General features: G+C 74.4%; 51 protein-coding genes and 1 pseudogene (1 of these 52 cut by a window edge). 22 read left to right on the forward strand and 30 right to left on the reverse strand.

Annotated features, from left to right (window positions below):
• Nucleotides 1–200 precede the first annotated feature (200 nt).
• The gene (locus ACFYUY_RS29820) at nt 201–2036 is read right to left on the reverse strand and encodes a M1 family aminopeptidase (RefSeq protein WP_360222916.1); all 1836 of its coding nucleotides are present in this window, start codon (nt 2034–2036) and stop codon (nt 201–203) included.
• Between the two features lie 334 nt (nt 2037–2370).
• Here ACFYUY_RS29820 and ACFYUY_RS29825 point away from each other — a divergent pair, with 334 nt between their 5' ends.
• From ACFYUY_RS29825 to ACFYUY_RS29840, 4 genes are all read left to right on the forward strand, one after another.
• Nucleotides 2371–3000, forward strand: coding sequence for a LysE family transporter (locus ACFYUY_RS29825; RefSeq protein WP_387905207.1), 630 nt, complete (start codon nt 2371–2373; stop codon nt 2998–3000).
• A gap of 271 nt (nt 3001–3271) precedes the next feature.
• Entirely contained in the window at nt 3272–4009 is a 738-nt protein-coding gene (locus tag ACFYUY_RS29830; protein ID WP_387905209.1) for a TetR/AcrR family transcriptional regulator, read from the forward strand.
• Between the two features lie 123 nt (nt 4010–4132).
• On the forward strand, nt 4133–4462 hold the full coding sequence (locus tag ACFYUY_RS29835; protein WP_360222907.1) for a hypothetical protein: 330 nt from the start codon (nt 4133–4135) through the stop codon (nt 4460–4462).
• Nucleotides 4463–4477: 15 nt separating this feature from the next.
• On the forward strand, nt 4478–5551 hold the full coding sequence (locus ACFYUY_RS29840) for a M14 family metallopeptidase (protein ID WP_387905212.1): 1074 nt from the start codon (nt 4478–4480) through the stop codon (nt 5549–5551).
• Nucleotides 5552–5658: 107 nt separating this feature from the next.
• Here ACFYUY_RS29840 and ACFYUY_RS29845 read toward each other — a convergent pair whose 3' ends face one another.
• The 4 genes from ACFYUY_RS29845 to ACFYUY_RS29860 all read right to left on the reverse strand — a co-directional run bounded on the left by ACFYUY_RS29845 (nt 5659) and on the right by ACFYUY_RS29860 (nt 9134).
• Nucleotides 5659–7044: a hypothetical protein gene (locus ACFYUY_RS29845; RefSeq protein WP_387905215.1), complete on the reverse strand. Its 1386-nt coding sequence runs from the start codon at nt 7042–7044 to the stop codon at nt 5659–5661.
• A gap of 6 nt (nt 7045–7050) precedes the next feature.
• Nucleotides 7051–7824, reverse strand: coding sequence for a hypothetical protein (locus ACFYUY_RS29850; protein WP_387905217.1), 774 nt, complete (start codon nt 7822–7824; stop codon nt 7051–7053).
• 33 nt (nt 7825–7857) lie between these two features.
• Nucleotides 7858–8121, reverse strand: coding sequence for an ABC transporter permease (locus ACFYUY_RS29855; RefSeq protein WP_360222895.1), 264 nt, complete (start codon nt 8119–8121; stop codon nt 7858–7860).
• 383 nt (nt 8122–8504) lie between these two features.
• Nucleotides 8505–9134: a TetR/AcrR family transcriptional regulator gene (locus tag ACFYUY_RS29860; RefSeq protein WP_360222892.1), complete on the reverse strand. Its 630-nt coding sequence runs from the start codon at nt 9132–9134 to the stop codon at nt 8505–8507.
• 293 nt (nt 9135–9427) lie between these two features.
• Here ACFYUY_RS29860 and ACFYUY_RS29865 point away from each other — a divergent pair, with 293 nt between their 5' ends.
• From ACFYUY_RS29865 to ACFYUY_RS29875, 3 genes are all read left to right on the forward strand, one after another.
• Complete coding sequence (locus tag ACFYUY_RS29865; protein ID WP_387905219.1) at nt 9428–10186, forward strand: SDR family oxidoreductase; 759 nt, start codon at nt 9428–9430, stop codon at nt 10184–10186.
• Between the two features lie 104 nt (nt 10187–10290).
• Nucleotides 10291–11046: an SDR family oxidoreductase gene (locus ACFYUY_RS29870; RefSeq protein ID WP_387905417.1), complete on the forward strand. Its 756-nt coding sequence runs from the start codon at nt 10291–10293 to the stop codon at nt 11044–11046.
• Nucleotides 11043–12014: an NADPH:quinone oxidoreductase family protein gene (locus ACFYUY_RS29875; RefSeq protein WP_360222886.1), complete on the forward strand. Its 972-nt coding sequence runs from the start codon at nt 11043–11045 to the stop codon at nt 12012–12014. The genes ACFYUY_RS29870 and ACFYUY_RS29875 overlap by 4 nt, the downstream gene beginning before the upstream one ends.
• A gap of 83 nt (nt 12015–12097) precedes the next feature.
• Here ACFYUY_RS29875 and ACFYUY_RS29880 read toward each other — a convergent pair whose 3' ends face one another.
• A complete protein-coding gene (locus tag ACFYUY_RS29880; protein ID WP_387905221.1) occupies nt 12098–12919 on the reverse strand; it encodes an NAD(P)H-binding protein in 822 nt (273 codons plus the stop codon).
• Between the two features lie 79 nt (nt 12920–12998).
• Between ACFYUY_RS29880 and ACFYUY_RS29885 the strand changes: the two genes are divergently transcribed.
• Nucleotides 12999–13412 carry a helix-turn-helix domain-containing protein gene (locus tag ACFYUY_RS29885; RefSeq protein ID WP_360220368.1) on the forward strand — a complete coding sequence of 138 codons (414 nt, stop codon included), beginning with the start codon at nt 12999–13001 and terminating at the stop codon, nt 13410–13412.
• Between the two features lie 49 nt (nt 13413–13461).
• On the opposite strand, the gene ACFYUY_RS29890 is transcribed toward ACFYUY_RS29885, so the two are convergent.
• On the reverse strand, nt 13462–14742 hold the full coding sequence (locus ACFYUY_RS29890; protein WP_387905222.1) for an alpha/beta hydrolase family protein: 1281 nt from the start codon (nt 14740–14742) through the stop codon (nt 13462–13464).
• 334 nt (nt 14743–15076) lie between these two features.
• Here ACFYUY_RS29890 and ACFYUY_RS29895 point away from each other — a divergent pair, with 334 nt between their 5' ends.
• On the forward strand, nt 15077–16303 hold the full coding sequence (locus ACFYUY_RS29895; protein WP_387905224.1) for an MFS transporter: 1227 nt from the start codon (nt 15077–15079) through the stop codon (nt 16301–16303).
• A gap of 75 nt (nt 16304–16378) precedes the next feature.
• Here the strand turns inward: ACFYUY_RS29895 and ACFYUY_RS29900 are convergent, their stop codons facing one another.
• The 5 genes from ACFYUY_RS29900 to ACFYUY_RS29920 all read right to left on the reverse strand — a co-directional run bounded on the left by ACFYUY_RS29900 (nt 16379) and on the right by ACFYUY_RS29920 (nt 20102).
• The gene (locus ACFYUY_RS29900) at nt 16379–17599 is read right to left on the reverse strand and encodes an acyl-CoA dehydrogenase family protein (RefSeq protein ID WP_387905227.1); all 1221 of its coding nucleotides are present in this window, start codon (nt 17597–17599) and stop codon (nt 16379–16381) included.
• A 3-nt stretch (nt 17600–17602) separates the two neighbouring features.
• Nucleotides 17603–18667, reverse strand: coding sequence for a phosphotransferase family protein (locus tag ACFYUY_RS29905; RefSeq protein WP_387905229.1), 1065 nt, complete (start codon nt 18665–18667; stop codon nt 17603–17605).
• Between the two features lie 146 nt (nt 18668–18813).
• Entirely contained in the window at nt 18814–19023 is a 210-nt protein-coding gene (locus tag ACFYUY_RS29910; protein ID WP_360220347.1) for a DUF397 domain-containing protein, read from the reverse strand.
• A gap of 42 nt (nt 19024–19065) precedes the next feature.
• Nucleotides 19066–19275: a DUF397 domain-containing protein gene (locus ACFYUY_RS29915; protein WP_387905231.1), complete on the reverse strand. Its 210-nt coding sequence runs from the start codon at nt 19273–19275 to the stop codon at nt 19066–19068.
• Between the two features lie 2 nt (nt 19276–19277).
• Complete coding sequence (locus ACFYUY_RS29920; protein WP_387905233.1) at nt 19278–20102, reverse strand: Scr1 family TA system antitoxin-like transcriptional regulator; 825 nt, start codon at nt 20100–20102, stop codon at nt 19278–19280.
• A gap of 157 nt (nt 20103–20259) precedes the next feature.
• Between ACFYUY_RS29920 and ACFYUY_RS29925 the strand changes: the two genes are divergently transcribed.
• The 6 genes from ACFYUY_RS29925 (at nt 20260) to ACFYUY_RS29950 (ending at nt 24941) form a co-directional block, all read left to right on the forward strand.
• Nucleotides 20260–20577 (forward strand): hypothetical protein, encoded by a 318-nt coding sequence (locus tag ACFYUY_RS29925; RefSeq protein WP_387905235.1) that lies wholly within the window; start codon nt 20260–20262, stop codon nt 20575–20577.
• Complete coding sequence (locus ACFYUY_RS29930; RefSeq protein WP_360220335.1) at nt 20577–20777, forward strand: hypothetical protein; 201 nt, start codon at nt 20577–20579, stop codon at nt 20775–20777. The genes ACFYUY_RS29925 and ACFYUY_RS29930 overlap by 1 nt, the downstream gene beginning before the upstream one ends.
• A complete protein-coding gene (locus ACFYUY_RS29935) occupies nt 20774–20989 on the forward strand; it encodes a hypothetical protein (protein WP_360220332.1) in 216 nt (71 codons plus the stop codon). Before ACFYUY_RS29930 ends, ACFYUY_RS29935 begins: the two co-directional genes overlap by 4 nt.
• Entirely contained in the window at nt 20986–22095 is a 1110-nt protein-coding gene (locus ACFYUY_RS29940) for a hypothetical protein (protein WP_360220330.1), read from the forward strand. Before ACFYUY_RS29935 ends, ACFYUY_RS29940 begins: the two co-directional genes overlap by 4 nt.
• A 195-nt stretch (nt 22096–22290) precedes the next feature.
• Nucleotides 22291–23862, forward strand: coding sequence for an adenosine deaminase (locus tag ACFYUY_RS29945; protein WP_387905237.1), 1572 nt, complete (start codon nt 22291–22293; stop codon nt 23860–23862).
• A 392-nt stretch (nt 23863–24254) separates the two neighbouring features.
• Nucleotides 24255–24941, forward strand: a complete 687-nt coding sequence (locus ACFYUY_RS29950) for a hypothetical protein (protein ID WP_387905239.1) — start codon at nt 24255–24257, stop codon at nt 24939–24941.
• Between the two features lie 69 nt (nt 24942–25010).
• Here ACFYUY_RS29950 and ACFYUY_RS29955 read toward each other — a convergent pair whose 3' ends face one another.
• The 5 genes from ACFYUY_RS29955 to ACFYUY_RS29975 all read right to left on the reverse strand — a co-directional run bounded on the left by ACFYUY_RS29955 (nt 25011) and on the right by ACFYUY_RS29975 (nt 28636).
• Nucleotides 25011–25463: an RNHCP domain-containing protein gene (locus ACFYUY_RS29955; RefSeq protein ID WP_387905242.1), complete on the reverse strand. Its 453-nt coding sequence runs from the start codon at nt 25461–25463 to the stop codon at nt 25011–25013.
• A gap of 32 nt (nt 25464–25495) precedes the next feature.
• A complete protein-coding gene (locus ACFYUY_RS29960; protein ID WP_360220319.1) occupies nt 25496–25864 on the reverse strand; it encodes an RNHCP domain-containing protein in 369 nt (122 codons plus the stop codon).
• Between the two features lie 282 nt (nt 25865–26146).
• Nucleotides 26147–27046: a Gfo/Idh/MocA family oxidoreductase gene (locus tag ACFYUY_RS29965; RefSeq protein ID WP_360220316.1), complete on the reverse strand. Its 900-nt coding sequence runs from the start codon at nt 27044–27046 to the stop codon at nt 26147–26149.
• A 147-nt stretch (nt 27047–27193) separates the two neighbouring features.
• Entirely contained in the window at nt 27194–27862 is a 669-nt protein-coding gene (locus tag ACFYUY_RS29970) for an O-methyltransferase (RefSeq protein ID WP_387905245.1), read from the reverse strand.
• Between the two features lie 99 nt (nt 27863–27961).
• Nucleotides 27962–28636, reverse strand: coding sequence for a DedA family protein (locus ACFYUY_RS29975; protein WP_387905248.1), 675 nt, complete (start codon nt 28634–28636; stop codon nt 27962–27964).
• A 447-nt stretch (nt 28637–29083) separates the two neighbouring features.
• Here ACFYUY_RS29975 and ACFYUY_RS29980 point away from each other — a divergent pair, with 447 nt between their 5' ends.
• Nucleotides 29084–30067 (forward strand): alpha/beta fold hydrolase, encoded by a 984-nt coding sequence (locus tag ACFYUY_RS29980; protein ID WP_387905250.1) that lies wholly within the window; start codon nt 29084–29086, stop codon nt 30065–30067.
• Between the two features lie 200 nt (nt 30068–30267).
• Here the strand turns inward: ACFYUY_RS29980 and ACFYUY_RS29985 are convergent, their stop codons facing one another.
• The 4 genes from ACFYUY_RS29985 to ACFYUY_RS30000 all read right to left on the reverse strand — a co-directional run bounded on the left by ACFYUY_RS29985 (nt 30268) and on the right by ACFYUY_RS30000 (nt 36383).
• A complete protein-coding gene (locus ACFYUY_RS29985) occupies nt 30268–31182 on the reverse strand; it encodes a class I SAM-dependent methyltransferase (RefSeq protein WP_387905252.1) in 915 nt (304 codons plus the stop codon).
• Nucleotides 31183–31551: 369 nt separating this feature from the next.
• The gene (locus ACFYUY_RS29990; protein WP_387905420.1) at nt 31552–32346 is read right to left on the reverse strand and encodes a spermidine synthase; all 795 of its coding nucleotides are present in this window, start codon (nt 32344–32346) and stop codon (nt 31552–31554) included.
• 53 nt (nt 32347–32399) lie between these two features.
• Nucleotides 32400–33416: an alpha/beta hydrolase gene (locus tag ACFYUY_RS29995; RefSeq protein ID WP_387905255.1), complete on the reverse strand. Its 1017-nt coding sequence runs from the start codon at nt 33414–33416 to the stop codon at nt 32400–32402.
• 123 nt (nt 33417–33539) lie between these two features.
• Nucleotides 33540–36383, reverse strand: coding sequence for a tetratricopeptide repeat protein (locus tag ACFYUY_RS30000; protein WP_387905258.1), 2844 nt, complete (start codon nt 36381–36383; stop codon nt 33540–33542).
• Between the two features lie 358 nt (nt 36384–36741).
• Between ACFYUY_RS30000 and ACFYUY_RS30005 the strand changes: the two genes are divergently transcribed.
• The gene (locus ACFYUY_RS30005; RefSeq protein ID WP_387905260.1) at nt 36742–38163 is read left to right on the forward strand and encodes a selenium-binding protein SBP56-related protein; all 1422 of its coding nucleotides are present in this window, start codon (nt 36742–36744) and stop codon (nt 38161–38163) included.
• A gap of 7 nt (nt 38164–38170) precedes the next feature.
• Here ACFYUY_RS30005 and ACFYUY_RS30010 read toward each other — a convergent pair whose 3' ends face one another.
• The 3 genes from ACFYUY_RS30010 to ACFYUY_RS30020 all read right to left on the reverse strand — a co-directional run bounded on the left by ACFYUY_RS30010 (nt 38171) and on the right by ACFYUY_RS30020 (nt 42047).
• On the reverse strand, nt 38171–39625 hold the full coding sequence (locus ACFYUY_RS30010) for a serine/threonine-protein kinase (protein ID WP_387905263.1): 1455 nt from the start codon (nt 39623–39625) through the stop codon (nt 38171–38173).
• A 111-nt stretch (nt 39626–39736) separates the two neighbouring features.
• On the reverse strand, nt 39737–40987 hold the full coding sequence (locus tag ACFYUY_RS30015) for a globin domain-containing protein (RefSeq protein ID WP_387905266.1): 1251 nt from the start codon (nt 40985–40987) through the stop codon (nt 39737–39739).
• A gap of 172 nt (nt 40988–41159) precedes the next feature.
• A complete protein-coding gene (locus tag ACFYUY_RS30020; RefSeq protein WP_387905269.1) occupies nt 41160–42047 on the reverse strand; it encodes a helix-turn-helix transcriptional regulator in 888 nt (295 codons plus the stop codon).
• A gap of 173 nt (nt 42048–42220) precedes the next feature.
• Between ACFYUY_RS30020 and ACFYUY_RS30025 the strand changes: the two genes are divergently transcribed.
• The gene (locus ACFYUY_RS30025) at nt 42221–43357 is read left to right on the forward strand and encodes an NAD(P)-dependent alcohol dehydrogenase (RefSeq protein ID WP_387905271.1); all 1137 of its coding nucleotides are present in this window, start codon (nt 42221–42223) and stop codon (nt 43355–43357) included.
• 158 nt (nt 43358–43515) lie between these two features.
• Here the strand turns inward: ACFYUY_RS30025 and ACFYUY_RS30030 are convergent.
• The 3 genes and pseudogenes from ACFYUY_RS30030 to ACFYUY_RS30040 all read right to left on the reverse strand — a co-directional run.
• Nucleotides 43516–43947: pseudogene (locus ACFYUY_RS30030) on the reverse strand (DUF6114 domain-containing protein); the annotation flags it as partial.
• A gap of 194 nt (nt 43948–44141) precedes the next feature.
• Nucleotides 44142–44798, reverse strand: a complete 657-nt coding sequence (locus ACFYUY_RS30035) for a DUF6230 family protein (protein WP_360220823.1) — start codon at nt 44796–44798, stop codon at nt 44142–44144.
• Nucleotides 44799–44932: 134 nt separating this feature from the next.
• A complete protein-coding gene (locus ACFYUY_RS30040) occupies nt 44933–45685 on the reverse strand; it encodes a TetR/AcrR family transcriptional regulator (RefSeq protein ID WP_360220826.1) in 753 nt (250 codons plus the stop codon).
• A gap of 399 nt (nt 45686–46084) precedes the next feature.
• Here ACFYUY_RS30040 and ACFYUY_RS30045 point away from each other — a divergent pair, with 399 nt between their 5' ends.
• The 3 genes from ACFYUY_RS30045 to ACFYUY_RS30055 all read left to right on the forward strand — a co-directional run bounded on the left by ACFYUY_RS30045 (nt 46085) and on the right by ACFYUY_RS30055 (nt 49362).
• A complete protein-coding gene (locus tag ACFYUY_RS30045; protein ID WP_360220829.1) occupies nt 46085–46756 on the forward strand; it encodes a Tat pathway signal sequence domain protein in 672 nt (223 codons plus the stop codon).
• A 267-nt stretch (nt 46757–47023) separates the two neighbouring features.
• Nucleotides 47024–47905 carry an AAA family ATPase gene (locus ACFYUY_RS30050; RefSeq protein WP_387905274.1) on the forward strand — a complete coding sequence of 294 codons (882 nt, stop codon included), beginning with the start codon at nt 47024–47026 and terminating at the stop codon, nt 47903–47905.
• Nucleotides 47902–49362, forward strand: a complete 1461-nt coding sequence (locus tag ACFYUY_RS30055) for a VWA domain-containing protein (protein WP_387905277.1) — start codon at nt 47902–47904, stop codon at nt 49360–49362. Before ACFYUY_RS30050 ends, ACFYUY_RS30055 begins: the two co-directional genes overlap by 4 nt.
• A 40-nt stretch (nt 49363–49402) precedes the next feature.
• Here ACFYUY_RS30055 and ACFYUY_RS30060 read toward each other — a convergent pair whose 3' ends face one another.
• From ACFYUY_RS30060 to ACFYUY_RS30070, 3 genes are all read right to left on the reverse strand, one after another.
• Entirely contained in the window at nt 49403–50368 is a 966-nt protein-coding gene (locus ACFYUY_RS30060) for an alpha/beta hydrolase (RefSeq protein ID WP_360220840.1), read from the reverse strand.
• A gap of 153 nt (nt 50369–50521) precedes the next feature.
• Entirely contained in the window at nt 50522–53962 is a 3441-nt protein-coding gene (locus ACFYUY_RS30065) for a S8 family serine peptidase (protein ID WP_387905279.1), read from the reverse strand.
• A gap of 488 nt (nt 53963–54450) precedes the next feature.
• On the reverse strand, nt 54451–55302 hold the full coding sequence (locus tag ACFYUY_RS30070; RefSeq protein ID WP_387905282.1) for a siderophore-interacting protein: 852 nt from the start codon (nt 55300–55302) through the stop codon (nt 54451–54453).
• A gap of 80 nt (nt 55303–55382) precedes the next feature.
• On the opposite strand from ACFYUY_RS30070, the gene ACFYUY_RS30075 reads away from it, so the two are divergent.
• Nucleotides 55383–55462, forward strand: the 5' portion of a protein-coding gene (locus ACFYUY_RS30075; RefSeq protein WP_387905284.1) for a TetR/AcrR family transcriptional regulator. The gene runs 754 nt beyond the window's last position; 80 of the gene's 834 nt are visible here — the first part of the coding sequence; it begins with the start codon at nt 55383–55385; the stop codon falls past the right edge of the window.

The raw sequence follows: 55462 nt of genomic DNA on the forward strand, positions 1-55462 counted from the left end.
ACCACCCCCCCTTACCCCGTACACACTGCTGGACGGGGGGGGGGGGGCCCCCCGCCGCCGCCCCCCGCCGGGGCGGCGGGGGGGCCGGCCCCCCCCCCGGGGGGGGGGGGGGCCCCCCCGCGCCCCCCCCCCCACCACCCGCCTCCGGATCACCGGACCACGGGATCACCGGATCTGCAGGTCACACGATCAGCAGGTCGTCACCCCTCGATCCGGTGCTGGGTCCAGAAGGAGGTCAGGTCGACGGTCGTGGCGGCCTGCGCGGCGGCCTTGAACTCGGCCGTCGTGGAGACCCCGTACCAGTGCGACTGCGCGTAGCCCTTCAGCAGCCCGGCCATCGCGGTGTCCCCGATGGCGCGGCGCAGGTCGTGCAGGGCGCACTTGCCGTAGCCGTACACCACCGTGGAGTAGCGCGAGGAGTTGGCGTCCCAGTAGGCCATCGAGTTGGTGATCTTCTCGGCCGACGAGGCCCAGGAGACGCTGTTCCAGCACCCGGAGCCGGTCTTGCCGAGCGCGAGGTCGGTGGCGTAGTCGGTGAACGCCTCGTCCAGCCAGGGGCTGTTGTACTCGTCGTCGCCCACGATGCCGTAGAACCACTGGTGGCCGATCTCGTGGGTGAGCGCGGTGGTGCTGACCAGGTCGAGGACGAAGCCGGGGTACTCCATGCCCCCGAACCAGAAGTTGTTGTCGATCACGGCGTCCAACTCGCCGTACGGGTAGGCGCCGAAGCGCTGGGCGTGCGCGTCGACCGCCGAGGTGGCGGTGGAGAGCATCGACTGCGCGTCGGAGGAGCTGATCCCCGCCACCGAGTAGATGTTGACCTTCACCCCGGCCGACGAGGTGCCGGATATCCGGGTGAACGGCCCGGCGCCCCAGGCGAAGTCGCGCACCTTGCTCGCGGTCGCCTTGGTGACGGTCCGCCCGGAGCTGCCGGGGGTGTCCACCGAGGTGCCGGTGGCGGGCACCAGCAGGCTCGACGGGTGGTCGAGCGTGACGGTGAAGTCGGAGGCCAGCGAGTAGAAGGCCTCGCCGTTGTTGGTGTACGGGTCGAGGTGCCAGCCGGCCGCGTCCCGGACGGCCAGCACCGGCAGCGCGTTGCCCAGGAAGTTGAAGGCACCGTCGCGGCCGAAGCGGTCCGCGCCGCTGGGCACGGTGATGCCCAGGTCGAAGCCGACCGTGCCGCTCTGGCCCTGGGCGAGCGGGGCCGGCAGGGTGATCTTCAGGGCGGTGCAGTTCACCGACAGCGGGGCGGCCGTGCCGCCGGTCACGTTGCTCACGGTGATCGGGGTGCTCGGGCAGCTGCCGTGCCAGTTGTCCCACAGCCGCAGGTAGACCTCGTTCAGCGGGGCGGCCGAGGCGTTGCTGAAGGAGACGCTCTCGTGCCCGGTCCAGCCGGCGCCGGTGGCGTCACTGGTGAGGTCGACCGTGTAGGCGGGCGCGGCCGGGGTCCGGGTCGGGTCGCCGGGCTGCGGCGGCGTGGTGCCGCCGGAGACGTCGAGGGTGACGTCGTCCAGGACGAAGCTGGTCTGCAGGCTGGAGTCCTCGGCGCCGGTGAAGGCGAGGGTGACGGTCTTTCCCGCGAAGGAGGAGACGTCGACGGTCTTGTGCACGTACCCGCTCTGGGCGTCCAGGTTCGAGTAGGTCGCCAGGGTGGTGGAGCCGAGCTTGACGGTCAGTTTGTCGTAAGCCGTGGTGGTGGTCGTCTCGGCCGTGTCGACGTGCAGCCAGAAGCCGAGCGAGGCGGTGCCGCACCCGGAGGGGAGGGTGACGGACTGGGACAGCGTCTCGGTGTGGGTGGACCCGTACCCGTCGAGCCAGGCGAAGGAACTTCCGGAGTGCGCGGTCTGGCCGCCACCGCTGGTGATCGCGCCGCTCGGCGCCGTCCAGGGCGAAGTCCCGGACTCGAAGCCGCCGTTGGCCACGACCTGGGCGGGCGTGCAGTCCGCGGCACTCGCCACGTTGGGGGTGGCGAGGGCCGTGGTGCCGGCGGCGAGGAACAGGGCGGCGCCGGTGAGGGTGCGCAGGAGTCTTTTCATCGAAACCTCTCGAAGGAGCGAACCGGGAGCAGCAGCGTGACAGCAAAGCCCCTCATTTGAAAGGGGCATGCCAGATCGTGCGTCGCCGATCGATGCCGCGGAGCGGCCGACCCGGGCGGGCCGCGGACGCACGGGCCGCGGGCGTGCGGGACTCGCCCGTACGGGACACCGGCCGGCGGCCGTCGGAAAACCGGTTGCCGCGCCGCCGCCCCGACCGCCACCATCCCGGCATGACCGACCACACCGCCCGCCCGCTGCCCGTGACCGCCGCCGCCCGTCCGGCCCCGGTCCAGCAGCAGCCCGGCCGCCCCCGGAGGCCCGACCGCACGCACGCGTGAGCACCGCCCTGGTCGCGGGCCTGCTCGCCGGGTACGGCGTCGCCGTGCCGGTGGGGGCCGTCGGGGCCTACCTGGTGGCGCTGACCGCCCGGACGACGCTGCGCACCGGCGTCTGCGCCGCGCTCGGCGTGGCGGCGGCGGACGGGATCTACGCCGTACTGGCGGCGTTCGGGGGCGGCGCCCTCGCCCCGCTGGTCGAGCCGGTGGCCCGGCCGCTGCGGGTCGGCTCGGCGCTGGTGCTGCTGGCGCTCGCGGCCCGGACGGCCCGCACCGCCCTGCGCGCCCACCGCGGCCGCTCCGGATCCGCCGCCGACGCTCCCGGGGCACCGCCGGGGCCGGGCCGGGCCTTCCTGACGCTGCTCGGGATCACCCTGATGAACCCGCTCACGGTGCTCTACTTCACCGCCCTGGTGCTGGGCGGCGGCCCGGCCCCGGACGCCGTCGCCCGGACGGTGTTCACCGCCGGGGCCTTCGCGGCCTCGGCCAGCTGGCAGCTGCTGCTGGCCTCCGGCGGCGCCCTGCTGGGCCGGCTGCTGACCGGGGCCCGGGGGCGCCTGTGCACCGCCCTGGGCTCGGCGGCGCTGGTGGCCGCGCTGGCCGCGCAGCTGCTCGCGGCCTCGTGGTGAGCACCGCGCCGACACCGCACCGCATCACCCCGCGTCACCCCAGACCGCCCCGCAGCGCGCCTCACCCGGCCCCCGGGCGAGGCGCCGGGGCCGCCCCCGGACGGCATCCGGCACCACCCCCGGAGGACCCGCGGGCCGTCACGGAGAGACACATCACCCCGAACCGGTGGAAACTTCGCTTGTATCCTGGTGGTGTATCCGCCTGACCTGCCGGACGGACCCCGGGCGCGGCCCGACGTTGTCGGCACCGACGCGGAGGAGTAGTGCGGACATGGTTGAGCAGGACGGCCCCGAGCGGCGGGCACGCCTGAGCCGTCCGCTGGTGCTGGCCGCGGCCGTGGCGCTGGTGGACCGCGAGGGCCTGGCCGCGCTCACCATGCGCCGGCTGGCGGCCGAGCTGGGCGTGGAGTCGATGGCCCTCTACCGGTACACCCCCGGCAAGGAGGCCCTGCTGGACGGCCTGATCGAGGCCTACTTCACCGAGCTCAACGAACGGCTGCGCGCCACCGCCGTCCGCGCGCCCGCCGCCGGGCCCTCCCCCGGCCCCGCCTGGCGGGCCGAACTGCGCCGCATCGCCGGGGCGTTCGCCGCCGTGGCGCACGCGCACCCGGAGATCCTGCCGCTGGTGGCGACCAGGCCGCTGAGCGTTCCGGTGGCCCGGCGGCCCGCGTCGGTGCTGCAGCTCACCGAGCACATCCTCGCGGTGCTCGGGCGGGCCGGCTTCGACGACGCCACCGCGCTGACCGTCTACCGCGCGTTCGTCGCGTGGAACCTGGGCTGCCTGCTGGTGGACAAGCGCCAGGTGGTCGACAACCCGGAGGAGCCGGATCCGGTGCTGCGGCTCGGCCTGCACCGGCTGCCGGCCGCCGAGTACCCGCGGCTACGCGCGCTGGTCCCCCGGTTCGCCGACTTCGACGACGCGGGAGAGCTGCTGAACGGCCTGGACGCCCTCCTGGACGGCCTGCCGGCGGCCCCCCTTGACGCGTTCTACGGCGGCGGCGCATCCTGAGGATACGAGGTACACGTCGGACATATCCGCTCACCAGCACGGCACCGCCGCCACACCGCGATCCGCGATCGCCGAGGCGTGACCGGCGCGGAGCGCCCCCGACGGCGCCCGGAAGAGGTCGCCATGTCCGCTGGACCCTCCACTCCCTCCCGACCCGACATCCTGAGGCTCCGCGTCACCGCCAAGGACGCGGACACCCTGCGCACGCTGCTGCGCGAGACCCGTCCCGACGTCGGCGGCCGTCCGTACGTCGAGGCCGACGGGCGCGTCAGCATCGACGCCTACGTCCCGGACGACCGGGTCGCCGCACTGCAACGCGACGGCGTCTCGGTGACCCGGATCGGCAACGCCAGCGAGGCCGGGCGCGCCGCCCAGGCCGAGGTCGGCGAGGGCGACCGCTTCGCCCCGGCCGACGCCGTCCCGCGCGGCCTGGCCGCCAAGCTCGCCGGCTGACCCGGGAGGACCGTCATGCCGTACCTGAACACCACCGAGGTCGAGTCCGCCCTGGCCAGCCTGGCCACCGCCTACCCCGGCACCACCCAACTGATCACCCTGCCCGAGGACTCCGTCGAGGGCCGCACCGCCCACGCGCTGCACATCGGCGGCCCCGCCCCGATCCCCAAGGCCTGCGTGATGATGATCGGCGGCGTCCACGCCCGCGAGTGGGGCAGCTGCGAGATCCTCGTCCACCTGGCCGCCGACCTGCTGGAGGCCGACCACAACGGCACCGGCCTCGGCTACGGCGCCACCGTCGTCACCGCCGCGGAGGTCCACGACCTGCTCCGGCGGCTGGACCTGGTGCTCTTCCCGCTGGTCAACCCCGACGGCCGGCAGTACAGCCAGAAGGTCGACCCGATGTGGCGCAAGAACCGCAACCCGGCCAACTCCGGCATCAGCCTGGACCCGGACTGCGTGGGCGTCGACCTCAACCGCAACTACGACTTCCTGTTCGACTTCGGCACCGCCTTCGCCCCGACCGCGAACCCGCAGGTGTCGACCGACCCGTGCGACCCGCAGGTCTACCAGGGCCCGAGGCCGTTCTCGGAGCCGGAGACCCGCAACGTCCGCTGGCTGCTGGACCAGTTCCCGCGGACCAGGTGGTTCGTCGACGTGCACAGCTACTCGGAGGACATGCTCTACAACTGGGGCGACGACGACAACCAGTCGGTCGACCCGGCGATGAACTACCGCAACGCGCAGTTCGACGGCCTCCGCGGGCTGCCGAACGACGTCGCGTACGCCGAGTACATCCCCAAGACGGACGAGGACGGCGCCGTCCTGCTCGCCGAACGGTTCTGCCAGGGCGTCAAGGGCGTGCGCGGCCGCACCTACAAGCCGATGAGCGGGTTCCACCTGTACCCGACCAGCGGGACCAGTGACGACTACGTCTACGCCCGCCACTTCGACGATCCCGACCAGGGCAAGGTGCTCGGCTTCACCGTCGAGTGGGGCACCAGCTTCCACCCGCCGTGGGCCGAGATGAGCCGCATCATCCTCGACGTGGACGCGGGACTCGTGGAGTTCTGCCTGGCCACCGCCTGAACCATCGTGCCCGACAGCAGGGTGCCCGCCACGACCGGTCGTGGCGGGCACCCGACGTGTGCGGGCCCGTACTCCTGCGGGCCCGTGCTCCTGCGGGCCCGGCGGGCTCAGGCGGCCCGGTGGAAGAAGAACGGGTCCAGCGAGGGCGGCACCCGGCTGACGCCGTCCAGGTCCAGCAGCTGGTGCGTGGTGAAGTTGGCGTTGCGCTGGTACGTCACGCCGACCGGGAAGTTGGCCCGGTCGGGGGTGTTGTTCCCCGCGAAGATCCCGTAGAAGTCCCGGCCGACGGCGACCATCCGGATGTAGTCGCCCAGGTAGGGCAGGGCGCCGGGCGGGGCCTTCGGCACGTCGCCCGGGGCCTGGTGCAGGACGTGGGCCTCGGCCGTCGCACCGCCGTCGGCGGTGAGTTCCAGCGCCGTCGTCCACTGGTCGTGCGCCAGCTGCTGGTAGACCAGCCCGACCAGCCCGTCCGCGTTGATCGCCAGCGCCGGGTTCTTGGCGTTGACGAGGTCCGCGCGCGCCGGGGCCCAGGTCTGCCCCCGGTCGGTCGAGCGCCGCACGTGCAGGACGTAGTCGGTGGGCACGGTGCCGCCGGTGCCGTCGCACCAGGCGATCCAGACGGTGCCGGAGTCGGTCGGGTCGACGGCGATCGACAGGTCGGCGCCGGTGCGTTCCTGCCCCAGCGTCGCCGCCTTGACGTTGAACCGCACCGTCCGCCCGGCGGCCACCCGCTGGCCGGCGACGCCGTCGTCGGAGTCCCGCAGGTCCTGGAACGGGCTCGCGACCAGGGCGCCCTTGTCGTCGCGGGTCACCACGACGTCGAAGGTGACGACCAGCCCGGAGAAGTCGCTCCAGCTCTCGAACGCGGTGTACACCGTGCCGTCGGGGTGCAGCGCGATCCGCACCGGCGGACCGTCGAACACCCGGTGGGCCCGCTGGTCGACCTGGACGGACCGGAAGGCGCCGTGGCCGTGCCGGGCGTCGGCGGAGACGTCCACCGTGGCGCTGTGCGGCTGGTGGTCGCCGTCGTTGTTGCCGACGTACACCACGTCCCGGCCGGAGCCGTTCACGACGGTGCCGCCGGCGACGACCCACGGCTGGTCCGGATTGTGGACCGCGGCGCGGTCGACGAGGACCTCCATCGGCGCGTCCGACGTGACGTCCGCGGCCCGCAGGACCTGGAGGTCGCCGTCCTCGCCGTTGAGGATGCCGGTGTACAGGGTGCCGCCCTGCGGCGCGAAGCCGACGCTGATGTCGCCGGTGCCGCCCGGGTCGGCGTTGCCGGGGACGACGCTGCGCAGCACCCAGGTGTCGCCGCCGTCCGCCGAGACGTAGACCGGGGCGAGCGGCCCGCCCATCGGATCCGGCGTGAAGGCGGTCGCCACCAGCTGGTTCGGGTTCTCGGGGTTGACGGCGAGGTTGGGCTCGCTGTCCAGGCTGGTGTCGCCGCTCAGCGCCCTGGGGGTGATGTCGACGACCTTGATGGTGGGCATCCCGGCTCACCTCCCTTCCCGCAGCACGGCGAGTCGCTGCACCGGCTGACGGTCGTCGGGGTGGAGCAGCTGGAACGGCGCCTCCGCGGCGAGCTCGCCCGTCGTGGCGTGCAACAGCCACAGGGCCTCCTGCCCGGGCGCCGGTTTGGGGACGTGCAGCCAGCGCCTGTCCCCGCTGCTGGGGTAGAGGACGGTGATCCGTCCGGGGGCGACGTCACCGGCCTCGACGATCGAGACGTCGAGGGCGGCGCGCCACCAGTGCGGGGCGTGCTCCGAGTACGACGCCCGGTCGACGTCCTCCAGGCCGACCACGGTGGCGACGACCACGGCGTCCGTCTGCCCGGCGTGCGCCGCGAGGTCCTCCTCGCGGATGGTGCGCTGCACCGACGACAAGGGCATCTCGTCGGCGGTGGTGGCCGCCATCGAGACGTGCTGCTGGACGGTGTCGGCGGGCAGTCGGCCCAGCTCGACGACGCCGAGGCCCTCGCCGTAGACCAGGCCCCGGGTGAAGAACGCGGCCGTGTCGCCGACCGCGAGCGGGGCCGCGTCGGCCGCCAGGCGGACGGTGACCTCGCTGCCGGCGAGTCGCCGGAAGCCGTTCGGCGCGTGCAGCACCTCGGTCACCGCGACGACGGCCGTGCGCGCGTCGTCCGCACCGGGCGGGACGGCCGCCAGCGAGGTGCCGCCGACCCTGGTGACCGTGCCCCGGAAGCCGAGCGGGGCCCGGCGCACGAGTGCGGCCAGGTCACCGGCCGCGGCGGCGGGTGTCGAGTCGCTCATGACGATCCTCCTCTCCGATCGTCGGTGGCCGGGTCACCGCGCCGCGCGGGCGGTGGAGGGGTGGGCCCGGCGCCACTCGGTCCGCGCGCCCAGCGCGCAGACCGCGGTGAGGGCCGCCGCGAGCGCGACGACCAGCCACTCGGCCGCGCCGCTGCCGGCGTCCGGGTCGAGCCCGAGCAGGGTCTCGATCCACTGCGGCCACACCAGGGTGATCAGGAACAGCAGCCCGGACAGGGTGCCGAGGGCGGTCTCCAGCCAGAAACGGGGCCGGACCGGACGGGATTGCTGGAGGGGCATCGCTGCACCTCCCGTCTCCCCGGAGCCCGGGCCGCGCACGGCGCGCCGGGCGCGCCGTCCTGGTGCCGTCGTGCCCGTGGGCACGGCGGCACGACCGGCCGGGCCGGTCCGGGCCGGGGGTCGCCCCCCGTCGGCGCCGCCGGTCGGGGGGCGTGGCCGCCGCGGGAGGGGTTCTGCTGGGACGCGCGGTGTCGGGCCGCGCGGGGCACGGTGTCGGGACCGTGCCGGGGGTCCGTCGGGTCGGGCCGACGGGCACCGGTGGGGGGCGGGCGCCGGAGTCGGCGCCGTACGCCTACGAGGCACACGTACTGCGTATACGAGTCTGCGCGCACGCCCGGGGCAGGTCAAGGGCGGGCCGGCCGGCCCGCCCGGACGCGCCCGTCTCAGATCCGGGCACCGAGCATCCGGAGCACCAACTCGCCGTAGCGGCGGCCGAGTTCCTCGGGGGTCTCGGTGGAGCGGTCGGTGTACCAGCGGGAGACGTCGATGCCCAGCGAGGTCACCGCGCGGGCCGCCGTGCGGACCTCGGACACCTCGAAGGCGCCGGCCGCCACGCCCGCCGCGATCAGCGCGCTGACCTCGCGTTCGATGTCCAGGCGCAGCGCCGCGACGACGGCGTAGGCGTCCTCGGGCAGCGCGTGCAGCTCGTAGTTGACCACCCGGCCGACGGTGCGGGCCCGGGCGTGCCAGGCGGTGAACTGCTCGACCAGCCGCCGCATCCGCACCACCGGGTCCCCGCCGCCCGCCACCGCGTCGCGCACCAGCGCCAGCGTGGCCGCGTGGCCGGCCTGGCTGATCTCGGCCAGCAGCGCGGCCTTGGACTGGTAGTGGATGTACAGCGCCGCCGGGCTCATCCCGGCCGCGGTGGCGATGTCCCGGGTGGTGGTGGCGTGGAAGCCGCGCTCCGCGAAGGACTCGACGGCCGCCCGGAGCAGCCGGTGCGCCGCCTCGGGGCGGCTGTCGGCGCCGCCGGGCAGGACGGGCCAGAGGTCGGCGATGGGCGTGCTGGTCATGGCGCCATCCTCCCAGAGAACTCGTACACGCATTCCCCGCCGGGCGGCCGGCGGCTGTTGACAGGCTCCCGCACCACCACCATGCTGAGCAAGCGCTTAGTCACCTCGTGGCCGGGCCCACCCGGACTCCGCCGGCCCCCACGAGGACTTGCGGCACCCGTGGCACCCCTCGTAGTCCGTCGCAGCAGATCCGTCGCAGCAAGTCCCCGTCACAGCAAGTCCGTCGACGTAAGCCGTCGAAGCAGATCCGTCGAAGCAAGTCCGTCGAACCGCGCGAAAGGCAGGACCCCTCCGTGGCGCACTCCTTCAAGGGCCGGGTGGCCGTCGTCACCGGATCGAGCCGGGGCATCGGCCTCGGCATCGCGCGCGAGCTGGTCGACCGCGGGGCGAAGGTCTGCCTGACCGCCCGCAACCCCGAGCCGCTCGCCGAGGCCGTCCGCGACCTGGGCGGGCCGGACAACGCCATCGCCGTCGCCGGCAAGTCCGACGACCCGGCCCACCAGGAGGAGGCCGTCACCCGCACCCTGGAGGCCTTCGGACGGCTCGACCACCTCGTCAACAACACCGGCATCAACCCGGTCTACGGGCCGGTCCTCGACACCGACGAGGCCGCGGCGGCCAAGATCTTCGCCGTCAACGTGCTGGCCCCGCTCGCCTGGACCCGCCGCGCCCACGCCGCCTGGATGGGCGAGCACGGCGGCTCGGTGGTCAACGTGGCCTCCATCGCGGGCATCCGCGCCTCGCTCGGGATCGGCATGTACGGCATCAGCAAGGCCGCGCTGATCCGGCTCACCACCGAACTCGGCGCCGAGCTGGGCGGCCAGGGCATCCGGGTCAACGCCGTCGCACCCGCCGTAGTCAAGACCAGGTTCGCCGAGGCCCTGTACGAGGGCCGCGAGGAGCAGGTCGCCGCCGCCTACCCGCTGGGCCGGCTCGGCGTCCCGGAGGACGTCGCGGGCGCGGTCGCCTTCCTGCTCTCCCCGGACTCCGCCTGGATCACCGGCCAGACCCTGGTCGTCGACGGCGGGGTCACCCTCGGCGGTGGGCTGTGAGCGCGGCGGGCGACGGCCAGGGCTCCCGCGGCACGGTTTCCCCGGACGGCGGCGGCGCGGCCGCGCGGACCGGCGCGGGCGGTGACCTCGCCGGGCAGGGCGTCGTGGTGACCGGTGGCGGGCGCGGCATCGGCGCCGCGCTGGCCCGGGCCTTCGCCGCGGCCGGCGCCAGGGTCGTGGTCAACGACCTGGACGCCGAGGCGGCCCACGAGGTGGCGCGCGACTGCGGCGGGAGCGCCGCCCCCGGCGACGCCGCCTCCGTCGAGGGGCTGACCGAGCTGGTCGGCCGGGCCCGGGCCGAGCTCGGCGAGATCGACGTGTGGTGCGCCAACGCGGGCGTCGCCCCGGTCGGCGGGGCCGACGCGCCCGCCGCCGCCTGGGCCGGCGCGTGGGAGGTCAACGTCCTCGCCCACGTCCGGGCCGCCGACCTGCTCCTCCCCCGCTGGCTGGAACGCGGCGAGGGCCGCTTCCTCGCCACCGTCTCCGCCGCCGGACTGCTCACCATGCTCGGCTCGGCCCCGTACGCGGTGAGCAAGCACGGCGCGCTCGCCTTCGCCGAGTGGCTCTCCGCGACGTACCGCCACCGCGGCGTCCGGGTGCACGCGCTCTGCCCCCAGGGTGTGCGCACCGACATGCTCGCCTCCACCGGCGCGGTCGGCGAGGCCCTGCTCGCGCCCACCGCGCTGGAGGCCGAGGAGGTCGCCGCGGCCACCCTGGCGGCGCTGGCCGAGGACCGCTTCCTGGTCCTGCCGCACCCCGAGGTCGCGGACTACTACCGGGCCCGGGCCACCGACCCGGACCGCTGGATCACCGCGATGAACCGGCTCCAGCAGGGGCTGGAAGAGAGCGAGGCGCTGTGAGGGCCTGGCAGGTGCCCGAGCTCGGCGAGCCGGGCGCGGTGATGCGGCTGGTCGACGGGCTGCCCCGGCCGGTGCCCGGCCCGGGCCAGCTGCTGGTCCGGGTGCGGGCCGCGGCGGTCAACTTCCCGGACGCGCTGATGGTGCGCGGCGAGTACCAGGTGCGCCCGCCGCTGCCGTTCACGCCCGGCGTGGAGCTGTGCGGCGAGGTCGCGGACGGGCCGCGGCGGGGCGAACGGCTGATCGGCAACCCGGTGCTGCCGCACGGAGCCTTCGCCGAGTACGCGCTGCTGGACGCGGCGGCCGCGCACCCGGCGCCCGCGGCACTGGACGACGCCGAGGCGGCCGCGCTGCACATCGGCTACCAGACCGCCTGGTTCGCCCTGCACCGCCGGGCCCGGCTGCGGGCCGGCGAGACCCTGCTGGTGCACGCCGCGGCGGGCGGGGTGGGCAGCGCGGCGGTGCAGCTCGGCCGCGCCGCCGGGGCCCGGGTGGTCGCCGTGGTCGGCGGCCCCGCGAAGGCGGAGGCGGCCCGGGCGCTCGGCGCCGACCTGGTCGTCGACCGGACGGCCGCGGACTTCGTCGGCGCCGTCAAGGAGTTCACCGGCGGGCGCGGCGCCGACGTGGTGTTCGACCCGGTCGGCGGCGACGCCTACACCGGCTCCACCAAGTGCGTGGCCTTCGAGGGCCGGATCGTGGTGGTCGGCTTCGCCGCCGGGCGGATCCCGGCGCCCGCGCTCAACCACGCCCTGGTGAAGAACTACGCCATCCTCGGCCTGCACTGGGGGCTCTACAACACCCACGACCCGCGGGCCGTCGCCGCCGCGCACGAGGCGCTGACCGGGCTCGCCGAGCAGGGCGCGGTCCGCCCGCTGGTGAGCGCCCGGGTGCCGCTGGCCGACGCGGCCGGGGCCGTCCAGCTGGTCGCCGACGGGCGCAGCACCGGCCGGATCGCCGTCCTCGGCGACTGACCGGAGCGCCCGCCCGCCACCACCGCGCCCACGCGGCCGACCCCCGGCGCAGTCGGGCCGCCCGGGGCTCAGCAGGTGGGGGCTCAGCGGGCGCCGGCGATGACGTCCAGGGCCGGGCGGGGCGGGCGGCCGAGCAGTTCCGCGAGGTCGCCCGCCCCGCCCGGCCCGGCCAGGAAGCCGTGGGCGATCGCCGAGTAGGTGCCGACCACCATCGGTACCTGGAAGTCCTGCGCGTCCGAGGCCGCCACCGCTGCCCGCGCCTGCGTCAGCCGGCCGGGCCGGTACTCGGCGCCGAGCGCCCCGGCCACCTCCGCACCCCCCAGCGCGTGCTCCCCCACCAGCTCGTACGTGCGCCCCGCGTGGGCCTCCGGGGCGAGTGCGACGGCGGCCGCCACCTCGGCGAGGTCCTCCCGGGCCACCGCCGCGAGCTTCCCGTCCCCGAGCGGGGCGCGGACCACCCCGTCCGGGCCCGGCGCGGCGATCGCGCCGAGGAACTCGGCGTACAGGCCGTTGCGCAGCACCGTCCAGCGCAGGGAGGCCGACGCGCGGAGCCGCCGCTCGGTCCAGCGGTGGGCGAGGGCGTACGGCAGGTGGTCTCCGTCGCCGGAGAGGCTGGTGTAGACGACGTGCTCGACGCCGGCCCGTTCCGCGGCCGTGATCGCCGCGCCGTGCCGGGCGATCACCACGTCGTCCTCGGCGACTCCGGCCGAGATCAGCAGCAGGGTCCGCACGCCGCGGAACGCCTCCGCGAGCGTCTCGGGCCGGTCGAAGTCCACCAGCCGGGACGGCACCTCCGCGGGCACCGTCCCGGGCGTGCGGCTTCCGGCGGCCACGTCGGGGCGCCCGGCGAGCCGTTCCAGGACGAGCGTTCCGAGCGCGCCGTTGACACCGGTGACGAGCAGCATGGTTCCTCCGGGGATGATCGGGGGGCGGATTCCTGACCATCGTCGGCCGCCGGGGCGCCCGGCGTAAGGAGGCACTTCCATGTCAGCAGGGCACACCGCGATAACCACCCCTCGCCCGGTGGTCTGGTGCGAGGACGGCGTGGACTGCGGGATCCAGGACCTGCTGAGCCGGCTCGGCGAGAAGTGGTCCGTCCTGACCGTCGTCGAACTCGCCCAGGGCGTAAGGAGGTTCCGCGAGCTGCAGCGCGCCCTGCCGGGCATCTCGCAGCGGATGCTGACGCTGACGGTGCGCCGGCTGGAGCGGGACGGCCTGGTCTCCCGGACGGTCCACCCGACCGTCCCGCCGCAGGTGGAGTACGAGCTGACGCCCCTCGGGCACAGCCTGACCCACCTCGTCCGGGCGGTGGCGGACTGGTCCTACGACCACCACGACGCGATCGTGGACTCCCGCCGCCGGTGGGACGCCGCCAACCCCGACTCGGAGGTCCGCTGACCGCCGCGCCTCCGGCCCGGCCTGACGACGCCTCGGATGCCGGGCACCGCTACTCGGCGTACTCCATCTCCGGGAAGCGCGGCGAGGGACCGTCCAGCAGGTGGTCGTCGTGGCCGCGCAGCCAGCGGTCGAAGAAGGAGGCCACGTACGTCCGGGTCGCCAGCACCGCGCGCTCCGGGCGGACCTCGCCCAGGTCCTTGCCGAGCTGCTCGGGGGTGATCGCGCCCTGCCGGGCGAGCTGGGGCAGCAGGGACTGCGCGTCGGTGTAGGAGGCGTGCCGGGAGCCGTCGAGGGTGACGTCGGCGTGCCAGCCCGTGCTGTGCTGCCAGAGGGCGTCCCAGCCGGGCTGGTGGTGGTAGTCCCCGGAGTCCTCCTCCCGCGTGCCCATCAGCAGGAACGGGCGGGCCAGCCCCTTCGCGGCGACGTCGGCCAGGACCACCCCGGTGTGACCGTCCGGCCCGGGGAAGTGCAGCTGACCGTCCATGTCGACGGCGGCCGCGATCCGCGGGTCGTCGTGCATGGCCTGGAGGGCGGTGGAGCCGCCCGCCGAGTGGCCGACCATGCCGATCCGGTCGAGGTCGAGCGAGGCGGCGAGGCCCGCCGGCAGCTCCGGGTCGCGGCACAGGCCGGGCAGCTGGTCCAGCACGAAGCGGGTGTCGTCCACCCTGGTCTGCAGGGAGGTGCGCAGCACGTCGGCGAGGTCGAGGTCGGGCTTGCCCAGCAGCTCGGGGAAGACGGAGGTGGCGAGGTCCCCGTTCGGGAAGGCGACCTCGGAGGCGTCGTAGGTGTGGTCGACGGTGACGACGACGTAGCCGCGCGAGGCGAGGTCCTCGACCAGGCCGGTGCCCCAGGTGCGCGGGTCGCCGAACCCGGCCGAGTAGAGCACGACCGGGCGCTTGCCGCCGGGCAGGGCGGGCGCGTCGGTGCGGGCGTGGGTGCGGACGCCGGCCCAGTCGGTGCGGCCGGGTTCGAAGCCGTAGTCGGACTGGCCGACGCTGCCGGCGCTGCCGAAGTGGTCGGCGGCGGAGCGCTCCATGTACGGGGCGCGGTCCCGGCCGGTGGCGGGCCGGGTGGTCGGGTACCAGAAGCTGATCATCAGCTCGCGAGGCTTCCCCGGCTTCCACCGGAACTCCCGGCTCGGGTCGGTCAGGTGCAGCGTCGTGGTCCCGACGGGGTACGGTCCGGTCGGCTGCGGCAGCCACGCCTGCGCCTGCCGGGCCGCGCCCCCGCCGTCCGGGGCCGCCGCCACCGCCCCGGGCGCGCCGACCACTCCCAGCACCGCCGTCGCCGCCAGCAGTGCCGCCGCCACGCCCCGTCCCCGCCTGTGCATCCCGCGCTCCTCGCCCTCGATCGGTCGGCCCGCCCGGTTCACGCGGTCCGTTGAGCAGGACGGTACGGGTGGGGACGGGGCGAAACCGTCATACCGGGGAGCCAACTCACCCCTGAGTACCAGGGTATGACTCCCTTAGGGGCCGTCAGGCCGTCAGGCCGCCAGGCCGACGGGGGGCGGGGCGCGGGGCGCGGGGCGCGGGGCACCGACGGGAGCAGGGCGCCGGCCGCCGGAGCGGCCCGGGCGGCGTCGTCCAGGAAGCCGGTAGTCTCCGCCCGGATCACCGCCGCCCGCTGATCGCCGGCCTCGACGACGCACGAGAACAGGAGGCGCCGTGCCGCGCCCCGAAGCGCTGCCCCGCACCGTCCGCCTGCTGTTGCTCGCCCGGGTCGTCAACCGGCTCGGGGCCTTCTCGCTGCCCTTCCTCACCGCGCTGATCAGCGCCGACCACGGCGCGAGCCTCACCTCCGCCGGGCTCGTCAGCGCCGCCTTCGGCCTCGCGACGATCCCCTCCCGGCTGGCCGGGGGGTACCTGGCCGACCGAATCGGCCGGCGCACCACCATCGTGCTCGGGCTCTGCGGATGCGCCGTCGCGCAGCTGGCGATCGCCGCGTCCGTGTCACTGACCTGGGCGGTCACCGGGGCGGTGCTGCTCGGGCTGGCCTTCGAGCTCTACGAGCCCCCGAGCCAGGCGATCATCGGCGAGTCCGTCCCTGAGCAGCACCGGGTGCGCGCGTTCAGCCTGTTCAGCGCCGCGCTCGCGGCGGGCGGCATGGGCGCCGGGCTGCTGGCCGCCCTGCTCGGCCGTTGGGACCTGCGCTGGCTCTTCGTCACCGACGCCGTCACCTGCCTGGCCTGCGCCCTGCTGATCCGGCTCGCCCTGCCCCACGACCGTCCCGAACCACCCGGCGCCGACCGGGGCCGCGCCGCCGTACGCCCGCTGCGCGACCGGGCCCTGCTGAGCGTCCTGGCCACCGGCACCGCCTACGCCCTGATCAACCAGCAGGCCGTGGTCACCCTGCCGCTCGCCCTCACCCGGCACGGCCTGCCCGCCGCCGACGCCGGGCTGCTGTTCACCGCCGCCGCGGCCACCACCGTGCTCGCCCAGCCGCTGGTCCGGCTGCCCTGGACGGCCCGGCTCGGCACGCCCGTCGCGCTCGCCCTCGCCCACCTCCTCCTGGCCGCGGGGCTGACGGGCTACGCCCTCGCCGGGACCCTGCCGGGGATGCTCGCCGCGGCCGCGGTGCTGAGCCTCGGCGACCTCCTGGTGATCGGCCGCATCTACGCGCTCGTCACCGAGCTCGCGCCACCCGGTGCCGGCGGCCGCTACCTGGCCGTCTTCGGGACCAGCTGGGGCATCGCCGCGACGCTCGCGCCCGTCCTCGGCACCCAGCTGCTCGCCCGCGCGGGGACGACCGTGCTGTGGTCCGTCATGGCCGTGTTCTGCCTGCTGCTCGCCGCCCTGCACCTCCGGGTGACGCCGGAGTCCGCCGGGTCCCCCCGCCGCCGCACCGCCGGGAGGCCCGGACCGGCCGAGCCCGCGGCCGCCCCCGGCCCGTGACGCCGCCGGCGGCGCGGCGACGCGCACCGGCCCGGCCGGAGGGGCCGGTGCGTCCGCACCCCGCGCGGCAGTCGGTCAGGAGCCGCCCGCGTGGCGGCGGAGCTCGCGGCGGGCCAGGGAGCGCTTGTGGACCTCGTCCGGGCCGTCGGCGAGGCGCAGGGTGCGGTTGCCGGCCCAGAGCTGGGCGAGCGGGGTGTCCTGGCTGACGCCGGCCGCGCCGAACGCCTGGACGGCCTTGTCCAGGATCCACTCCACGGTGCGCGGCGTCGCGATCTTGATCGCCTGGATCTCGGTGTGCGCGCCCCGGTTGCCGACGGTGTCCATCAGCCAGGCCGTCTTCAGCACCAGCAACCGCAGCTGCTCGATCCGCACCCGGGATTCGGCGATCCAGTCCTGGACCACGCCCTGCTCGGCCAGCGGGCGGCCGAAGGCGACGCGCTCGCCCACCCGGCGGCACATCAGCTCCAGGGCCCGCTCGGCGATGCCGATCGCCCGCATGCAGTGGTGGATCCGGCCCGGGCCGAGCCGGGCCTGGGCGATGGCGAAGCCGGCGCCCTCCGCCCCGATCAGGTTCCCCGCCGGGACGCGGACGTCCTCGAAGAGCACCTCGGCGTGGCCGCCGTGGTCGGCGTCGTCGTAGCCGAAGACCGTCATGCCGCGCTTCACGGTGACGCCGGGCGTGTCGCGCGGGACGAGCACCATGCTCTGCTGGCGGTGCGGCTCGGCGCCCGGGTCGGTCTTGCCCATGACGATGAGGATCCGGCACTGCGGGTTCATCGCCCCGGTGATGTACCACTTGCGGCCGTTGACCACGTAGTCGTCGCCGTCCCGCTCGATCCGGGTGGCGATGTTGGTGGCGTCCGAGGAGGCCACCTCCGGCTCGGTCATCGCGAAGGCGGAGCGGATCTCGGCGTCCAGCAGCGGGCGCAGCCAGCGCTCGCGCTGCTCGGCCGAGCCGAACTGGGCGAGCAGCTCCATGTTCCCGGTGTCGGGGGCCGCGCAGTTCAGCGCGGGCGGGGCCAGTTGCGGGCTGCGACCGGTGATCTCGGCGAGCGGCGCGTACTGCAGGTTGGTGAGCCCGGCGCCGTGCTCGCCGGGGATGAAGAGGTTCCACAGGCCCTGCTTGCGGGCCTCGGCCTGGAGCTCGGCCACGACCGGCGGGACGGCCCAGGGGGCGCGGCCCGGGTCGGCCAGCTGCTCGGCGAGGACGGCCTCCGCGGGGTACACGTGGGCGTCCATGAAGGCCAGCAGCTGCGCACGGAGTTCGTTCGTCCGGGCGTCGTAGGCGAAGTCCATCGGTCAGTTCTCCTTGAGGGTGCTCAGGCCGTGCCGGGCGAGGATCGGGGCCATCTCGCCGGCCCGTTCGAACCCGGCGCCGAGGGTGCGGCCCTGTTGGAAGCGGTAGTGGATGCCTTCGGCGACGACGGCGAGCTTGAAGGAGGCGAAGGCCACGTACCAGTCCAGGTCCGCGGCCTGCCGGCCGGTCGACTCGGCGTACCGGGCGACGAGTTCGTCGGGTTTCGGGAAGCCGGGCGCGGTCGCGGCGGAGGGGATGATGCCGCCGCCGACTCCGGCGAGTTCGGTGTACATCACTAGCAGGCCGATGTCGGTGAGCGGGTCGCCGAGGGTGGACATCTCCCAGTCGAGGACGGCGGTGATGGCGTCGGTGCCGGCGGTGCCGTCCGTGCCGTCCGTGTCGCCGGAGTCGTCGACGAGGACGTTGTCGAGGCGGTAGTCGCCGTGGACGAGGGCGGGTGCGGGCGAGACGGGGAGGCGCTCGGCGAGCAGCCCGTGCAGCCGGTCCACGGCGGGCAGGTCGCGGCTGCGGGAGTTCGACAGCTGGGTGGACCAGCGGCGCAGCTGGCGCTCCAGGTAGCCGTCGGGGCGGCCGAAGTCGGCGAGGCCGACGGCGGCCGGGTCGATCCGGTGCAGGGCGGCGAGGGTGTCGACGAGGCGGCGGCCGAGGGCGTGGACGCGCGGCGCGCCGAGGGCGGCGAACGGGGCGACGTCGCGGTGGGCGGTGCCGGGGACGTGCTCCATGAGGTACCAGGGGGCGCCGAGGACGTCCGTGCCCGGGTCGAGGAGGAGCGTGCGCGGGACGGGGACGTCGGTGTCGCGCAGGGCGGTCATCACGCGGTGCTCCCGACCCATGTCGTGCGCGGTGGCGAGGACGTGGCCGAGCGGGGGCCGGCGCAGGACCCAGCGGGTGGCGCCGTCCGAGAGGACGTAGGTGAGGTTGGAGCGGCCGCCCTCGATGAGGGAGGCGGTGAGGGGGCCCTGGACGAGGCCGGGCAGCTCCCGGTCGAGGTGGTTCCGCAGGCGGCCCAGGTCCAGCCCGGGCGGATCGGCGGGTGTCTCGGACATCGGGCGGCTCCTCGGGGGTGGGCGTGGCGTTGACTAAGCGCTTGCTTAGCATTCAGCCGGAGGGCGCACCTGTCAATGGCGGACGGAACGGAACGAGCCCCCGGACCGCAGGGTCCAGGGGCTCGCAGGGGTAGGACGGTGGTCCGTCAGGCGTCGCCGAACTCTCCGGCGGCGGCGGCGGCCACGAAGGCCCGCCAGGCGTCGGCCGGGAAGAGCAGGACGGGCCCCTCCGGGTCCTTGGAGTCCCGGACGGGCATCACACCGGGAAACGCGGGGGCGATCTCGACGCAGTTGCCGCCTTGTTGGCTGAAGCTCGACTTCACCCATCGAGCACCAGTCGGGTCGAGGAACATCATCGAGCTCCTTCCGTAGCAGTGGACCAGAGCGAGCGTCTCAGATCAGACGTCGCCGAATTCTCCCGCGGCGGTCGCGGCGACGAAGGCCCGCCAGGCCTCGGCCGGGACAACGAGGGCAGGCCCCTCCGGGTCCTTCGAGTCGCGGACGGGAACGACACCCGGGAAGTCCGTCGAAACCTCCACGCAGGTACCGCCGTTGTCGGAGTACGACGACTTGAACCATGAGGCGCGGGACAGGTCTGGTCGAGTCATGGTCAGAGCTCCTTTCGGGCCTTGTGAATCAGGTCGAGGGTCGCGGCTCTGGTCAGCGCTTCCGCCCGCAACCGATCGTAGGCCTTTTCCCACGCCCTGACAGTCCGGTCATCCCGCACCACGTAGCCCTGGTCGGCAGACTCGGTGTAGCCGACCACCGAACGATCCGCGAACGTCAGCAGGGTGACGACCGATCGAAGCGGGGCGTGTTCGGCCAAGCTGAACGGCGCGATCTGAAAGATCACATCGGGCCTGGCCGCCATCTCCACCAGGTGATCGAGCTGCGCACGCATGGTCACGGCACCCCCCACCGGACGACGAATGCCACTCTCATCTATCACCGCGTGGATGACCGGTGGTTCGGCACGCCTGAGAAGCCGCTGCCGGGCGGCGAGGAACCTCACTCGCTCCTCCGCCTGATCCTGCGTGCTGCTTCCTCGCAGGACTGCCGCCGCCTCTCGCGCGGAGGCGTAGGCCTTGGTCTGGAACAACCCTGGAATCAGGTTCGGCTCGAAGATCCTGATCTCCGACGCGCGAGCCTCCTGCGCAGCGTGCTCGGGGAAACCCTCCAGGAAGCCCTTCCGCCTCATCCCGACCCACATCAGCTCCAGCGTCTGGCCCGTCCCGAGGGCCTTGTCCGCCGCCCTGACGAAGTCTCGGCTGGTGGATTTGCGACCCGTTTCGACCGCCGAGATGTAGCTGTCCGAGTAGCCCATGGCCGCTGCCAGGTCCTGCTGGGTCCAGCCCAGCGCCTCGCGCGAGCTGCGAAGTAGTGCGCCGAAGGACGCACGGGGAGATGACGCCGGATCAAGCTCCTTGCGATTCAAAGCCCGCCCCCAATTCCACTTGAGACACAGACAAGTTGAACGGTTGCCAAGCTTAGAGGACATTGGGCACCCCTGGTAGTCGCACAACTACGGAGAGGATCGGACTGTGAGCAGCCCCAAGCCCCCCACGACCCCGCACGCGCCCCGAGTCGGGGCCGTGGACCGCCTCCAGGTCGTGATGTACCTGGCCAAGACCGATGCCGGCTTCCCGGAGCGCGAGCTCCGCGTCTGCGAGCGGTACGCCGCCGCCTTCGACTGGGGGGTCTCCCTCATCGTCGTGGACGACGAGGTGGACGTGAGGGGCCCGGAGCACCGGCCGATGCTGCGGGCCGCGCTCCAGCGGCTCCTCGACCGCGAGGCGGGCGCCATCCTCGTCCCGACCAAGGCCACCATCTCCCCCATCGACGGCGAGTTCAACGAGTTCGCCGAGCGTGTGGAGAAGGCCTCCGGCTTCATCCAGGTGGCGACCCGCTGATGACGACCGGCCGCTACGCGATCATCCCCGCCGACGACGCCTGCGACGGCTCCTCCTACCCGGTCTGGATCGTCCGCGACCGCACGACCGGCGAGCCCGTCAGGGCCCTCCCGCCGTCCGACGCCCCCCTGCGCTTCTACTCGTACGCCCTCGCGCAGGCCTGGGTCCTCCGGAACGCCCCCGCCCCGGAACCCGCGTGACCGCGGAGTCCCGCTACGAGGTCCGCCTGATCCCGCCGAGCAGCCCGCACTTCCTCCTCCTGGAGTGCTGGGGCCTCTGGGACCCGGCCCGGCACGCCTACCTGCGCGTGCCGGGCTCCTCGGGCCGGATCAGGCGCTTCTACACTCCGACCGCGGCGCAGGCCCACCTGCGCACGCCACCACCCCGCCCGACCGACAGAATGACCGCATGAGGTTGATCCACACCGCGCTCGGCGCCCTGCTGCTCCTGCTGGTCATCGGCAGCATCCTGCGCACCCTGGTCGTCCCGCGCGGGCTCTACTCGGCCCTGGTGCACCGGCTCTGGCGGGTCCTGCGGACGGTGCTGCGGCTCTACGCGACACCGTTCCGCACCTACCACGCCCAGGACCGGGCCCTGACCTGGCTGGCCCCGCTCGTCCTGCTCGGCATGCTGGCGGTGTGGCTGGGCGGCATGCTCATCGCGTACACACTCCTCCTGCACGGCACCTCCGAACTCGACTGGTCGGTGGCGTTCCGGGAGGCCGGGTCGAGCCTCTTCACGCTGGGCTTCGCGAGCGGCGAACGCCTGCACCTGTCCGTCATCGACTTCATGGCGGCCGCCAGCGGGCCGCTGGTGATCGCCCTGCAGATCTCCTACCTGCCGACCATCTACGCCGCCTACCAGCGGCGCGAGACCGAGGTGACGCTGCTGCAGTCCCGGGCCGGGGAGCCCGCCTGGGGGCCGGAGCTGCTCGCCCGGCAGACCCTGGTCGACACCGAGACGGCGCTGCCCCAGCTGTACCGGGACTGGGAGCGCCTGGCCGCCGACATCGGCGAGAGCCACTCCAACTACCCGGTGCTGCTCTCCTTCCGCTCCCCGCAGCCGAACCGCAGCTGGGTGGTCGGCCTGATCGCGGTGATGGACGCCGCCGCGCTCCACCTCGCCCTCTGCCCCCGCACCGCACCGGCCGAGGCCCGGCTGGTCCTGCGGGCCGGATTCACGGCGCTGCGCGACATCGGGCGTTCCCTGCGGGTCGACTTCGACCCGGACCCGGACCCGGACGTGCCGATCCGCCTCACCTACACCGAGTACATCGGCGCCGTCGCGATGATCGCCGCCGCGGGCTTCCGCAACGAGCGGCCCGTCGAGGACGCCTGGCGGCACTTCCACGGCTGGCGGGTCAACTACGAGGCCCTCGCCTACGAGCTGGCCCGCCGCAGCGACGCCGTGCCCGCGCTGTGGACCGGCCCGCGGGACTTCCACGCCCCGGTCATCCCCCCGGCCCGCCCGACCGACCGCCGCCCGGGCCCGTCCAGCCCCACGCTCCCGCCCGCCTGAGCCGCCGGCCACGCCTCCCCTCGCCGGACGGCCTCCCGGCCACCGGCGTCCGACCGCCGACGGACGCCGGAGGCCGTCCGGCCGCTCAACCGTTCGCAGCCGACCGGACCCCGCCCGGCCGCCTGTCCGGGTGAACGCCGCCTGACACGGCGTCGGCAGCCCGCCCCCGGGAGCGGCCGCGACGACCATACGGCCATGTCCCTCTCTCTGCGCCGAACCAGCGCCGCCGCCGTCGCCGCCTGCGCCGCCCTCCTGCTGCCCCTGCTCCCCGCCCAGGCCCACGCGCTGCCGCAGTCCCCCGCCACCGCCGCCCACGGCTCGGAAGCCCGGGTCTCCGCCCTCCTCGACCGGATCCGCGACCGGCCCGAGGCCCTGCGGGCCTTCCTGCACGAGCTGCCCAAGGGCGGCGACCTGCACAACCACCTCTCCGGCGCGGTCTCCACCGAGCTGCTGATCCAGCTGGCCGCCGACGACGGCCTGTGCATCGACGCCACCCTCACGGCCCAGGAGGCGCCCTGCGCCCCCGGTGCCCGTCCGGCCTCCGACGCCCTCTCCGACCCCGCGTTCCGCCAGGACGTCATCCGCGCCTGGTCCATGCAGGACTTCGTCCCGGGCGCCGAGTCCGGGCACGACCACTTCTTCGCCACCTTCGGCAAGTTCGGCGAGGCCAGCTGGCGCCACCCGGGCCGGATGCTCGCCGAGGTCACCGACTCCATGGCCGACCAGCACCAGGAGTACCTGGAGACGATGATCACCCCGGCCTCCGGCGGGGCGGCCGCGCTCGCCGCCAAGGTCGGCTTCGACCCGGACCTCGCCGCGCTGCGCGCCAAGCTCCTCGCCGACGACGGCATCGCCCGACTCGTCGCCCAGGCCCGCGCGGACGCCGACGCGATGTTCGCCGAGTACCAGGCGACGGCCGGCTGCGGCGGCGGCCACCCCGCGCCCGGCTGCGCCGTGACCGTCCGGATCATCTCCCAGGCCTCCCGGGCCTCCACTCCCGCCCGGGTCTTCACCCAACTGCTGCTGGGCATGGAACTCGCCAGCCAGGACGACCGGTTCGTCGCCGTCAACCTCGTCCAGCCGGAGGACTACCCGGCCTCGCTGGAGAACTACACCCTGCAGATGCAGATGCTGGACTACCTGCACCCGCTCTACCCGAAGGCCCACATCACCCTCCACGCCGGTGAGTTGGTCCCCGGCCTGGTCAAGCCCGAGGACCTCCGCTTCCACATCCGCGAGGCCGTGCTGACGGGCCACGCCGAGCGCGTCGGCCACGGCGTCGACGTCGTCCACGAGGACGACTCGGCCGACCTCCTGAGGACGCTGGCGCAGCGCCACACCCTGATCGAGGTGCCGCTGACCAGCAACGAGCAGATCCTGCAGGTCTCCGGGCCGGACCACCCGTTCCCGCTGTACCGGCGCAACGGCGTCCCGACCGCGCTGGCCACCGACGACCCGGGCGTCTCGCGCGGCGACATCACCGAGGAGTACCGGAAGGCGACCACCCGCTACCAGCTGGGCTACCGCGACCTGAAGGACCTGGCCCGCACCTCCCTCGAGTACGCCTTCCTGCCCGGCCGCAGCCTCTGGCAGGACCGCGACGGCTTCCGCCCGGCACCCGAGTGCGCCGGCGAGACCATCGGCGCCGCCCACCCGGGCCCGGCCTGCGACGCCCTGCTCGCCGCCAGCCCCAAGGCCCAGGCCCAGTGGCAGGAGGAGTGCGCCTTCACCGACTTCGAGACGGCCGTCCTCCACCGCCGCGACTGACCCCGACCACCCCCGACGGCGCGGGCGGGCTCCCCACGAGGGAGCCCGCCCGCGCCGTCATACCGTTCCGAGGCATCGACTGGGGCTCCGCTGCCGGTGGGCTGTTCGGCGACGGCGAAGGTCTCGACGACACGCAGGCCGAACTCGACGTCGCAGGAGAGCGGTTCGCCACCTCCCGCGAACGGAAGGAACGTCGTCGGCACCCAAGGACCCCGTGGTGACCCATCGCGGTCCAACTGCCATCATCTGACGGTACGCACGCATGACGCACACATCGGAATCTTGACACTGATCCGGGGGATCCCTGTCCGTCGGGTCCGGCAGTCACGACGTGTGCTGGACCGAGACGCTGGACTACTTCAAGGCTGTCGGCCTGTTTCTGTCGAATCACCATGCCTCGTGACGAGGCCGGCGTCGGCGGCGACTCGTGCCGTCAGGAACACCATCAGGAAGGGGGTGCCAGCATGACATCATTCCGACCGCCCGCATGGTCGGCCGCCGTGCTGACGGCAGGCCTGCTGCTGTGCGGGTGCGGCAGCACCACTGAGGATGGCAACCGTTTCCCGGAGGCGCCCTCCTCGCCCTCGCGGCCCACGGACGCGCTCGCGCTCACGGCGCTGCGGGATCTGGCGTCCGCGCTCGGGGAGCAGGGCCGTGCCGGGTTCAAGGACACCTTCGGCGCGCTCAAGCTGGATCCGGCGGCCGGCCGGGTCGTGCTGTTCGCGACGGACGAACCGCGGGCGAAGGAACTCGTCACGGCCGCGAGCAAGGCACACCCGGGCATCGAGACGCAACGCACGGAGATCCGGCACGCCGCCTTCTCCCGGGCGACCGTCGACCCCGTCCTCCAGAAGATCGGCAACGCGGCACAGGCCGGCTCGCTGCCCTTCCCGGTCCATACCGCGGCCCTGCTCCCGGACGCTTCCGGGATCACGGTCACCACGACCAGGGAGGGTGCGACGTCGCCGGCCCTCAGGAAGGCCGTGGCGGAACTTGCCGGCGCCGTACCGGTGTCGTACGAGGAGAGCGGCCCCGTACACAACCTGGATGCCACGGCTCAGATGGTGCCGCCACCGTGAGGCCGGACAATGCGCCCGGGGCCCGGAGCCGCGCGGGGGCGGGTCCGGGCACCGGGGCGGTCCGCCGGGCTAGAGGCGGAGCAGGGCCCGGCCGGCCATCCGGTTGTCCCGCAGCGGTCTGAGCACCAGCCGGACCAGGGCCAGCGGGTTGTCGTCGCCGGCGATCCGGTTGGCGCTCAACTCGCCGCAGGACAGGCACTGGTGGATGATCAGCCATTCGCCGTCCGGCCGGGCGGACATGCTCAGCGCCGCCATCCGGCCCCGGCAGTCGGCGGCCCGGTCACCCGGGACCCTCCGGTCGACGTGCAGGCTGACCAGGCAGTTCGGGCAGTGGTTGCGGTGCGCGGTGCCGGGGGCGTCCAGCGGGACGTCCAGCCGGCAGCCGACGCACCGGAAGTCGTTCGCCCGGTGCCCGCCCCTCGCGCGCAGCACGTCCCTGGCGTGCAGGACGTCCTTGTGCCGCTGCGGACGGCGGCGTGAACGGCGCTGCCCGCCGTCGTGCTCGTTCTTTCGTCGTGGCATGCTCGGCGCTTCCTCCCTCCTCGCGCGGCCGTTCAGAGGGTCCCGAACGCTTCGAGCGGGAAGGGCGGTTGGGCGAGCGGCCGGACGGCCATCCGCATCAGGACGAGCTGGTTGTCGTCCGGGCAGACCGGATTGGACGTCAGCTCGTCGCAGCGCACGCAGCGGTGCACGACCATCCAGTCGCCGGTGCGCAGCACCGCGATGGCGATCGGCGACATCCGGCCGTGGCACTCGCTCGGGCCGCCCTCGACCTGGTCCAGGACGTGCCGGGAATGCAGGCAGGACGGGCAGTGGTTGCGCCGCGTGCCGTCGGCGGCGTGGGTGGAGACCGTCAGCCCGCACCAGGTGCAGGTGAACGTGTCGGTCTTGAAGGCCTTGAGGGCATTGGTGGTGCTGGACACCCGGGGTGCTCCTTGCTGGAGATGTGCGATGGCAGCAAGAGCAGGCCGAGCGGCCCCGACCGGTCCGTGCGGACCGGCTACGCGGTGCGGCGAGGCGCGCTCGGCGCGATCCGGGACATCAAGACACCCTTTCCGGTGGGCTCACGGCCCTGACGAGGACGAACGGGACGACGGTGGAGCGGCCTCACGCTAACAACGGGCCGCGCGCCGCCGCCACCGGTTTTCGGCGCGCCCGTCCGTAGGCCGCGCCCGGCCCGCCCGCCCGGCCCCCGGACAGAACAGCTAGACCTCGACCGGGGCGCCGGTCGCCAGCGACTGCTCGGCGGCGGCGAGGATCTCGACGACGCGCAGACCGAAGTCGGCGTCGCAGGGGTGCGGCCGGGCGGTGGCCGCCGAGGTGTGCAGGGCGTCCAGGGCGCGGTGGAGCGCCGCGACCGGCCCCTCGCCGCGTTCGGGGAGCTGGGCGACACCGTGCTCGCCGCGCAGTTCCATGCCGGTGCCGCCGGCCGCGACCGGCGCGGTGAGGCTGAGGGCGAGGGTGCTGGACGCGCCGGCGGCGTGCCGGACGACCAGGTGGACGGTGTCCAGCGGCCCGGCGGCGGCCGTCACCCGCGTCGCGTCGCCGAGCACCGGGAGCAGCACGGACAGCGCGTGCGGGCCGACGTCCCACAGCGCGCCCTTCTCCCGGCGCCACGGCGAGGAGGCGTACGGGCTGGAGCTGCCGGGGGCGAACACCGAGCCGAGCCAGTCGGAGCGGCCGGTGAACCAGCCGCCGAGCTCCGCCTGCCGTTCGATCCAGGGCATCTGCTCGCCGCCGAAGCGGACGGTGAAGAAGACCACCGAGGCGACCCCGTGGGCCCGCACCGCCTCGGCGACGGCGCGGGCGTCCGGCACGGTCAGTGCGACGGGCTTGTCGAGCAGCAGGTGGCAGCCGGCTTCGGCGGCCCGCACGGCGAGGCCGGGCTGGACGGCCGGGGGCAGCGCGATGGAGACCGCGTCCACCTCGGCCAGCAGCTCGTCGAGGTCCGTGTACCCGCGGACGGCGTACGCCCCGCCGAGGGCCGTGGCCGCCTCGGGCCGGCGGGCCCAGACGCCGGTGAACTCGAAGCCGGGGTGTTCGGCGAGGACGGGTGCGTGGACCCGCTCCGCCCAGGGGCCTGCGCCCAGCAGTCCGATCCGCACGGTGTCTCCGTTCCTGCGTGGTGCGATGGTGCGAGGTGGTTCGGGGTGGTTCAGGGTGATGCGAGCTGATGCGGGGTGGTTCGAGGTGAGGCGAGGTGGCGCGAAGGGGTCGGGCGGGGGCGCCCGGGCCCCCGGGCGCGCCGGGGCTCAGCCCTGTACGCGGGCCAGCGTGAAGCCGTCGTAGCCCTTGCTGCCGACGGTCTGCACGGACGTCGCCGTCACCCGCGGCTCGGCGGCGATCAGGTCGTGCAGCGCCCGGGTGCCGACCACGGCGGGGTCGGTGCTGTCGGCGTCGGCGATCGCCCCGCCGCGCACCACGTTGTCGACGATGATCAGCGAGCCGGGGCGGGTGAGCTCCAGGGCCCGGCGGAAGTACTCGGGGTTGCTGGGCTTGTCGGCGTCGATGAACACCAGGTCGAAGGGCTCGGTGCCGTCCTGCACCAGCGCGGCGAGCGAGTCGGCGGCCCGGCCGAGCCGCACCTCGGCGACCTTGTCCAGGCCGGCGTGCGCGAGGTTGCCGCGGGCGACCTCGGCGTGCTTCGGGTCGATCTCCAGGGTGATCAGGGTGCCGTCGGCGGGCAGTGCCCGGGCCAGCCAGATCGCGCTGTAGCCGCCGAGGGTGCCGACCTCCAGGATCCGGCGCGCGCCCTGCGTCAGCGCCAGCAGGTGCAGCAGCTTGCCCTGGTTGGGGGCCACCGCGATGTGCGGCAGCCCGGCGGCGTCGGCGGCGGCCTCCGCGGCCTCGAGCGCCGGGTCGTGGCCGACCAGCTGCTCGGAGAAGTACGCGTCCACGGCGTCCCACGTCGGCTGGGTCATCGGGCCCTCCTGGGTGTGCATGATCGACAGGTACCCCGCCGATGCTACTCCGGGGGCCCGACACCCCTCCGTGGCCGCCGCGGACGGCCCGTCAGTGCGTCAGTCCGCGACCGGCGCCTTCGCGGCACCGGCTGCCGCGGCGGCCGCGGCGGCCTCCTCGGCCTCGATCTTCGCGTGGGTCTTCGCGGCCCGGCGCTTCATGATCCACGCCGAGAGCGCTCCGATCACCAGGGCCGCGGCCAGGCCCGCCCAGGAGAACCGGGCCAGCCACGGCTCGATGCTCTTGCCGACCTTGTAGACGAGCAGCGTCGTACCGCCGGCCCAGACCACGCCGCCCAGCACGTTGGCGATCAGGAACTTCCAGTACGGCATCTTCAGAGCGCCCGCGAGGGGCCCCGCGAAGATGCGCAGCAGGGCGATGAACCGGCCGAAGAAGACCGCCCACATGCCCCACTTCTGGAACGAGCGCTCGGCGGTGGCCAGGTGCGAGGGCCCGAAGTGCTTCGGGAACCTTCTCCCGAGCTTCTCGAACAGCGGCTTGCCGCCCTTGCGTCCGATCGAGTAGCCGATCGAGTCGCCGATGATCGCGCCCGCGATCGCGACGCCCGCGACGCCCCACGGGCTCACCACGCCCTTGACCGACATCAGGGCCGCCGTCACCAGCGCGATCTCGCCGGGCAGCGGGATGCCCAGCGACTCGAGCCCGATGATCAGGCCGACGAGGGCGTACACCGCGCCCGGTGGGACGCTCTCGATCCAGGCGTCGATGTGCAAGGCCAGTACCTCCGTGGCAGGCCGGGACGGGCGCGGCCCTCAGCGGCGCGCCCGTCCCGGTAGTCGTCCGTCGCGGCCCCAGGCCGCTCCCCCTCAGGGCAGGGTAACGCGCCGGAGGGGCCCGTTCCCCCCGCCGATCGCCTGGTCCGCACCTGGTCTTACGACGTACGGCGGGTGGCCGTGGTTCCGGTACGGTGCCGCGAATCCCAAGAATAGGCAAAGCGCGGTGCGACCACGGACGGCCGCCCCCCGCGCGGACGGGTGTGACCGGCTCCCGCTTTGCCGAAACGGCAACAACGCTGGCTGCGGTCGCGGCGGGCGGGACAGGATCGGAGCCCGCCGGACCGGACCACGACGGACCGACTCCTGCTCCTGCTCCTTCTCCTTCTCCGACTGCTGCTCCTGCTCCGACCCGGCGCGGGACGGTCGACACCCCTTGGAGGGCCCATGCCTCAGCACGTCACCGCAGGCCCCGTGCACCGATCGGTCCCCACCCCGGCGGGCCGGATCCACCTCGTGGAACAGGGCACGGGCCCGCTGGTGCTGCTCGTCCACGGCTTCCCCGAGTCCTGGTACTCCTGGCGGCACCAGCTTCCGGCGCTGGCCGGTGCCGGGTACCGGGCGGTGGCGATCGACGTGCGGGGGTACGGCCGCTCCTCCAGGCCCGAGGCCGTGGACGCGTACCGGATGCTGGACCTGGTGGAGGACAACGTCGCCGTGGTGCGGGCCCTGGGCGAGCGGTCGGCGGTGATCGTCGGACACGACTGGGGAGCCACGATCGCCGCCAACTCGGCGCTGAAGCGACCGGACGTCTTCCGGGCGGTGGGGATGCTCAGCGTGCCGTACACCCCGCGCGGCGGGCCGCGGCCCAGCGAGGTGTTCGCCGGAATGGGCGGCGACCAGGAGTTCTACGTCTCCTACTTCCAGGAGCCCGGACGGGCCGAGGCCGAGATCGAGCCCGATGTGCGCGGCTGGCTCGCCGGCTTCTACGCGGCGCTGTCCGCCGACACCATGCCCGCACCCCACGAGGCGGACCCGCACTTCGTCTCCCGGGGCGGCACGCTGCGCGACCGGTTCCCGGCCGGCCGGCTGCCCTCCTGGCTCGGCGAGGACGATCTCGACGTCTACGCCGGGGAGTTCGAGCGCACCGGCCTCAGCGGCGCACTCAACCGCTACCGGAACATGGACCGCGACTGGGCGGACCTCGCCGACCTCGACGGCGCCCCGATCACCCAGCCCTCCCTCTTCGCCGGCGGCGGCCTGGACGCCTCCACCCGGTGGCTGGCGGACGCGATCGACGCGTTCCCCACCACTCTGCCCGGCCTGGTCTCCTCGCACCTGCTCGACGGCTGCGGTCACTGGATCCAGCAGGAGCGGCCCGCCGAGGTCAACCGGCTCCTGACCGGCTGGCTCGCCGCACTGCCCGCCTGAATGCCGCCCCGCCGTCCGATCCGCTCGCCGTCCGATCCACCCGCCGTCCGATCCGCACGCCGCGGGCCCCGGAAGGACGGGCAGGATCCGCGGGACCGGCACCGGTACCGTTCGGGGGCCGTCCGAGCCGGAGCGGCCGGCCCCCTCAGCGGTCACGCCCGGGGTCGCTCAGGGCGCACAGGGCCCCCCGGGCGCGCAGGTCACTCGGGCAGCTCAGAGCGCTCAGGGCGCCCGAGCCGCCCCGGCCGCCCGGCACGCCCGGCCCGCTCGGCGAAGTCCAGGACCGTGATCGAGGGACGACGGGCGGCCACCGGCGGAACGCTCAGCGCGACGGGCAGCAGGGCGCCGAGCAGCCCCCGGCCGCCGACCGGCCGCACCTCCCGCACCGAGGCCACCGCAGGACTCGCGGTGCCGAGCTTCACCTGCTCGCCCGCGTCCATCGCCCACGGCATCGGGGGCACCTGGTAGCCGCGCATGCGCATCCGGCCGCTGCGGGTGGCCCGGCCGAACCAGCGCGGCACCGCGTCCAGCACCAGCGAGCCGCCCGGGAACCGCTCGGCACAGCCCGCGATCAGGGTCCTCACCCGCTCGGGCGGGAGGTACATCAGCAGGCCCTGCGCGGTGATCAGGACCCCGTGCTCCCGGTCCACCTCGTCGGCCCACCCCAGGTCGGTGGCGTCAGCGGCCAGATAGCGCTGCCGCGGCCCGGGCGGCAGCAGCTCCTCCCGCAGCGCCACCGACTCGGGCAGGTCCACGGTGAGCCACCGGGCCCGCCCGTTGTCGACCCGCCAGTACTGCGTCTCCAGGCCCTCGCCCAGACAGACGACGGTGCCGCGCGGCTCCCGCGCCAGGAAGTCCGCCACCTCGCGGTCGAAGCAGGCCACCCGCAGCGCCTGGAGCTGCGCCTGGCTGCCGCTCGTGCCGAACCGCTCGGCGAAGGGGTAGTCGATCCGTCCGACCAGCTCGACGGCCTTGGGGTCGCGCAGCACCGCGTCCGGGCGGCCGGCCTCGACGGCACGCTGGTACAGCGTCCAGAGGGCGGTCTCGGGCACGGCGCCCAGGTCGACCGACAGCAGTCCGGTCGACGGCGGCGCGGGCGGTTCGTCAGTGGCCACGCGGGTCTCCTCTGGAGCGGCGGAATCAACGGCGGCAGGACCAGCGGGGCGCCGCGACCGGACCGGAACGGCGAGGGCGGCGAGGATCACGGGGGCCGGCCCTCGGTCGGGCACCGGTGCGCGGCGCGGTGGACTCGCCGGGGCGGCATCCCCGGCCGGAGCCGCTGGAACTGGATCACCCGCAGACTACCGAACGGCCGCACGCGGTACCGGAGGGCGCGGCAGAGTGTCCGGCTCCGCGGGCCCGGCGATCGCGCCACCCGGCCCGCGCATCGCCGCCGGAGAACGCACCGCCGCCGGACGACGCGCCGCCCGGGTGCGGCCGCGGGTCGGCGGCGAAACCGGGGCCCGGTAGCGGCGGGACCGGGCTCAGCCGACGCTGAAGGCCCCGTCCGGCGGGGGCGGGGAGTCGGTGGCCTCGGCGTCCGTCACCGGCGCCGTCCGGCCGACCAGGGCGGCCAGGTCGGCGCCCTCGGTGAGCCGGGCCGGGAAGACGTCGCCCGCCAGCAGCCGGCTCAGCTCCGCCACCGGCAGCGGCGCCGTCGAACCGGCCAGCAGGATGTTGCCGTAACGGCGGCCGCGCAGCACCGGCGCCTCCGCGACCAGGCAGGTGTACGGGAACACCGCCGCGACCGTCGCCGCCTGCGCCCGGGCGAAGGCCAGCGGCGGGCCGTCCGCGAGGTTCGCCGCGTAGCAGCCGCCGGGGCGCAGCGCGGTCGCCGCCAGCCGGACGAACTCCACCGAGGTCAGGTGCGCCGGGGTGCGCGAGCCGTGGAAGACGTCCGCGATCACCAGGTCCTGCGAGCCGGCCGGGGCCCCGGCGAGGGCGGCCCGGGCGTCGCCGACCGTCGCGGTGACGTCCGCGCCGGGCGCCTGCCAGGGCAGGTGCTCCTCGACCAGCGCGAGCAGCGGCCCGTCCACCTCCACCACCCGCTGCCGGGAGCCGGGTCGGGTGGCCGCCAGGTAGCGGGGCAGGGTGAGCGCGCCGCCGCCCAGGTGCAGCACGTCCAGCGGCCGGCCGGCCGGGGCCAGCGCGTCCGCGAGGTGGCCGAGCCGGCGGGTGTACTCGAACTCCAGGTGGGTGGGGTCGGCCAGGTCCACGTAGGACTGCGGGGTGCCGTCCAGGGTGAGCAGCCAGGCGCCCGCCCGGTCGATGTCCGGCATCAGCTTGGCGAAGCCGAGGTCGGTCTGCCGGCCGACCGGGACGGGCTCGTCCGTCACGCCGACTCCCCCACCGGTGCCCCGGCCCGGGACGGCGCGGCCGCTGCGGCCCCGGCCGCCGGCACGACGTCCAGGTAGGCGGCGAGCCAGCGGTCCAGCTCGGCGAAGACCTGCGCGCGGGCGGCCTCGCCGGACAGCACCAGGTCGTGCATGCCGCCCTCGATCCGGACGACGGTGACGTGCCGGCCCAGCCGCGGGCCCTCGGCGGCGATGTCGTCCGCGCGCAGCACGCCGTCCGCGTGGTGCAGCGCGTTGTGCCACTTGGTGGTGGAGATCGAGGCGGTGGACGCCGCCAGCAGCACCGGCACGTCGATGCCCAGGCCGTGCCGCAGCCGGCGGTGGCCCTGGTGGATCGCCGCCAGCCAGCCCGCGTACAGCGGGAAGCCCTCGGGGGACTTCAGGGTGAGGTCGAAGTCCCACTCGCCCCGGTGGTCCTTGTGCAGGCTGTGGGTGTAGTGCGGGTTCAGGGCGGAGGGCAGCACCCGGGTGGGCGCCAGCCGTCCGAGCGCCGTGACGGCCGGGCCGCCGACGGTGCGCACCGCGGGCGCGGTCGGCATCGACAGGAACGGGCTGTTCAGGAAGAGCCCGTCCACCAGCCCGCGCCCGGCGCGCCGGGACGCCCACAGCGCGCCGACCAGCCCGCCGGTGGAGTGCCCGTTCAGCAGCAGCTGCCGGTGCCCGTCCACCTCCCGGATGATCCGCACCGCCTCGTCGATCTCCTCGTCGTACTCGGCGAGGTCGCGCACGAAGTTCGGCGACTGGTGGGGGCGCAGCGAGCGGCCGTACTTGCGCAGGTCCAGGGCGTAGAACGAGAACCCGAGCTCGGCGAAGTGGTCGGCCAGATTGGTCTGGAAGAAGTAGTCGTTGTAGCCGTGGATGTACAGCACGGCCCGCTCCGAGCCGGGCACCCGACGCCGCACCAGGGTGGCGCAGACCGGCCCCTCGTCGTCGGGCCGCAGGGTCAGCTCGGCCGCCTCGTAGGGGGCACCCAGGACGTCTTCCCGAAACTCCATCTGCCGCCGCACCCGTCCTCCGCTCGGCCCGCCGCTCCGGCGGGTCTCCACCGTTCCGCGCCCGACGATACCGGCCGGTAGCCCGGCCGCGCGCGGGCGGTGGGTCCCGCAGGGTTAAGACGCTCAGGGGGCGGGGGTTGCGGAGGCCCCCGCGGCGGCCGCGTCGAGGTCCGCCAGCACGGCCATGCCCCGCTCCTCGGCGGCCTCCGCCTCGGCGGGGTCGCCGGCCTCGCGCAGGACTGCGGCGAGAACGTGCCACGCGAGCGCCTCGCTGCGGCGCGCTCCGAGCTCCCGGAAGTGGTCGATGCCCTCGCGACAGGACGCGACGGCCTCCGCGAACCGTTGCCGCTCGCAGAGCGTGCCGCCGAGGTTGACCAGGGCCACGGCCTCCCCGTGGCGGTCACCGAGTTCCCTGCACAGGTCCCGGGAGCGGCTCAGCGCGTCGATCGCCTCCTCGTACCGTTCCAGCGCGTCGTGGTCCAGTCCCAGGTTGTTCCACACCTCCGCCTCGCCGAACCGGTCCGACAGCCCCTGGTTGATCGCGAGCGCCGCCTGGTGCGCGTCGAGCGCGGCATCCGGCTGGTCCATCACGCGCAGGACGCTGCCGAGGTTGTTCAGGGACCGGCTCTGCAGGCGCGGTTCACCGAGCTCGTGAGCGGCGGCCAGGGACTGCCGGTGGGCCTCCGCCGCGTCCTCCACCCGTCCCGTGCTCTCGAGCAGGGCACCGAGATTGTTCAGGGCCAGGGCTTCGCCGTGGCGGTCCCCGAGTTCCTGGAAGATCTTCAGGGACCTGCGGAGCGCGGCCTCCGCCTCGTCGTACCGTTGCAGCTCCTGCAGGGCCGGGCCGAGGTTGCTGCAGGTACCGGCCTCCCCGTGGCGGTCCCCGAACTCCGACTTGATGGCGAGCGCCCGCTCGTGGGCGTCCACCGCCTCCTCGAACCGGCGCACCGCCCGCAGGGCGAGCCCGAGGTTCCCCAGGGACAGGGCCTCACCGTGGCGGTCTCCGATCTCCCGGAAGATGACCAGCGCCCGTTCGTACGTCGTGATCGCCTCGTCGTGGCGCCGAAGCTCCTGGAGCGTACTGCCGAGGGCGTCCAGCGACCTGCCCTCACCGCGGACGTCGCCGAGCTCTCGGGCGAGCGCGCCGGAACGCTCGTGCGCCTCGACCGCCTCGTCGAAGCGACCGACCTCCCGCAGGGCCGTCGCCAGGTTCGTCCACACCACCGCCTCGCCGTCCCGGTCGTCGAGGTCCTGGTAGCCGTCGCGGGCGCGTTCCAGCAGCTCGATGACCTCCGCGAACCGGCGGACGTCCTGCAGCGTCGAGGCCAGGTTGTTCAACGAGCCGGCCTCGCGGCGGCGGTCTCCGAGCTCCCGGAAGATGGCGAGGGCGCGCTCGTGGGCCCCGATCGCCTCGTCGAACCGGCGCAGCTGGTGGAGGGCGTTGCCGAGGTTGTCGTGGGCGCTGCCCTCTCCGCCGCGGTCCCCGAGGTCACGGGCGAGCTCGCCGGCCTTCCGGAAGGCCTCGACGGCATCCGTGAAGCGACGGACGTCGTGCAGCGCCAGGCCGAGGTTGTTCCACGCCCCGGCCTCGGACCCCAGGTCGAGCGTGGCCGCCGCCTCCAGCGCAGCTCGCGTGACGGTGAGCGTGTCGTCGGTCCGGAACCACCGGGCCAGATGCGGCCCGATCGACGGGGCCAGCTGTGCGGCGATGTCCGCGTGGCCGGTGGCCGCGGCCGTCTGAACCGCCGCCACGAGGTTGACCCGCTCGGTCAGCAGCCACGCCAGTGCCCGGGCGCGATCGCCGAACAGCCCGGCGGCCGGGCCCGCGGGTAGCGCCCGCACGCGGTCGTCCGCGGCGTCGGCGACCACCGCGTAGTACTCGAGGACCCGGCGCCGGGCGGCTGCGTTCGGCCCTGGAAAGCGCTCCGCCTGCTCCAGCGCGTACGCCCGGACGAGGTCGTGCAGGTACCACCGGCCGCCCTCGGGGCTCTGCCGGATCAAGGCCGTACCGGCGAGCTGGGCCAGCCGGGCGCGCACGTCGCGGATCTGGCGGCCGGTCAGGGCGGCGGCGGCCTCGGTGGAGATGTCGGGCCCGGGTCCGAACGCGAGCAGCCGGAACAGTTCCGCCTGCGGGACGGTGAGCCGCCGGTAGGAGCGGTCCAGACTGAGGCGGATACCGGTCTCGCCGTCGGAGAGCAGGTCCAGCCGGCCCGCGGCGTCCGCCAGGTCCGCAGCCAGCTCGGCGGGTCGCAGGTGCCGGTCGAGGACGAGCTGGGCGGCGGCGAGCCTGATCGCGAGCGGCAGGTGTCCGCACAGCTCCGCGACGCGCGAGGAGCCCTGCGGGTCGGCGCCGACCCGGTCGTCGTCGTTCCTGGCCACCCGCACGGCGGCCTCCAGGAGGTCCCGGGCCGCTTCGGGCTCCAGCTGGTCCAGCACGAGCAGGCGCGCGTCCAGGCCGGGGAGGGTGTCCCGGGAGGTGACCAGCAGCCGGTGCCGTCCGGAGCCGGGATACAGGGGCGCGATCTGTCCGACACTGGAGGCGTTGTCGGCGACGACGAGCACACCGGCGTCGTGGCGGTTCAGCTCGGCTCGGTACAGCGCGGCCCGGGCGTCCAGCTCGGGCGGAATCTGCTCGGCCGCGACGCCGAGGACGCGCAGAAGGGTGTCGAGAGCCTGCCCGGCCTCCATCGGCGTCTCGTCGTAGCCGCGCAGGTCGACGAAGAGCGCGCCACGGAACCGGCCCCGGGCCAGAGCCGCGCGGCCGGCCGCGACGGCGAGCGTGGTCTTGCCGATGCCGCCGAGTCCGGTGACCATCACGCCGAGCGGCGCCCCACCGTCGGCGGCGGGCGCCAACAGTCCCAACAGTTCCGCCACGTCGTGCTCGCGGCCGGTGAAGGCCGCGGGAAGGGCCGGCAGCGGCGGCAGGACCTCCGTGCCCCGCACCGCCTCCGCCTGATGGATCGTCACGTGCGCCGTCCCCGCCTGGACCGTGTTCCCCCCGTTGAAGGTCCCGCCGCTGATGGCGTTGGACACCGCGACGCCCCGCGGCGGCCGCTTCCCACCCGTCCTGCGCTTCGACCCCACGCCGCCCCACCCGTTCACCCGTCACGAATCCCGCGTCCGCCCACCTCCCAGGTCTCCCGGGTGGTTTCTTCCGCAGAAGGACCCAGCGTACGGGCCACGCCGCCGCCCGGGATCCGATCCGCCGAGGTCCGCACCTCCCGCCCGCTCCCCGTGCGCCTGCTGTGCGCCGGTGGACCTGTGGAACGCTTCCCGGACGCAGGACACAGTCCGTGTACCAGCAGGGCGAGTTGAGGAGTCCGGGATGCCGCACGGTCAGGGCCCGCAGGGCGGGCACACCGATCCGTCGCTGTACCGTTCCGCGGCGGAGGCGATCGCCGCGCCGCCGGAGACGCTGGCGTACGTCGCCGGGTTCGACCGGGCGGGGCGGCGGCCGGACGCGCTGCTCACCGTCGACACCGACCCGGCCTCGGCGGGCTACGGGACGGTCCTGAACTTCGCCGAACTGCCGACGCTGGGCGACGAGTTGCACCACTTCGGCTGGAACGCCTGCTCGAGTGCGCTGGCGCACGCCTGCCACCGGAACCCGGAGCGGCGCTACCTGCTGCTGCCGGGCCTGCGCTCCTCGCGGCTGCACGTGATGGACACCCGGCCCGACCCGGTGCGGCCGCGCCTGGTGAAGACCGTCGAGGCGGCGGAGCTGGCGTCCAGAGCCGGGTACTCGCGCCCGCACACGCTGCACTGCGGGCCCGACGGCGTGTTCCTGTCCTGCCTGGGCGGGGCGGAGGGCACCGACGGGCCCGGCGGGGTGGCGCTGCTCGACCACACCACCTTCGACGTGCTGCGGGCGTGGGAGACGGAGCGCGGGCCGCAGCACCTCGCCTACGACGTCTGGTGGCACCTGGGGACGAACGTGGGCGTGACCAGCGAGTGGGGCACGCCGTGGATGGTCGAGGACGGCGTGGTGCCGGAGCTGCTGCTGGGCCGCAAGTACGGGCACGCGCTGCACTTCTGGGAGCTGGACTCCGGCCGCCACCTGCAGCGGGTCGACCTCGGCGACCAGTACCAGATGGTGCTGGAGCTGCGCCCGGCACACGATCCGCAGGCCGAGTGGGGCTTCGCCGGGGTGGTGACCAACGTCGAGGACCTCTCCGCCTCGGTGTGGCTCTGGTACCGGCAGGGCCCGGCGTTCACCGCCCGCAAGGTGATCGAGATCCCGGCCGAGCCGGCCAAGGCCGAGGACCTGCCGCCCGCGTTGCAGCCGTTCGGCGCGGTGCCGCCGCTGGTCACCGACATCAACCTGTCGGTGGACGACCGCTGGCTGTACGTCTCCGCCTGGGGCACCGGCGAGTTGTTCCAGTACGACGTCTCGGACCCGTTCCACCCCCGGCTCGCCGCCTCGGTGCGCCTCGGCGGCATCACCGCGCGCACCCCGCACCCGGCCGAGCCGGGCCGCCCGCTGAGCGGCGCCCCGCAGATGGTCGAGATCAGCCGCGACGGCCGGCGCCTCTACCTGACCAACTCCCTGTACGGCGCCTGGGACGACCAGTTCTACCCGGACGGCATCGAGCCCTGGATGGTCAAGCTGGACGCCGACCCCGAGACCGGCGGGCTCTCCGTCGACGAGCGGTTCTTCCCGCACGGCGCGGACTTCCGCGGCCTGCGCGTCCACCAGACCCACCTCGCGGGCGGCGACGCCTCCTCGGACTCCTACTGCCACCGGTAGGCAGGAACTAGCAGGTCAGGTGCACGGTGATCATGCTCCGCTGGCCCTGGGCCGTGAAGATCCAGAAGTCGAGGTCGGTCTGGGCGTGCTGGGGCGTCCCGCAGAGCAGGTTGTACGGGTAGTCCACGCGGCCCGGGCTCACCCGGCCGTAGGAGGGGTGGGCGAAGTCGTGGTCCTCCTCCCCCAGGGTTGAGCCGTTGACGCCGCGGAAGCCGAAGCCGGTCGCGTCGGGGGCGGAGTAGCGGACGCTGAGGTAGACCAGCTGCCCCTCCTGGTACGTCGACCACCCGGTGATGACCGGGGCTCCCGGTGCGGACCCGGGCTGGGCGGAGGTGGGCTGGCCGGACCCGGGCTGGGCCGAGGCGGCGCTGGTGGCGGTCGGCGACGCGGTCCGGGAGGCCGGGGTTCCTCCGCCTGCAGCGAGGGCCCAGGCGAGGCCGGCGACGACGACCGCCAGCAGGACGGCGCCGAGCGCGGCCAGCAGCCTCGTCCGGCGCCGACGGCGGGAGGCGCCGCTGCCGCCGGGGCGGTCCGCGGAAGGCGTCGGGGCCGCCGGGGTCGGGTGGGTGGCCGTCGCGCCCCCGGCCGCGACGGCGCGGGTCGGGGGGTGCTCCGGCGGCGGGCCCGGTGCCCCGGCGGCCACCTCGTCGAGCATCCGCCGGGCACCGGCCGCCGTGGGTCGTTCCTGCGGGTCCTTGCGCAGTAACGCCTCCAGGACGGGGGCGAGCGAGCCGGCGTGCCGGGGTTCGGGCAGCGGGTCCGAGATCACCGCCTGCAGGGTGCCCAGGGTGGACGCGCGCCCGAACGGCGACCGGCCCTCGACGGCCGTGTAGAGCGTCGCGCCGAGGGACCACAGGTCGGCGGGCGGGCCGGGCCGGCGACCGACCGCGCACTCCGGGGCGAGGTAGTCGGGTGATCCCACGAGATCGCCGGTGCGGGTGAGGCCCGGGGAGTCCGCCAGCAGCGCGATGCCGAAGTCGGTCAGCACGATCCGGCCGCCGCGTTCCAGCAGCACGTTGGCGGGTTTGACGTCCCGGTGCAGGATCCCCAGCTGGTGGGCCTGGTCGAGGGCGTCGACCACCACGGCACCGATCCGGGCGGTGTCCCGTGGCGACAGCGCGCCCTCGGCCGCGAGCACGTCGGCGAGCGAGCGGCCGTCGACCAGCTCCATGACGATCCAGGGCCTGCCGTCCTCCTGCAGGACGTCGAACACGGTGACCACGGCGGGGTGTCTGATCCGGGCGGCGGCCCTCGCCTCCTGCCGCAGCCTGGCGTGCAGGACCTCCTGCTCCTCCGCCGTCGGCCCGGAGACGCTGACCTCCTTGACGGCGACCTCGCGGTCGAGCAGTTCGTCGTGGGCCCGCCAGACGGTGCCCATGCCACCGCGGCCGAGCTGCTCGATCAGCCGGTACCGCCCGGCCAGCAGCCGCGTGTCGCCGTCACCGGCAGGTGGTCGCGTCATGGCCGTCCCGTCCGCGCGCCGGGTCGGGTGCGGCCGGCACGCTCGACGGCCCTGCTCCCGCGGGTCGTCGGTCGGGAGCGGGCTCCGCTGCCATTGTCCCGCCGCGGAACCTCACCAGCCAGCCGGGCGGGCCCCCACCAACACCTGGTCGTGGCGCACCCGGGCCGGGGGCAGGCCGGCGGCGAGCAGTTCGGAGCGGACGGAGCCGACCATGCCGGTCGGGCCACTGAGGCAGGCGAGGTGGTCGCGCCAGTCACCGGCCGTGGTGACGGCCTCGGCGAGGCGGCCGGCGGTGATCGGCGTGAGGGCCAACCAGGTCTTGTGCAGGCCGAGTTCGGCCAGTGCCGACCAGTCGTAGAGGTCGCCGCGGTCGCGGGCGCCGACGAAGAGGTGGACGCGGCGGCCGGGCGGGCGGTGGACGGCCTGCTGCTCGATGATGGCCTTCATCGGCGCGAGTCCGCTGCCGCCCGCGACGAGCAGGAGGTCCCGGGTGTCGTCCTCGGGGAGCAGGGTGCCGCGCGGCGGGCCGAGCCGCAGCCGGTCGCCGACGGCGGTGCGCTCGACCAGGGCGGCGCTGACCCCGCCGGGGCCGGTGCGGCGGACGTGGAACTCCAGCTCGTTGTCGGCCCGGGGCGCGCAGCCCATCGAGTACTGGCGCCAGGTGTGCGGGAGCAGCGGGTGCTCGACGGTGCCGTACTGCCCGGCCCGGTACGGGTAGGGCTCTCCGGTGCGCACCCGCAGCACGGCGAGGTCGGGCCGGCGGCGCTCGTGGCCCGTCACCACGGCGTGCCAGTACGGGGGTTCGGTGAGCGCGGACTCGGCTCCGGCGGTCATCGCGCCGACGGCGAAGCGCAGCATCCTGGTCCACGCCGCCTCGAGCTCCTCCGTCCGGCCCGCGCCGGCCCGGTGCCGGATCGCTGCGCACAGGGCCTCCTCGAAGGCCTCGTAGTGGACCGGCCGGACACCCAGTTTCCGGTGGTCGCGGCCGAGTTGACGGAGCATCCGGTCGAGTTCGGCGGGCCGGTCGAGGTGGTCGATCAGGTGGCGGAAGATCCGCTCCAGGTGGGCCTGCTGGAACTCCATCGAGGCGGGGAAGAGCGGGCGCAGGAACGGGCGGCGGCGGAACATGACGCCGTAGAGGTGGTCGATCAGGTCGGCGAGCGGCGCGACCAGGCCGAGGCCCCGCCGGATCAGCAGCTGGTCGGCCGCGCCGTCGTACCCTCCGCCCCCGGTGTCGGGCCCCGACGGAGCGGCCGGGGTGAGGAGTTGGCGCCGCAGCCGCATGGCGTGGTGGCGGGCGATCAGCCGGTCGTACTCGGCGGTGGCGGTGGTGGTGGCGGCGGTGCTGTTGGTGATGTCCATGACCCGCCCAGTCAACTGCGGTCGGTTGGGCGGCAGAAGGGCCGATGGCCCCGGGCGGCCCCGGGACCATCGGCCCGTTCCGCCCGTTCCGGCCAGGGGGCCGGGGACAGGGCCAGGGGGCCGGAGCCCGGGATGGCGCCACCGACGCGGGCCGAGGCGGGCCGGGGAGCCGCTACCTGGTCGGCTCGGTGCGGGAGGTCTCCCCCGGCTCGGGGAGGAACTCGGTGGCGGCCCAACTGGCCAGCAGCCGCAGGGACTCGGCCGAGGTGGTGCCGGGCTCGGCGTGGTAGGTGATCAGCACCTGGTCGGCGTCGCCGGCCGGGCGCAGCGCCTCGTACTGGAGGCTGAGCCCGCCGACCACCGGGTGGTGCAGCTGCTTGGTGCCGTGCCCCTTGTCCTGGATGCCGTGGGCGGCCCACAGACGGCGGAAGTCGGCGCTCTTGAGAGAGAGTTCGCCGATCAGTGCGGCGAGCTGGGGGTCGTCCGGGTCGCGTCCGGCGTCGAGGCGCAGCATCCCGACCACGTCGCTCGCCTTGCCCTCCCAGTCCTGGTACAGCTCGGCGGCCGCCGGGTCGAGGAAGACGTGCCAGGCCATGTTGCGCTGCTCGGGCGGCATGGCGGCGAAGTCGCCGAGCAGGGCGGTGCCGAGCCGGTTCCAGCCGATGATGTCGAGCCGCCGCCCGAGGACGTACGCGGGCACGCCGTCCATCGCGTCCATCAGCTGCTGGAGGGCGGGGCGGACCCGCTGCCGGCGGGCGGCGGCCCGGCCGGCGCGGCGACGGGCGGGCTTGGTGAGCCGGCCGAGGTGCTCGCGTTCGGCGGGGCCGAGCCGCAGGACGCGGGCGATGGCGTCGAGGACGGCGGCGGAGACGTTCTCGCCGTGGCCCTGTTCGAGCCGGGTGTAGTAGGCGGTGCTGACTCCGGCCAGCTGGGCCAGCTCCTCGCGGCGCAGTCCGGGCACCCGGCGCCGGGTGGTGGTGTCCGGCAGGCCCACGTCCTCGGGCCGCAGCCGGGCGCGGCGGGATCGGAGGAACTCGCTGAGTTCGGTGCGCTGGTCCATGTGTGCAGTATGCGGGCCGGGGGGCGTGCCCGGGGGCGGGCGAGGGTGACACTGCCGTGCGTACGTTCCGGGGTCGTACGTTCGGGGGTCCTAGGTGCGGGGTTCCTAGGTGCGGGGTTCCTACGATGATCCTTGGTCTGGTTGCCCCCCTCGCGCCGCCGCACTCTGGGGGCATGACGAACACGACGACCGACGCGACCACCACGAGCACGACGGGCACGACGGCGGACACCGCCACGAACGGCTCGGAGACCCACCTCACCACCCGCACCGTCGCCGCCTACGCGGCGGCCGAGCCCGACGCCCCGCTGGAGCGGACCACCGTCACCCGCCGGGCGGTCGGCGAGCAGGACATCGTGATCGACATCCGCTTCTCCGGCATCTGCCACTCCGACATCCACCAGGTCGGCGAGGACTGGGGCACCGGGATCTTCCCGATGGTCCCGGGGCACGAGATCGCCGGTGTGGTCAGCGAGGTCGGCCCCGGGGTGACCCGCTGGCGGGTCGGCGACCGGGTCGGCGTCGGCTGCTTCGTCGACTCCTGCCGGGAGTGCGACAACTGCCGGGCCGGCCTCCAGCAGTACTGCACCGGCCTCGGCGGCACCGTCTTCACGTACAACAGCACGGGCAAGGACGGCCTGCCGACGTACGGCGGCTACTCCTCGGAGCTGGTCGTCGACGAGGCGTACGCGCTGCGCATCCCCGACAACCTGCCGCTGGACGCCGCCGCGCCGCTGCTCTGCGCGGGCGTCACGCTGTACTCGCCGCTGGCGCACTGGGGCGCGGGCCCCGGCCGGAAGGTGGCCGTGGTCGGCCTCGGCGGGCTCGGGCACATGGGGGTGAAGATCGCCCACGCCATGGGCGCGGAGGTCACCGTGCTCAGCCAGTCGCTGCGCAAGCGGGAGGACGGGCTGAAGCTCGGCGCCGACCACTACCGGGCGACCTCCGACCCGGCGACCTTCACCGAGCTGGCGGGCAGCTTCGACCTGATCGTCAACACCGTCTCCGCCGACCTCGACCTGAGCGCCTACCTCGGCCTGCTGCGCACCGACGGCGTCATGGTGCAGGTCGGCGCGCCGGAGAAGCCGGTGACGGTGAACGCCCACGCGCTGCTCAACGGCCGCCGCTCGCTGGCCGGTTCGATGATCGGCGGGCTCCCGGCGACCCAGGAGATGCTGGACTTCTGCGGCGAGCACGGCATCACCGCGGAGATCGAGCTGATCCGCGCGGACCAGATCAACGAGGCGTACCGGCGGGTGCTGTCCGGTGACGTCCGGTTCCGGTTCGTGATCGACGCCGCGACCATCTGATCCGCCGGACCACACACGCGGCGCCCCGCCGACCCGGAGCCCCGCCGACCCACGCCCGCGGCGCCCCGCCCCCACGGTGACCTCTCCCGTCACCGTGGGGGCGGGGCGCCGCGTCCGTTCTCCACGACGGTCACGCGCCACGCGCCACGCGCCACGCGCTATGCGCTCCGCGCCCGCCGACCCGGCCCCGACGGCCCGGCTGCCCGGCGCTGCTCACGCCGGTCCTCCCGCCGCTGGCGTCCACGACGCAGCGGCTGGTCGGGCAGCCAGCCGAAGGTCAGCGAGGACCCCACCAGCCCGAGCAGCATCCCGACCAGGAAGCCGCCCAGGTTGGAGGTGATCCAGCTGCCCAGGGAGGCGAGCACGGCGAGGACGGAGTAGAACAGCCGCTGGGCCGGGTTGAAGAGGATCAGCAGGCCGCACAGCACCATCACCGCCGGCACCAGGTACCCGGCGATCCCCTCCATGCCGATGTGCAGCACGACGGGCAGCGGGGAGCGCAGGGTGAACAGGATCTCGGCGCCGCCGAGCAGGACGAGCAGTCCGCCCCAGAAGGGCCGCTTGCCCCGCCAGTCGCGCCTGGGCGGGCGGCCGGCGGGCGCCGGGACGGGGGGCGCCTGGGCGGCGGCCGTCCCCTCGGCCGCCCCCTCGGGCCCCGCCCCGTCGGATTCCCCGGCCTGCGCCGTGGCCGTGGCCCGGGCGGCCTCACCGACCGGTGCCGTCGCGGACGTCACCGGCCCGGCGGCCGCCGCCCCGGCCGGTTCCGGCACGGACTCCGTCACGGTCAGCAGCCCTTGGAGCTGAAGCTCAGCCGCAGGTTGGGCAGTTTGAACCCGACCGCGGTGCTCGCGTAGTTGTGCTGCTTCAGGTTCGTCAGGATGACGCGGTCGGCCTGCTGCCCGAAGACCCCGGCGCCGCCCACGCCCTTCGGTCCGGCCTTGGTGTAGGTGCTGGCGTCGCCGCCGATCTCGATGTTGGTGAAGTCCGCGTCGCCGGAGAGCATGTCGGAGTCGGTGGTGAGATCGCTGGCGGTGACGGGGGTGCCGCCGTCGCCGGCATGGATGACGAGGTTGATGCCGCCCAGGTCGACGCTCTGGCACAGGTTGGTGATCTCGGCGTTCTTGATCGCCGAGACCGCGACCAGCACCTGACCGCCGGTGTCGCCCTGGTTGGGGCTGTCGGGGATCATCGAGTCCAGGCCGCCGAACTGGGCGAAGCCCTTGCCGTCGAGCTTGTCCGCGGTGATCGTGAACGGCATGCCGCTGATGTTGAACTGGGCGGCCAGCACGCCCTGGGCGGTGAGCGCCATCAGGACGGCGCCCGCCGCGACGGCCGGGACGGCCATCAGGGCGGTGCGCTTCAGCCGTACCCGCCCTCTTCTGGCGGTGGCCGGGGTCTCCGCCGTTTCGGCCGCCGCGGCGGCGTCCTCGGACATGGCCATGTGTGCTCCCTGTGGTGGATGGGTGTGCGGGCACACGTTGCCCTGGCGCGGACAGCGTTCCACGGCCGGACCGGGCCGTCCGCCCCTCGGCAGCGGGGCGGCCCCGGTCGGCCGTGCGGTGAGTAACTGGGAAGCTACTGCTCGGTATTGGCCGGGTCAATACGGGTGCACGAAGGATCTTCACCATTCGGCAACCCGAGACGCCTGGCGGCCTCCGCCGGGCCGAGGAAGGGGGCCAGGCAGAACAGGCTCAAGACCGGCAACAGATCCGGTAGTTGATCCGTGCGCCCGGAGTCGACCCGCCGGTGGAGCGCGCTGTACACCCCACCCACCACGGCGTCCACCAGTTCCTCGACCGCCACACCGCAGGGGAGTTGGGGCACCTCGGTAAAGAACACCCGGAACTTCTTGAGGAGTTGGTCCCGCTCACGACGCCCGGCCGGACCGACGGCCTCGATCTCGATCACCGCCATGGTGGCGAAGGCGGGTGTTCCGGCCAGGAGTTGGAGCATCGCACCGAGCCCCTGCCGGATCCCGGCACACCAGTCGCTCTCCGCCGCGAACGCCGCCGCCATCCGGCGGATCACCACGCCCGTCCCGTACCGGTGCGCGGCCAGGAAGGCGTCCTCCTTGCCGCTGAACAGCTCGTAGAAGACCGGCCTGGTCACGCCCGCCGCGCGGCAGATGTCGCTGACCGTGGCGTGCTGGTAGCCGCGCTCGGCCACCGTCTGGACCAGTCCGTCCAGCAGCCGCTCGCGCTGGGTGGCGGCGACCACCGCCGGGGGCAGCCGGCTCGGTCCGCGCTTGATCGACCGGGCCGGGTCACGTCCGGTCCGCGCGCCCGGCAGCAGGACCACGTCGGCACTCCGCAGGTGTTTGTGTTCCATCCCCAACTCCTGTGGCCTGTATTGACATTGACGCAACGCAGGGTTTACAACACTGACAGGTTTCCAACCGGTGGGCGAACCACTTCACCACCGGCCGACCTCCAGGGGCTCCGACGGCCCCGGGCGACCCGCCCGGGCCACGGGACCACTGCGGACGCAGGCCCGCGGCGGTGGCAGCCGTCGACGCGCACCCCACTGCACGCACGCACGTCCGCACCTTCACACCGCCGTGCCGCACCAGCGGGCCCGTGGCGCCGGGCCCGCCCGGCCACGGCCCCGCGCGGCCCCCGGTACGCCATGCCGCACTCGCCATGCCACGCACCTCCCCCGCCGTGCACGCCACCACACCCGCACCGCGGGCCACCCCCACCCGTCTCCGCACGGAGAGAGGTCACCCTCATGCGCTTCCGCCGCACCCTCGGAACCGCGGCCCTCGCCGCGATCGCCCTCGCCGGCGCCGCCGTCGCACCCGCCCAGGCGGCCGGCTCCGCGGTCCTGACCACCGGCAGCCTCGGCGGCCCCGCCGTCGCCGTCGGCGACACCCTCACCGCGAGCCTGGTCTCCGGCACCTACGCCACCTTCTACAACAGCGCCACCGGCACGAGCGGCATCAAGTGTGCCAGCTCCGGCTTCTCCGCCACCGTGACGGCCAACCCGACCGCCCCCGGCAGTGCGGTCGAACAGCTCAACGCCCAGACCTTCGGCTCCTGCACCTCCAACGTCCTCGGCGTCACGGGGGTCAAGAGCATCACGGTCAACAACCTGCCGTTCACCAACACCGTCGGCGACGGGCCCGGCAACCCGGTGGCCCTCACCCCCGGCGCGGCCGGCGCGATGAAGACCACGGTGGTGCTCAACACCGTCCTCGGCAGCGTCAACTGCGTCTACCAGAACACCACCGGCATCGCCGGCACCACCTCGAACACCGGCAACACCATCGGCTTCTCGGCCCAGCCGTTCAGCCTGCTCTCCGGCTCCGGCCTGTGCTTCTCGACGGGCTACTTCAGCGCCACCTACGGCCCGGTCACCGACACCTCGGCGGCGGGCAGCCCGCTCGTCTTCGTCAACTGACGACCGGACGGCAGGCACGGGCACGACGGCGTACGGCGACCCCGGTCGTCGTACGCCCCGGCCCCGTCTGCCCACACTCCGACTCCCTACCCCCTCCCGGCCTACCCCCTTCCCCGGCCCCCTCCCCTCCCCCTCCCCGGTCCCCCTCCCCTCCCCCTCCCCTCCCCCGGCCCACCTCCCTCCCCGGCGCGCCGACCCCGCGACAGCGAAGTGACCGGCCGGTAGGGTGCTTGCGCACGGACACGGCCGACACGAACGGGGCGGGGCATGAGCAGCGGCGGCATCGAGGGCACCGGCTTCTTCACCTCGGTGGCGGACACCGCCGAACAGCTCGCCGCGACCGGCTACCTGGCCTCCACCGCGGTGGCCACCACCGTCTTCCTCGCCGACCGGCTCGGCAAGCCGCTGCTCGTCGAGGGCCCCGCCGGCGTCGGCAAGACCGAGCTCGCCAAGGCCGTCGCCGCGATCGGCCGGGCCCGGCTGGTCCGGCTCCAGTGCTACGAGGGCATCGACGAGGCCCGCGCGCTCTACGAGTGGAACCACGCCAAGCAGCTGCTGCGGATCACCGCCGGCCGCGAGGAGGGCTGGGACCAGGCCCGCACCGACATCTTCGGCGAGGAGTTCCTGCTCACCCGCCCGCTGCTCACCGCCATCCGCGGCGACGAGCCGACCGTCCTGCTGATCGACGAGATGGACAAGGCCGACGTCGAGGTCGAGGCGCTGCTGCTGGAGGTGCTGAGCGACTTCCAGGTCACCGTGCCCGAGCTCGGCACGATCACCGCGAGCCGCCGCCCCTTCGTCCTGCTCACCTCCAACGCCACCCGGGAACTCTCCGAGGCCCTGCGCCGCCGCTGCCTCTTCCTCCACCTCGACTACCCGGACGCCGAGCTGGAGCGCCGGATCGTCCGGCTCAAGGTGCCCGGCCTGGACGACACGCTGGCCGCCTCGCTGGTCCGGGTGGTCGGCGCGCTGCGGGCGATGGACCTGCGCAAGGCGCCGTCCGTCGCCGAGACCGTCGACTGGGCCCGCACCCTGCTCGCGCTCGGCGCCGACACCCTGGACGAGGCCGCCGTCCGGGACACCCTCGGCGTCGTCCTCAAGCACCAGGACGACATCCGGAAGGCCGCCCAGAAGCTCACCCCCGCATGACGGCCGCCCCGCCGCCGACCGACCCGGCGGCCCGGCTGACCGGCCTGGTCCGGGCGCTGCGCGGGCACGGCCTGCGGATCGGCCCCGCCGAGACGGTGGACGCGGCGGCCGTTCTCGACGTGCTCGGCTTCGCCGACCGCGAGCAGATGCGGGCCGGGCTGGCCGCCGCACTGCTGCGCTCGGACGGCCAGCGGACGGTCTTCGACGCAGCCTTCGACCTGTTCTTCCCGCTCGGCGTCGGCACCCCCGAGGCCGTCCGGGCCGGCCGCGACGGCCAGGGCGACCCCTCCGCCCCGCCCGAGGGCCTGACGCCGCCCCGACCGGGCCGGCCCGACCCGCTCCGCGACGAGCTGCGCGACCGCCTCGCCGCCGCCCTGGCGGCCGACGACCGCGCCGCGCAGGCCCGGCTGGCCGGCGAGGTGGTGGAGGCCTTCGGCCGCTACGGCTCCGGCCCGGCGGCCGGGTCCGCGCCGGGCTCGGACGGCTGGTCCGCCCACCAGGCGCTCGGCCGGCTCGCCCCCGAGACCCTGCTCGCCCGGGTCCTCGCCGGGCTGCGCGCAGGGGCCGGCGACCCGGACCTGTCCGACCTCGTCCTGGCCGACGAGATCCGCCGCCGCATCCGGGACTTCCGGGTGCTCGTCGCCACCGAGGCCCGCCGCCGGGTCGCCGAGCTGCGCGGTGCCGAGCGGATCGCCGAACGCGCCGTGGCCCCGACCGTCGACCGGATCGACTTCCTCACCGCCGGCCGCGGCCAGCTCGCCGAACTGCGCCGCACCGTGCACCCGTTGGCCCGCAAGCTGGCCACCCGGCTGGCCGCCCGGCGCCGCCGCGCCGCCCGCGGACGGATCGACCTGCGCCGCACCCTGCGCCGCTCGCTGTCCACCGGCGGGGTGCCGCTGCGCCCGGCCTACCGGCTGCGCCGCCCGGCCCGGCCGGAGATCGTGCTGCTCTGCGACGTCTCCGGCTCGGTGGCCGGCTTCGCCGACTTCACCATGCTGCTGGTGCAGGCGATGAGCGAGCAGTTCAGCAAGGTCCGGGTGTTCGCCTTCGTCAACCGCACCGCCGAGGTGACCGGCCTGCTGGCCGGCCGCGACGCGGACCCGGCCCGCCTCGCCGCCCGCATCCTCACCGAGGCGAAGGTGACGGGCTACCACGGCAACAGCGACTACGGTGCAGCCCTGGGCGAGTTCGCCGAGCGGCACCCGGACGCCGTCGGCCCGCGCACCAGCGTGCTGATCCTCGGCGACGCCCGCACCAACCACCGCGACCCGAACCTCGACGCGCTGCGCCGCATCGCCGGCCGGGCCCGGCGGGTGTACTGGCTCAACCCCGAGCAACCCGCCCTCTGGCCGACCGGCGACTCCGCGGCCCTCGCCTACGCGGGCGTCGTGGAGATGCACTCCTGCCGCAACGCCCGTCGCCTCGCCGAACTGATCACCCGCCTGATCCCGGTCTGACCCCGCTCCGGGACGCCCCGGCCCCGGGACCGGCGGCCGGTCAGTCCAGCGCCTTCAGGAAGTCCAGCAGGGCCTCGTTGACCTCGTCCGGGCGTTCCTGCTGCGTCCAGTGGCCCGTCTTCGGGAGGCGGACGTGGCGGTGCAGCCGGGGGACCCGGCCGAGCAGGTGGGCGCGCACCTCGGGGGTGATCAGCGCGTTCACCAGGTCCTGCTCGCCGGCCACGTAGAGGGCGGGCACGTCGATCGTCACCCCGTCGAAGGCGGCGAGCAGTTCGGCGTTGCGGTCGATGTTGCGGTACCAGTTGAGCCCGCCGGTGAAGGCCCGCTCGCCGTGTTCGGCGTAGTCGGCGGCGAAGGCGTCGAGGTCCGCCTCGGTGAGCCAGTGCGGGAGGCGCTCCGGCTCGGGGACGGTGTCCAGCAGGGTCCGGCCCTCGGGGACGACCCAGGGCCGCGGGCCGCCCTCCGGCTGGGTGCCGGAGAGGATGCGGCGCAGGCTGGACCGCACGTCGGCCGCCAGCTCGGCGTCGGCCCGGCCGGGCTCCTGGAAGTACAGCTGGTAGAAGCCCTCGCCGAAGTGCTCCCGGGCGGCGTGCAGCGGCGGCGGCCCGCTGACCGGCAGCGGCGGCACGCTCAGCCCGGCGACGCCGCGCACGAGGTCCGGCCGCAGGGCGGCGACGGCCCAGGCGACCGGCGCTCCCCAGTCGTGGCCGACGACGACCGCCCGCTGCTCGCCGAGCGCGCCGATCAGCGCGGTGACGTCGCCGACCAGGTGCAGCAGGGTGTACGCGTCGACGCTGGACGGCTGCTCGCTGCGGGCGTAGCCGCGCTGGTCGGGGGCGACGACCCGGTAGCCGGCCGCGGCCAGCGGGGCGAACTGGTGGCGCCAGGAGTACCAGCTCTCCGGGAAGCCGTGCAGCAGCAGGACCAGCGGGCCCTCGCCCTGTTCCGCGAGGTGCAGCCGCACGCCGTTCACCTCGATGTGGCTGTGCTTGATCGCCTCGTTCAACTCCCGCTCCCCGGGTCCGGTCGGACGCCTCGGCGGCGTCCGTTCGTTCTCGACCCTGCCCAGTGCCGCGCCCCGGGAATCCCCTTCCGGGGGACCGAACACGACCGAGGCCGCCCCGTAACTCCGGGACGGCCTCGGCGAGTTGATGCTTCGTCAGTTCACCGTGTAGCTGTACGGGATCGCCGCGAGCACCGCACCGGTGGTGTTCAGGACGTTGTTGGCGGTCGCCACCCCGGTCGGGGCGGAGACCAGGTACAGGACGCCCTTGACGGTGCTACCCTTCGCCCCGGTCGGGGTGAGGGTCACCTGCAGCGAGCCGGTGGCGCCCGGCTGGACGGTCACCGGGTTCGCGGCCGCGGCCGAGGCGTCGACCGCCGCGGCGTACGGGTCACCGGTGCTGGAGGTCAGCGCCGGGTCGAACGCCTGGGTGTGCGCGGTGGCCGTGATGGTGGAGGTGCCGGCCGGCGCGCCGCCGTTGCCGAACGGGCCGATCTGCTGGACGAAGACGCCCCAGTTGCCGGGGACGACGGGCTGCTCGGCGCTGCCCTTGTCGGTGACGACCGAGACGGTCGAGCCGTCCTGGGCCTTCTTCAGGTCACCGAAGAGGTCCGGCGAGCCGGTGGTGGCGCTGAGCTCCAGCTGGGCCGGGGTCGAGGAGGCCGCGACGCCCTTCAGCTGGTCGGTGCCCGGCGGCACCAGGAAGGACGGGACGGCGGACTCCAGGTTCAGCGGGAGCTTGACCGTGGCCGAGGTGCCCTGCGGCACCAGCGGCAGGTCGACCCGGCGGTCCAGGCGGCCGTCGGCCGAGATCTTCTGGGTGGCGACGGTGTTGTTGGTGTAGTTCACCTGGACGGTGACCGGCTTGCCGGCGGCGAGCTTGGTCCGGCCGTCGTTGGGCAGGCCCGCGGCGGTGGCGCTGTTCTGGTTGAACGCGACGGTGCCGGTGAAGTCCTGACCGAGCTGCTGCCCGCTGACCGGGCCGACCACGTTGAGGACGAACCGCCAGCGGCCGGCGGCCGGGTTGACGGTGGTGGCCGAGACGCCGCCGGTGGTGCCGGTCAGGTTGCCCTGCGCGTCGAAGAGGCCGTTGCCCTCGATGTCGATCGGGGTGCCGTTGGGGCTGATCAGCGCGCCCTGCATGAGCAGCTTCGGGTCCTTGACGGCGAGGCCGACCCGCAGGTCCTTCTGGCCCTTCGGGACGTCGAAGCCGTAGGAGAAGCTCTGCGTCGGGGAGGAGCCGCGGCCGTTGCCGCCGGTGATGGTGCCGGTGAAGGTGCCGGTGCCGTTCTTGACCGGGACGAGGCTGCGCAGCACGACCGGCACGCTGGTGGTGCTGCCGTTGGAGGCGGAGACGGTGACCGCCTCGCTGGAGTCGCCGCTGGTCGCCGGGGTGGTGACCTGGACCTTGAGGGTCTTGGTCTGGCCCGGCTTCAGCTCGGTGGTGGAGGGGCTGACGCCGCCGGCCGGGACGGCCCGCTGGGTCGTGGTGCCGAGCTGGACGGCGCCGGTGTAGCCGGCCTGGCCCGCCGGGGTGTAGAGGATCGCGGTCCACTGGCCGGCGACCGGGCGGGGGACGTCCACCAGGCCGAAGTCGGCCGGGGTCGCGCCGCCCTGCGGGCGGGTGTTGGTCTCGAAGCGGCCCGACGGGTCGAGCAGCGTCATGCGGACCACCGGGCCGTTGCTGACCGGGTTGGGCGCGCCCTGCCAGGCGATCGACGCCGCGAGGCGGTCGGCACCGGCCGGGACGGTGAACTTGACCTCCTTCTTCACCCAGGTGACGCCGTTGGTGGCGTACTTGAAGGTGTCGGTGGAGGCGGAGTCCAGCTGGACGGTCTGCTGGTCGCTGCCCTGCGGCACGAAGGCGCGGGTCGCCGCGCTGACCGTCTGCGGCTCGTCACTGGTGTTGGTGACGCTCACGTCGGCGGTGTGGGTCGAGCCGGGGTTGCCCGCGATGTCGAGCTGACCGGTGTTCACCACGACGGTGCGGTTGCCGGGCGTGCCGTCGCCGTCCTGGATGCCGCGGGCGGCCTCGACGGCGGCGCGGACGTTCAGCAGGCCGGCGCCCTGCTCCTCGGCCGGGACGCCGAGGTCGCTGGCGGTGCCGGTGAGGAGCTTCTTGACCAGGGCCGGGGAGGGCGAGTCGCCGCCGTGGGTGTCGCGGTAGGCCTGGATGACCAGGGCCGCGGCGCCGGTGACGAACGGGGCCGCCTGACTGGTGCCGCCGAAGGACTGGATCGGCGTGCCGTTGCCGCTGAAGCCCTTGCAGTCGGTGTACTTGGCGGTGTCCGGCGAGCAGAGCGCCCAGTCCGACTCGCCCGGCGCGACCAGGTCGACGGTGCGGCCGGCCTGGGTGAAGCCGCCCGAGGAGAGCGCGGAGATGCGGTTGTTGCTCCAGGTCCGGTTGGAGAACTGGGCGCCCGCGTAACCGGTCTGCTGGTAGTTCTGGTTGTCGGTGGAGGCACCGACGGCGATCACGTTCGGGTCGGTGGCGGGGGTGCCGATCGTCCCGGTGATGCCCGCGTCGCCGGAGGAGACGGCGACGGTGACGCCGGCCTTGACGGCCTGGTCGTTGAAGAGCGAGATGGTGTCGTGCGCGCCGCTGTCCGGGGTGACGTTGCCGCCGAAGGACTCGTTGAGCACGTCGACGTGCGAGACCCGCACCGCGTAGTCGATCGCCTGCAGGATCGAGGAGTTGGACATCACCTCGCCGCCGGCCTTCAGCGCCACCAGCGAGGCGTCCGGTGCGAGGCCGCGGACGCGGATGTTGCAGCCGGCCGGGAGCGGGTGCGAGGCGTTGACGAACTTGGAGACGTCGTAGACCTGGCGGCCCTGGGCGATGACCGCCGAGGCGTCGCCGAAGGCCTCCGCGCCGCCGGTCGGGGCGTCCCAGCCGTCGCCGGCGAAGTCCTGGTAGTCGACGACGGCGTGCGAGCCGTCGGCCCGGATGAAGTCCGGGTTGTTCGGGTCCAGGCCGTCGGCGATGTAGGCGACCTTGACGCCCTTGCCGGTGGCCAGGGTGTCGGCGCCGGGCTGGCCGTTGCCGCCGACCGCCTTGGTGGAGTAGAGGCCCTCGGGCTCCAGCAGGGGCTTGGCCGGGTCGGAGGGGCAGACCGTGTTGGTCGCGTTCTCCTCGGTGCCCTGCGCGCCGTTGCTGCCCGGAGCGGCCTGCGGGGCGGCGGCCTTGGGGGCCTTGGCTCCGGCGGCCGTGGTGGCCGCGGTGTCCTGCTTCGCCTTGCCGGCGGCCGGCGGGGCGACGGCGATCTGGGTGTCGGCCACCACGGAGGCGACGGCCGGGTCGGTCTCCAGTGCGGCGCGCAGCGCCGGGCTGACGGTGGCCGAGAACGCGTTGCCGACCACGAAGGTCTTGATGTTGGTCCCGCCGCCGGCCTTGACCTTGTCCAGCAGCGGGGCCTGCGTCTGCGCGGCCTTCTGCTGACGGGTGCCCAGGTGGCCGTGGTCGGCCGGGGCGTCCGTTATCTGGTCCTTGAGGATCACGATCACCGGCACCGGGCTCCCGTCCGCGGACGCCACGGGGGCGGTCTGCGGCTCCGGGATCGGGGCTGCGTCGGCGCTGGACCCGAAGGTCAGGACCATGGACGCGGCGGTGACCGTGACGGCAGCTGCTAGCTGGGATTTCCGCCAGCCGATCAATGGACATCCTTTCGTCTGATGAGACGTCAGGTTGCACGGCCCAGCGTACGCGGATCCGGATCGGTCGCGTGGTTGCTCCGGACCGCGCGTCCCGACAGCGGTCGAATTCCAGCGCATCCGACACGACCACGACAAGGGGGGAAATCCCCATCAGCAAGTAAAGATGACCATCAGAAAGTAAAATGCACGGCGGAAATCGGGCCAATCCCGCCCCTATTCGCCGACCGGCCCCCTCCGGACCCGCCCGATGCGGCCGGAAAACGGTGGCGAACTCTGGACACTGGCGAAACACCGCCACCTGCGGCGCACCGCACGCGCCGTCCGACTCTCTCTTCCCCTCCCTCCGGCCCCGAAACCGGACATGACAGAACCGGTGCCCCGGGCCGACTGCGGCCCGGGGCACCGGCGAGTCCGGGGGACCGCCGCCGGAATCAGGCGTCGGACAGCCGCTCCTGAGCGTCCGCCAGGTCCTCGGCGGTGGGCGCGTCGTCCTGGGTGAGCCGGTGGCGCCAGTACCCGGTGAAGTCGATCGACGCCTTCGGCACGCCGCGCCCGTCCACCAGGTGCCGGCGCAGCGCCCGGACCGCGCCGGCCTCCCCCGCCAGCCAGACGAACGGACGGCCGGCGGGCAGTTCGGCGGCCCGCACCGCCTCCGTCAGCACGGCGCCCGGGGACGCCCCGCCCCGCGGCAGCCAGTGCACCACCGGCTCGGCACCGCTCTCCAGCGGCTGCCGCTCGGCCTCGTCCGCGATCTCGACGAACACCACCGCCGGCACCGCGGCGGGCAGCGCCCCGACCAGGGTCGCGACGGCCGGGAGGGCCGTCTCGTCCCCGGCCAGCAGCACCCAGTCGGCCGCGGCGGCAGCGTCGGCGAACGGGACGGCCGGGGCGTACAGCGCGGAGGGCCCGACCATGCCGAGCCGTTGCCCGGCGGCGGCCCGCGCGGCCCAGGCGGCGGCCGGGCCGGCGTCGCCGTGCAGCACGAAGTCGATCTCGACCCGCCGGGTGCCGGGCCGCCGACGCCGGAGGGTGAAGCTGCGCAGCAGCGGGCGCGCGGCCTCGGGGATCGCCAGGTACGCCTGGTACCAGCCCATCGGGTCGGCGCTCTGCGGCGGCAGCTCGGGCACCCGCTGCCCGGGGCGCGGGAAGCAGAGCTTGACCTGCTGGTCGGGCGCCGCGCCCACGGAGTCGTCCAGGGCCTCGGCCTCGAAGACGACCCGGGCGGTGCGCGGCGTGATCCGGCAGACCTCGACGACCTCGAGGAAGGTGACGGGCAGTGTCATCGCGAACCCCTCCGATTGATAACCTTACGACATAAAGAGTTGCCGTGGTCGAGGATACTTTACGCCATAAGGAGTTGCGCATGGTCGTCTACGCCGGACAGGGCGACGCCCACCGGTCCCTCGCCCTGCTCTGGGGCGCCGCACCGGAACCGCGCACCGG

This window comes from Kitasatospora sp. NPDC004745 (assembly GCF_042873275.1).
In the GTDB taxonomy this organism is placed as follows: Bacteria; Actinomycetota; Actinomycetes; order Streptomycetales; family Streptomycetaceae; genus Kitasatospora.

What these genes read in the sequence shown, in the direction of transcription:
- ACFYUY_RS29820 (WP_360222916.1), bottom strand. Translation starts at nt 2,036, where the DNA reads ATGAAAAGACTCCTGCGCACCCTCACCGGCGCCGCCCTGTTCCTCGCC.
- ACFYUY_RS29830 (WP_387905209.1), top strand. Translation starts at nt 3,272, where the DNA reads ATGGTTGAGCAGGACGGCCCCGAGCGGCGGGCACGCCTGAGCCGTCCG.
- ACFYUY_RS29835 (WP_360222907.1), top strand. Translation starts at nt 4,133, where the DNA reads ATGTCCGCTGGACCCTCCACTCCCTCCCGACCCGACATCCTGAGGCTC.
- ACFYUY_RS29840 (WP_387905212.1), top strand. Translation starts at nt 4,478, where the DNA reads ATGCCGTACCTGAACACCACCGAGGTCGAGTCCGCCCTGGCCAGCCTG.
- ACFYUY_RS29845 (WP_387905215.1), bottom strand. Translation starts at nt 7,044, where the DNA reads ATGCCCACCATCAAGGTCGTCGACATCACCCCCAGGGCGCTGAGCGGC.
- ACFYUY_RS29850 (WP_387905217.1), bottom strand. Translation starts at nt 7,824, where the DNA reads ATGAGCGACTCGACACCCGCCGCCGCGGCCGGTGACCTGGCCGCACTC.
- ACFYUY_RS29855 (WP_360222895.1), bottom strand. Translation starts at nt 8,121, where the DNA reads ATGCCCCTCCAGCAATCCCGTCCGGTCCGGCCCCGTTTCTGGCTGGAG.
- ACFYUY_RS29860 (WP_360222892.1), bottom strand. Translation starts at nt 9,134, where the DNA reads ATGACCAGCACGCCCATCGCCGACCTCTGGCCCGTCCTGCCCGGCGGC.
- ACFYUY_RS29880 (WP_387905221.1), bottom strand. Translation starts at nt 12,919, where the DNA reads ATGCTGCTCGTCACCGGTGTCAACGGCGCGCTCGGAACGCTCGTCCTG.
- ACFYUY_RS29885 (WP_360220368.1), top strand. Translation starts at nt 12,999, where the DNA reads ATGTCAGCAGGGCACACCGCGATAACCACCCCTCGCCCGGTGGTCTGG.
- ACFYUY_RS29890 (WP_387905222.1), bottom strand. Translation starts at nt 14,742, where the DNA reads ATGCACAGGCGGGGACGGGGCGTGGCGGCGGCACTGCTGGCGGCGACG.
- ACFYUY_RS29900 (WP_387905227.1), bottom strand. Translation starts at nt 17,599, where the DNA reads ATGGACTTCGCCTACGACGCCCGGACGAACGAACTCCGTGCGCAGCTG.
- ACFYUY_RS29905 (WP_387905229.1), bottom strand. Translation starts at nt 18,667, where the DNA reads ATGTCCGAGACACCCGCCGATCCGCCCGGGCTGGACCTGGGCCGCCTG.
- ACFYUY_RS29910 (WP_360220347.1), bottom strand. Translation starts at nt 19,023, where the DNA reads ATGATGTTCCTCGACCCGACTGGTGCTCGATGGGTGAAGTCGAGCTTC.
- ACFYUY_RS29915 (WP_387905231.1), bottom strand. Translation starts at nt 19,275, where the DNA reads ATGACTCGACCAGACCTGTCCCGCGCCTCATGGTTCAAGTCGTCGTAC.
- ACFYUY_RS29930 (WP_360220335.1), top strand. Translation starts at nt 20,577, where the DNA reads ATGACGACCGGCCGCTACGCGATCATCCCCGCCGACGACGCCTGCGAC.
- ACFYUY_RS29940 (WP_360220330.1), top strand. Translation starts at nt 20,986, where the DNA reads ATGAGGTTGATCCACACCGCGCTCGGCGCCCTGCTGCTCCTGCTGGTC.
- ACFYUY_RS29945 (WP_387905237.1), top strand. Translation starts at nt 22,291, where the DNA reads ATGTCCCTCTCTCTGCGCCGAACCAGCGCCGCCGCCGTCGCCGCCTGC.
- ACFYUY_RS29950 (WP_387905239.1), top strand. Translation starts at nt 24,255, where the DNA reads ATGCCTCGTGACGAGGCCGGCGTCGGCGGCGACTCGTGCCGTCAGGAA.
- ACFYUY_RS29955 (WP_387905242.1), bottom strand. Translation starts at nt 25,463, where the DNA reads ATGCCACGACGAAAGAACGAGCACGACGGCGGGCAGCGCCGTTCACGC.
- ACFYUY_RS29970 (WP_387905245.1), bottom strand. Translation starts at nt 27,862, where the DNA reads ATGACCCAGCCGACGTGGGACGCCGTGGACGCGTACTTCTCCGAGCAG.
- ACFYUY_RS29980 (WP_387905250.1), top strand. Translation starts at nt 29,084, where the DNA reads ATGCCTCAGCACGTCACCGCAGGCCCCGTGCACCGATCGGTCCCCACC.
- ACFYUY_RS29990 (WP_387905420.1), bottom strand. Translation starts at nt 32,346, where the DNA reads ATGCCGGACATCGACCGGGCGGGCGCCTGGCTGCTCACCCTGGACGGC.
- ACFYUY_RS29995 (WP_387905255.1), bottom strand. Translation starts at nt 33,416, where the DNA reads ATGGAGTTTCGGGAAGACGTCCTGGGTGCCCCCTACGAGGCGGCCGAG.
- ACFYUY_RS30005 (WP_387905260.1), top strand. Translation starts at nt 36,742, where the DNA reads ATGCCGCACGGTCAGGGCCCGCAGGGCGGGCACACCGATCCGTCGCTG.
- ACFYUY_RS30010 (WP_387905263.1), bottom strand. Translation starts at nt 39,625, where the DNA reads ATGACGCGACCACCTGCCGGTGACGGCGACACGCGGCTGCTGGCCGGG.
- ACFYUY_RS30015 (WP_387905266.1), bottom strand. Translation starts at nt 40,987, where the DNA reads ATGGACATCACCAACAGCACCGCCGCCACCACCACCGCCACCGCCGAG.
- ACFYUY_RS30020 (WP_387905269.1), bottom strand. Translation starts at nt 42,047, where the DNA reads ATGGACCAGCGCACCGAACTCAGCGAGTTCCTCCGATCCCGCCGCGCC.
- ACFYUY_RS30025 (WP_387905271.1), top strand. Translation starts at nt 42,221, where the DNA reads ATGACGAACACGACGACCGACGCGACCACCACGAGCACGACGGGCACG.
- ACFYUY_RS30035 (WP_360220823.1), bottom strand. Translation starts at nt 44,798, where the DNA reads ATGGCCATGTCCGAGGACGCCGCCGCGGCGGCCGAAACGGCGGAGACC.
- ACFYUY_RS30040 (WP_360220826.1), bottom strand. Translation starts at nt 45,685, where the DNA reads ATGGAACACAAACACCTGCGGAGTGCCGACGTGGTCCTGCTGCCGGGC.
- ACFYUY_RS30045 (WP_360220829.1), top strand. Translation starts at nt 46,085, where the DNA reads ATGCGCTTCCGCCGCACCCTCGGAACCGCGGCCCTCGCCGCGATCGCC.
- ACFYUY_RS30050 (WP_387905274.1), top strand. Translation starts at nt 47,024, where the DNA reads ATGAGCAGCGGCGGCATCGAGGGCACCGGCTTCTTCACCTCGGTGGCG.
- ACFYUY_RS30055 (WP_387905277.1), top strand. Translation starts at nt 47,902, where the DNA reads ATGACGGCCGCCCCGCCGCCGACCGACCCGGCGGCCCGGCTGACCGGC.
- ACFYUY_RS30065 (WP_387905279.1), bottom strand. Translation starts at nt 53,962, where the DNA reads ATGGTCCTGACCTTCGGGTCCAGCGCCGACGCAGCCCCGATCCCGGAG.
- ACFYUY_RS30070 (WP_387905282.1), bottom strand. Translation starts at nt 55,302, where the DNA reads ATGACACTGCCCGTCACCTTCCTCGAGGTCGTCGAGGTCTGCCGGATC.